Origin of the sequence: Hyphomicrobium sp. 2TAF46, assembly GCF_052114865.1 — a bacterium.
GTDB lineage: Bacteria > Pseudomonadota > Alphaproteobacteria > Rhizobiales > Hyphomicrobiaceae > Hyphomicrobium_B.
On record NZ_JBFRFO010000001.1, the window covers coordinates 722221 to 776755 of the forward strand.

Below are 54535 nucleotides of genomic sequence, written 5' to 3' on the forward strand. Positions count from 1 at the left end.
CGAACGAAACCGCGGCAAGCGCCTGCGGGGCCCTTTCACTGGCCGCCGTTCGCATCGTCCAATCGTATATTCCCCGAAGCATCTGCGCTGATTATACGGCGGTACGGAGGTTGTCCATGCGTTCCGCTGGCTGAAAGCTTTTTGAAAGCTTTGCGACGACCGCGTTAAGCACGAGGCGCCCCGCGGGCGTCACGCGAATTCTATTCGGACCGAGCACATTTTTCTCAGGCGCCAATCCCGGCCCAGCGCAGTGCACGATGTCGTTCAGTTCATTTTTCCGCCAGTCTCCCGTCGAGGCTGACGATTGACACGCGGACTGCAGCAATCCGAGGCTTTCGAGTTCCGCGATGGCACCAGCCGAAGGCCGGGCGCCGCCAAGCTCGGCGAGCCGATCGAGATCGATGCCCTCGCTGAGACGCAAGCCCATCAGAAGCATTTCGTCGGCCTGCTCGGCGCGGGCAAGCTTCGTCATTTCCGTGAAGCCGTGACCGGCCTCCTCGACATGGGCGGCCCAGCCTTCCGGATTGCGCTCGGCGACCGTCGCGGTACGGCTATTGCCGATCCGGATGCGGCCATGCGCACCAGGTCCAACGCCCGCGTATTCCCCATAGCGCCAATAGAGAAGATTGTGCCGGCTTTCCGAGCCCGGCCGCGCGTAGTTTGAAACTTCGTATGCCGCGAGGCCACGCTTGCCCGTCAACTCTTCCGTGACCTCATAAAGCACGCTCGCGTCGTGATCATCCGGAATGACGAGCTTGCCTTGCGCATGCAGCGCGGCATAGGGCGTATCGGGCTCGATCGTCAGCTGATAGAGCGAGAGATGATCGCCCGCGAGATCGAGCGCTTCGGCAAGCTCCGCACGCCAACCTTCGACGGTCTGCCCGGGCCGCGCATAGATGAGGTCGAACGAAAACCGTTCGAACGTGCCGCGCGCGATGGCGAGAGCGGCCTTCGCTTCATCGACACTGTGAATTCGGCCGAGTTTGCGAAGCTCGTGATCCCGAAGCGACTGCACGCCGATCGACACGCGATTGACGCCCGCATCGCGAAAGCCGCGAAAACGTCCCGCTTCGACGCTTCCGGGGTTGGCTTCGAGCGTGATCTCGGCCTCCCGCCCGATCCCCCAGCGCTTCTCGATGTGCTCGATGATCGCCGCCACGGTGTCGGCTTGCATCAGCGACGGGGTTCCCCCGCCGAAGAAGATGCTCGTGACCGTGCGCTTGCCCGTCTGCTCGGCGACCCAATCGATCTCGCGCTTATACGCCGCGAGAAACCGCGCCTCGTCCCAGCCCTTGAAACGCACATGGCTGTTGAAGTCGCAATACGGGCATTTCTGCGCGCAGAACGGCCAGTGGACATAAACGCCGAATGTCTGACCCACATCAGTCATGACTGCTCGCGGCCAACATGGCCTTGGACAACTGCCGCCACGCAGGTTCCTCGCTCGCCGGCATCGCGCTGAGCGCGCGCGCCAAAGCGTCGAGATAGGCCTCAAGCGTCGCGTTCTTCCATTCCTGCTGATGCGCAGCAAGATCGTCCTTCAAACGCTCGATAAAGGCCGCCGCCTCGACGCGTGTCGAAAGACTGGCGGCAGCCGCCGAAAATGCGGCGATGTCCCGCTTATCGGGTTCCACGTTCGCCGCACCAGGCGATATTTCGTCCAGCATCGCCGCTTTGAACGCTGCGAAGGCGCGCGTCCGGTGCGAAATGGCGTACTTCTCTTCCGGCTCCATCTCGCCGAACGTCCGCGTATCGCCCTTGGGCACGAATATCGGATCATAGCCGAAGCCGTTGCCGCCACGCGGCGGCCAGACGAGGTTGCCGAACACCTTGCCCTCGAACGTCCTGACCTCGCCATTGGGCCACGCAAGACAGAGGACCGAAATGAAATTGGCTCCCGGACCGTCGCCATTCCCGCTCCAGCCATCCCGGCGCGCAATCTCGTCCGCAACCTTCTTCATCGCCAAGCCGAAGTCTTTCCCGGGACCGGCCCAGCGCGCCGAATAGATGCCCGGTTGACCTTCGAGACAATCGACCTCGAGACCTGAATCGTCAGCAAGCGCGGGCAGCCCCGACCCTTCGGCCGCGGCAAGGGCCTTGAGCCGCGCATTGCCTTCGAACGTCGTCTCGGTTTCGTCCGGCTCCGCGAGGCCAAGCTCACCCGCCGATACGGCATCGAGACCGTACGGCTGAATGAGCTGATTGATTTCCCAGACCTTGCCCGGATTGTGACTGGCGACGACGATGCGTGTTCCTTTCGAAAGCCGCATCACGCCACACCCCAGATACGCGGCTCGGCGATCTCGAGGCAGTTGCCTGCGGGGTCGCGGAAGTAGATGGAACGTCCGCCGCGCGGCCATTCGAAGTCTGCCTCGATCGTCACGCCGAGGCTTTCGAGCTTCGTCCGCCAGAGTGCGATGTCTTCGCCGGACGCGCCGAAGCAGATGTGCCCTTCACCCTCCGCCCCATGAGGCGGCACCCTCATCGAATTCTCCGCGGCAGAAAATTGCGTCACGTCAGGATTGAAAATCAGCAGCATCTGGTCTCCGAAGCGATAGAATATGTGGCGGCCCGGATCGGTCGCGAACGGCTCCAGCCCGAGGGCACGGCGGTAGAAATCCTCGATCCGCGCAAGGTCGGGGGCGTAAAGAACCGTTTCAAGGATTCTGAGAGGTTGAGGACGAGAATTCAGATCGACGCCCATAGGTATAATCCAAGGCTGAGCGCTCCGAGCGCGCTTCGAACGCCGTGCAGCATCCCCCATCGCTCGACGAGCGCCCGCGTTTTCGGCCCGGCGTGCTCAAGCGGGGTTGCTTCAAGCTCTTTGTTGACCGGCATGATTACAAAAAGCGTAAACGGCCAGTTCGCAATGAGAGCCAACGCGCCCGCAAACCAGATCCATCTTCCGGTGACCATCGCCTCGAGCGTGCCGAGGATGAACCCGATGACCGCGAGGGAGGCCTGCATCTGGAAACCGCGCGCGTAGCTCGGCTTCCATTCCTCAAGCATAGCATGATCATCAAGGCCGAGCCGGGCCGGCTGCTCCGCCCAGTTGATGTAGATGGCCGCGCCCGTGAAGAGCGCGGCGACGACAAGGGCGAACTCTCCAAACATGCCCTGCCACCTTATTGTAACGGACGCTAGGCGACCGTCAGCTTCTGCAGCTGCACCAATTCCCCGATGCCCTTCTTCGCGAGATGCATGAGTTCGGTGAAACGCTCCTCGCTGAAGGGCGTCGTCTCGGCCGTTCCCTGGATTTCGACGATGCCGCCCGTGCCGGTCATCACGAAATTGGAATCGGCATCCGCGTTGCTGTCTTCGGCGTAGTCGAGGTCGAGCACCGGCTCGCCCTTGTAAAGCCCGCAGGAAACCGCCGCCACGTGGTCACGCAAGACGTTCTCCTTCACCATGTCACGCATCTTCATCCATTGGATGCAATCGTGAAGAGCAACCCAGGCGCCCGTGATCGATGCCGTGCGCGTCCCGCCATCGGCCTGGATGACGTCGCAGTCGACCGTGATCTGGCGTTCGCCAAGCTTGTTGAGATCGACGACGGCTCTAAGCGCGCGGCCGACAAGCCGCTGAATTTCCTGTGTTCGGCCCGAAGGATGGCCGCTTGTCACCTCGCGCCGCGTGCGCTCGTGCGTCGACCGCGGCAACATCGCATATTCGGCGGTAACCCAGCCGCGGCCTTGGCCCTTGAGCCACTGCGGCAGACGCTCTTCCAAGCTGGCCGTGCATAGAACGTGGGTGTCGCCGAACTTGATGAGGCAAGAGCCCTCGGCGTGTTTTGAAACGGCGCGCTCGATCGACACCCGGCGCAGCTCGTCCGGCTTGCGTTTAGAAGGTCGCATGTTTTCCCTGAATTGTTAACGTTGCGGCCGCGACCCTAAAGAAGGCCCCGGGGTCCAGCAACCGGAAACAGGGCTAACTTTACCTCTTGGCCCGCGAGGCATTTGACGCCGGGCCCCGCGGTTCATAGATTCGAAAAGCGTGAGAATTGAGGACCCTATGGCGAGTGCGACGCTGCTCAGCGGCAAAACCCAGCTCCAGAAGCTGGACGAGCGTTCACGGACAATTCTTCGAAGAATCGTCGAAAGTTACCTTGCGACGGGCGAGCCGGTCGGCTCGCGCAACCTGTCCCGCGCCCTGCCGATCGCCCTGTCGCCGGCCTCGATCCGCAACGTCATGTCCGATTTGGAGCAGCTCGGCCTCATCATCTCCCCCCACACATCCGCCGGACGCCTGCCGACGCAGCTCGGTCTGCGGCTCTTCGTCGACGGCCTGCTCGAAGTCGGCGACGTATCGATGGACGAGCGCCGCCAGATCGAGACGCAGATCGCCTACCGCCGCGACAAATCCGTCGATCAGCTTTTGACCGAAGCCGGCGAACTCATCTCAGGTCTCTCCCACTGTGCGGGCGTCGTGCTTGCCGAAAAGCAGGTCGCGCGGCTGCGGCACATCGAATTCGTACCTTTGGAACCGGGGCGCGGACTGGTGATCCTCGTCGACGAGGATCAGAACGTCGAAAACCGCATCATCAATTTGCCGGAAGGCCTGCCGCCCTCGGCGCTGCAGGAAGCGTCGAATTACCTCAACACCCATCTCCGCGGCATGACGCTAGCGGAAGCCAAGGCCGAAATCGAAAAGTCGTTGAGCGCGGCCAAGGCCGAGCTCGATCAGCTGACCCAGAAAGTCATCAAGGCGGGCCTCGCCGAATGGTCAGGCGTCTCCGATGACCGCAAGAGCCTCATCGTGCGCGGCCAGAGCAATCTTCTGAAGGATGTTACGGCAGCCGAAGATCTCGAGCGCATCCGCCAGCTCTTCGACGCATTCGAATCGAAGCAGGACATTGTGGAGCTGCTCGGCGCATCCGAAACGGCCGAAGGCGTGCGCATTTTTATCGGCTCGGAGAACAAATTGTTCTCCCTTTCGGGCTCATCTCTGATCGTCGCGCCGTTTCGGGACCAAACGCGCCATGTCGTCGGCGTCCTTGGCGTAATCGGCCCGACGCGGCTCAACTATGCACGTATTATTCCGATGGTGGATTATACGGCGAAGCTCGTAAGCCGCCTCATCGGCTGAGATTTCAGGGCAGCTAGTCGCGCCACCGGGCGTTGTGCTTTTTGAACCGCCTTGATTTTTCCCCTGCCGCGGCCGATATCGCGGGACCTTCGGCATTCACCATTAGCAATTTCAGCGAAGAGAAAAATGAGCGACGAACAGAAGCCGGTCGACGAACAGGTTCAAGCGCCCACCTCGGCAGCCTCGCCGAATGACGTCGGCGTCGAACAGCTCAAGGCCATGATCGGCGCCCTTCAGAACGATCTCGATAAGAGATTGGAAGATCTGTCTGGCAAGCAGGACCAATACCTGCGCGCCGTCGCCGAGACCGAAAACGTCCGGCGTCGCCTCGAAAAGGAAAAGGAAGAGACGGCCAAGTACGCGATCGCGAAGTTCGCGAAAGACATCCTGTCCGTCGGTGACAATTTCCAGCGCGTTATAGCCGCAGTTCCCAAAGACGCCGTCGAGACCGATCCGGCGCTGAAGACCTTGCTCGACGGTGTCGTTCTTGCCGAACGCGACTATAAGTCCGTCCTCGAACGCTATGGCGTTCGCGCCATCGATCCGACCGGCCAGCCCTTCAACCCCCACCACCATCAGGCGGTGATGGAGAAGGAAGATACGAGCGTACCCTCCGGCACGGTGCTGCAGGTGTATCAGGTCGGCTATCTGCTCGATGATCGCTGCCTGCGTCCCGCCATGGCGGTCGTGTCGCGCGGCGGCCCGAAAGCGGGAAAAAACGGAGATGCAGCCGCGCCGGAAGGCCGAGAGGCAACCCCGCCATCCGATGCGTCCGATGCGTAAACAGTGGAAGTTTTGCTTCCTCCGGTTTGGAGACAAACCTTAGGAATTTTAAAATACGAGCTTCGCATAAGAGGGGGGCTCGTATTGGCCGATCGCTTTCGATACCCGTCGAAGGCCCTGAAAATAGATGAGTTTTACAAGACGAGTGCCGACCGCTGCCGTGTAATCGAAGAGGCTAGAAAGTGATCTGTCGCGGGTGGAAGAAGCGTTGCACCCCCAAAACAGGCCCCTATATAACCCTCGGTTACACTATTGAAATCCTGGGGACCGGTGCCTCTAACCTCTCGTTGGGGCGCACGTCGGATGCCAAACAGGGTCCACCCGGTCTGCCGCAACTGAGAAGGATTGACACGAATGGCTAAAGTAATCGGTATCGACCTCGGCACGACCAACTCGTGCGTCGCCGTCATGGAAGGCGGCAAGCCGAAGGTCCTTGAGAACTCCGAAGGCGCAAACACCACGCCTTCCATTGTTGCATTTACAGCCGATGACGAACGCCTCGTCGGCCTGCCCGCCAAGCGCCAGGCAGTGACCAACCCGACGAACACCTTTTTCGCAATCAAGCGCCTTATCGGCCGCCGCTTCGACGACCCCGAAGTCCAGAAGGACCTGAAGCTCGTTCCCTTTCACATTGTGAAGGGTCCGAACGGCGACGCCTGGGTCGAGAGCCACGGCAAGCAATATTCGCCACAGCAGATCTCCGCTTTCATCCTGCAGAAGATGAAGGAAACCGCCGAAGCCAAGCTCGGCGAGAAGGTCACGCAGGCGGTGATCACCGTTCCGGCCTACTTCAACGACGCCCAGCGCCAGGCAACCAAAGACGCCGGCCGCATCGCGGGCCTTGAAGTTCTCCGCATCATCAACGAGCCGACGGCAGCCGCGCTCGCCTACGGCCTCGATAAGAAGAAGGAAGCCAAGACGATCGCGGTCTATGACCTCGGCGGCGGCACCTTCGACGTCTCCATTCTCGAAATCGGCGACGGCGTCTTCGAAGTGAAGTCGACGAACGGCGACACGCACCTCGGCGGCGAAGACTTCGACATGCTGCTCGTGTCCTACCTTGCCGACGAGTTCAAGAAGGAGCAGGGCATCGACCTGCGCGCCGACAAGCTCGCCCTTCAGCGCCTGAAGGAAGCCGCTGAAAAAGCCAAGATCGAGCTGTCCAGTGCCCCGCAGACCGAAATCAATCTTCCCTTCATCACGGCCGACGCCTCGGGTCCGAAGCATCTGACGATCAAGCTGACGCGCGCCAAGCTCGAAAGCCTCGTCGACGGTCTCATCAACCGCACCAAGGCCCCTTGCGAAAAGGCGCTGAAGGACGCTGGCCTCAAAGCGGCCGAGATCGACGAAGTCGTTCTCGTCGGCGGCATGACGCGTATGCCGAAGGTCCAGGAAGTCGTGAAGCAGCTCTTCGGCAAGGAACCCCATAAGGGCGTTAACCCGGACGAAGTCGTGGCCATCGGCGCTGCGATCCAGGGCGGCGTTCTGCAGGGCGAGGTCAAGGACGTTCTGTTGCTCGACGTCACGCCGCTGTCGCTCGGCATCGAAACCTTGGGCGGCGTCTTCACCCGTCTGATCGATCGCAACACGACGATCCCGACCAAGAAGAGCCAGACCTTCTCGACGGCCGAAGACAGCCAGGGCGCTGTGACCATTCGCGTGTTCCAGGGCGAACGCGAGATGGCGGCCGACAACAAGCTGCTCGGTCAGTTCGATCTTGTCGGCATCCCGCCGGCACCCCGTGGCGTGCCGCAGATCGAAGTCACCTTCGATATTGACGCCAACGGCATCGTTCATGTGTCCGCGAAGGACAAGGCGACCGGCAAGGAACAGTCGATCCGCATCCAGGCCTCTGGCGGCCTGTCCGATGCCGATATCGACAAGATGGTCAAGGACGCCGAGGCGCACGCTGCCGAAGACAAGCAGCGCCGCGAGCTCGTCGAACTTCGCAACCAGACGGAAGCGCTCATCCACGGCACCGAGAAGTCCTTGGCTGAGAATTCATCGATCCCGGCCGTCGCCGCAATCAAGGGCGACGTCGAATCGGCAATCGCAGCCGCCAAGACGGCGATTGGCGGTGAAGACGCCGAGGCGATCCGCACGGCATCGACCAACCTCACCCAGGTCGCGATGAAGATCGGCGAAGCCGTCTACACCGCGAAGGGCGGTGCGGAAGGCGTTGGCGGCGGAGAACCGTCGGCCGAGAAGAAGTCGGAGAGCGGCGACGACGTCGTCGATGCCGATTTTGAGGAAGTCAAGGACGACAAGAAGAGATCGGCCTAAGAGGCGGGCCCAAAATCGCCCTCGGACCACCTGGCCGCCCCAGAAAATGGAGCGCCGGGCTGGCCTGAGGGCGAAAAATTGAGATAAAACGCTCGTCATCGTTGCGACCATTCGCCGACCAGCAACCATTCACCCAACGGGTCATAGAACAGCGCATCATGGCTAAGCGCGATTATTATGAGATCCTCGGCGTCAAGCGGAGCGCCACCGATATTGAGATCAAATCCTCCTATCGAACCCTCGCCAAGGAATGCCATCCCGACCGTAATGCGGGAGACAAAGAGGCGGAGCGCCGGTTCAAGGAGGTTAACGAGGCCTACGAGGCTCTGAAAGATCCGCAAAAGCGCGCCGCTTACGATCAGTTCGGCCACGCCGCGTTCGAAGGCGGCATGGGTGGGCGCGGCGGGCCGGGCTTTGGCCCCGACTTCGCGTCCTCGATGTCGGACATCTTCGACGATCTGTTCGGCGAATTCATGGGCGGACGGCGAGGCCCGGGTGGCGGACGCTCACGAACCGGCCGCGAAGCGGGCGCCGATCTTCGCTACAATCTCGAAATCACGCTCGCCGAAGCCTACGCCGGCAAGACCGCGCAGATCCGCGTGCCGGCGAGCGTCAAGTGCGAAACCTGCTCGGGCTCGGGCGCCAAGCCCGGAACGAAGGCGAAAACCTGCACGACCTGCGGCGGCGTCGGTAAAGTCCGCGCCAGCCAGGGCTTCTTCACCATCGAACGCACCTGCCCCCACTGCCAGGGCCGCGGCGAGATGATCGACGACCCGTGCACCGACTGCTCGGGCTCCGGCCGCGTCCAGAAAGAGCGCACGCTGTCGGTGAACATTCCGGCGGGCGTCGAAGACGGCACCCGTATCCGGCTAGCTGGCGAGGGTGAAGCAGGCCTCCGAGGCGGCGCGCCGGGCGACCTTTACATCTTCCTGTCCATCAAGCCGCACGAGTTCTTCCAGCGCGATGGCGCCGACGTTTTCTGCAAAGTGCCGATATCCATGACGACCGCCGCCCTTGGCGGCCAGATCGATGTGCCGACGCTCGAAGGCACGACCACGCGCGTCAAGATCCCGGAAGGCACCGAGAGCCGCAAGCAGTTCCGTTTGCGCGGCAAGGGCATGCCCGTGCTCCGCGCCAAAGTCTCCGGCGACATGTACATCGAGGTCGAGGTCGAGACGCCGAAGAACCTGACGCGCAAACAGCGCGAGCTGCTGGAAGAGTTTGAGCGCGCGAGCCACAAAGAGACGAGCCCGGAAAGCGCCGGTTTCTTCTCGCGGGTAAAGGAATTTTTCGAAGGCAAGAGCGGCTGAAGCCGGTACCCCCGGGCAACCCTCTAAATCTTGCTAACGGCCGAAAAGCCGCTAGGGTCCGCTTCACAAAACGCCTCTTAGCCCCTCATCCGCCCCTTCGGGGCACCTTCTCCCCTAGGGAGAAGGAACCCACTTCTCCTCTCCCGGAACGGGAGAGGATGCCCGTCGAGCCTTCGCGAGATGGGCAGGTGAGGGACTTGAACGCCTAAGACTGGACTTTCAGACCCGATGACCGACGCCTCCGCGCCCCATCCACGCCTCCTTTTCTTCGCGGGCAGTGCCCGTCTGAACTCGTTCAACAAGCGCTTGGCGAAACTCGGCGCCATGATCGCCGAAGCCAACAGCATTCCCTCGACGTTCGTCGACCTCGCCGACTATCCGATGCCGATCTATCATGGCGACCTCGAAGCGGAAGAGGGGCCACCCGACAATGCCCGCAAGCTGAAAAATTTGATGAGGGCCCATACCGGTATCTTCATCGTCAGCCCCGAGTACAACGCCTCGTTCTCGCCGCTGCTCAAGAACACCATCGACTGGATCAGCCACATCCGCGACGATGGCGAAGCGCCGCTCGAAGTCTTCAAGACGCGCGTCTTTGCGCTGGCGTCGGCTTCGGGAGGCGGTCTCGGCGGCCTCCGTGGTCTGATGCAGCTGCGCGCCGTTCTCGAACTCGGAACTGGGGCCCTGGTGCTTCCCGAGCAGTTCGCCCTGCCCCGCATGCGCGACGCCTTCGACGAAAATGGCCACTTGCACAACAAGGATCAGAACGAGCAGCTGAAGGCCGTCATCCAGAAGCTCGCACGCGCCGCCCGCGTGCTCCACGGTTGAGCCGAAACATGATCGATCGCGCCACACGAGACAAACTGATCGTCGCTCTCGACCTGCCGTCGTACGACCAGGCGCGCGCCCTGGTCGATCGCCTCGGCGAGACCGTCAGCTTCTACAAGATCGGGCTCGAGCTTCTGTTTTCCGATGGCCTGTCGCTGGCTCAGGAACTGAAGCAAGAAGGCAAGCGCGTCTTTCTCGATCTGAAGTTTCTCGACATCGGCAACACGGTCGAGCATGCCGTCCGGGCGGCCGCAAAACTGGGTGTCGATTTCATCACCGTCCACGGCCACGACACGAAGACGCTGAGAGCCGCCCTGCGCGGACGCGGCGATACAAACTTGAAGCTGCTCGCCGTCACCGTTCTGACGAACCTCGATCAGGCTGACCTCGATGAGCAGGGCATCGCCGCAACGCCGTCCGGGCTTGTCATTGGCCGTGCCCGCATGGCGGAGAACGCGGGCTTCGACGGCGTCATCGCGTCGGGTCAGGAGGCCGCCGCCGTTCGCGCCGAAACCGATCCGCAATTCCTGATCGTGACGCCCGGTATTCGTCTTCCGGGAGCCGAGACCGGCGATCAAACCCGTATCACTACGCCGGAAGACGCGCTGCGCTTCGGCGCCAACCACATCGTCGTCGGCCGGCCGATAAACGCCGCTCCGGATCCCAAGGCCGCCGCCGAGACATTCCTGGCACACATCGCCAAGGGTTGAGCCGGCGTCTCGAAGTCCCGCCCGATTCCCGTGGCCGATCATGGCCTTGCCACAGCATCGCCCATCTCTCACCACGCCGAGCCCACACTTCGTATTTACCGAGCCTTAACCGTCCAGAGGATTAGCTCCGAGGCGGCCCAGGGGTAAGAGCAGGCGGGGTTTCACGAGCGTGATGCGTTGGTTGTGGTGTTTGACCAAGCGGGCCCAACTGCTTGCGGCAATAGTCGTTGTGGCCGGATCGGCCCTGATGCTGAGCCACGCCCGGGCGGACGAAGCCGCCGCCGAAAAGCCCCTCCCGTCCCTCGTCGAAGCCGCCCTCATCATGAAAGAGATCGTGCCCGAGGCGCCGGTCTATATCCGTGTCTTCAAGGAGGAGTCGGAGCTCGAGGTCTGGAAGGCGCGCCCGAACGGCCGCTACGCGCTGGTCAAGACGTTCCCCATCTGCAATTGGGGCGGAACGCTCGGACCCAAACGCACGACCGGCGATCTGATGTCGCCAGAAGGCTTCTACGGTGTCACTCAGGATGCTCTGAAACCCGACAGTAAATATCATCTCGCCTTCAACATCGGCTACCCGAACGCGCTTGACCGAGCGCTCGGCCGCACCGGCGGTTTCATCATGGTGCATGGAGACTGCCGCAGCGTCGGCTGCTTCGCCATGTCCGATAAATACATCGAAGAAATCTACGCATTTGTTCGCGATGCGCTGAGCGCAGGCGAGACCCACGTTCCGGTCCACGTCTTTCCCTTCCGTATGTCGGCCGAGAACATGAAGCGCCACACCGATAACCCGGCGCGGGACACCTGGAAGCCGCTGAAAGAAGCCTACGATGACTTCACGCGAACCCGCGAACCACCGAAGATCGGAATGTGCGGCAAGCGTTACGTCGTCAATTCGTTGACGCCCGTCGGCAACGATCCGAATGCCGCCTGCCCGACGCTGATCGGCAAACGCATCGCCCCCCTTTCGCCGCGCTCCGCCAAGCGTCTCGTTAAGGCCGATCCGAAGCTCCAGGCCAATGGCCCGAAACTGAAATCGGCTGAAGCTGGCACCGGCTGGAATTCGGTCGTCTCTGGCACGATGTTCGCCTGGGGTTCCGACCCCGCCAGCGCGATCCCCCGCAGCAAACCGCACCAGAACAGTGGCGACGCGTCCCTCGGCGCCGTGCAGCCCATCTTGAACCGCTGACGGGCGAGCCCCGCCCCATCACCCCGGTTGCCGAGACGGGGCCGGTCCGGCTATGGCTCCTCACCGGACAATTACGCTCGCGTCAAAGACCCGAGATCAAAAGAAAGAGATTGCAATGCCGAAGGGATACGTCATCGCCCACGCCACCGTCACGAACCCCGAGAAGTGGGCCGAGTACGTGGCGAAGTCGAAGATCGCACTCGACAAGTACGAGGGCAAACCCATCGTACGCGGCGGGCAAAGCCAGGTGATGGAAGGCAACGGCACGACGCGCAACGTCGTGCTCGAGTTTCCGAGCTACGAGCACGCGAAGGGTTACGCGACGTCGCCGGAATACGCCGAAGCCAAAGCACTTCGCCAGGGCGCCGGATCAATCGACATCACGATCGTCGAAGGCGTTTGACCACCTACCGTCATGCCGGTGAAGAACGGCATGACGAAATCGCAAGAGGCGCCATGGCCCACTTCACAACGAGCGATGGACGACCGGCATGGCGCGCACTCGTCCTGACGTTGTTCCCGGAGATGTTTCCGGGACCGCTCGATATATCGCTGCTCGGCCAGGCTCGCGCCGCCAACATCTGGTCGCTTGAAACTCTCCAGATCCGTGACTTCGGGCTTGGCCGCCACCGGCAAGTGGACGACACGCCCGCGGGTGGCGGCGCCGGCATGGTGCTCCGCGCCGATGTGCTTGGTCCCGCGCTCGATCACGCGCAAACACTTTCACCCGACGCTCCGCTCATCTACCTCTCACCCCGCGGCACACCGCTGACGCAGAGCCTGGCGCGTGATCTGTCCGAAGGGCCGGGCGTCACATTGCTCGCGGGCCGCTTCGAAGGCATCGACCAGCGCGTCATCGATGAGAAGAGCCTGAAGGAGGTTTCGATCGGCGATTATGTCCTCGCCGGAGGCGAACTCGCCGCGATGGTTCTGATCGAAGCCTGCGTCAGACTTCTGCCGGGCGTCCTCGGAGCCGCCGAGAGCCTCGCAAGCGAAAGCTTCGAGACCGGACTTCTCGAATACCCGCAGTACACCAAGCCGCGCGACTGGGAAGGCCGCTCGATCCCCGAAATTCTGCTCTCGGGCGATCATAAAAAGGTTGCAGAGTGGAGACGGCGTCAGGCCGAGCAGCTGACCGCCAGCCGCCGTCCGGATCTCTTGCGTCCCACCCGAACCCCAAAGTGACGCTGCAGGGCGCTTCGCCTTTGCATGGCCAGGATTTCTTGCGCAAATACGCTGGGGGAAGATTCGCTGGCAGGCCGCAAGGCCACCGCGACTAGGTCTCTCGGCACGTGCGCGTTGCCAATCGAGAGATGCGATGAAGAGCTTGAAGGATCTTCTGCCGGGTTCGTTGACCGCAGTGCTGATCGGCGGGTTGCTGATGGTATCTCCGGCGCTTGCCGATGACCCGCCCGCGCCAGCCGAAGCTGCGCCCGTTCCGCCGGCCGCCATCGCAGCGCCTGCCGTTCAAGACGACGCTGTCCTGATGGCCGTGCGAACGAAGCTCGCCGCCGAGCCTGCCGCGGACGACGAACGCGACCGCAAGGATCAAACCGCCCTCACCGACTTCTACAAGGACCGTCACGGCGAAGCACTTTGGGTTACGGCATCCGGAGTGAAGCCCGAAGCGAAGACACTCGCCACCGAGATCGAAAACGCCGACGCTTACGGCCTCGACGCAGCGCGCTTCAAACTCCCGAACCTCGTCAATGGTGCCCTGACCGCGACCGACACGGACTCGCTGGCGGCTGCCGAAATGCAATTCTCGAAGGCCGCGCTTCTCTATGCCCGCGACGCGCGCGGCGGTCGCATTCCCGATCCCGCGGAGATGCTGACGACGAACCTCGATCGCCGTCCGCAATGGATCGAACCGAAGGTCGTCATCGAAGCGCTGGCGGCAACGCATGAGCCGGACGCCTACTTGCGTAGCCTTCAGCCGCAGCAGCCGCAGTTTGAGAAGCTGCGCCAGATCTATCTCACGATGCTGCCGAAGGACAGGAAGCCCGGCAAGCTCAGCCCCGCCGCCAAACGCATTCGCGCCAACATGGAGATGTGGCGCTGGATGTGGCCCAACATGGGCGACTTCTACGTGCTGAACAACATCCCGGAGTACATGCAGTACGTTTACAAGGACGGGCAAATCATCCGCTCGGAGAAGATCGTCGTCGGCCTTCTCGACAAGCAGACGACGATATTCTCACGGCCTCTGAAATACGTCGTGCTGCGCCCCGCGTGGCGCGTACCCGAAAGCATCATGGTCAACGAGCTATGGCCGAACCTCATCCGCGGCGGCGGCATGATGCGCCAGTACGGCTTGCAGATCGTGACCAAGAACGGCCAGCGCGCCGTCGACTATCGCAGCATCGATTGGGCGACGAGCGACATCCGCAACTACGACGTCATCCAGCCGCCGGGACCGAAGAGCGTGCTCGGTCACGTCAAGTTCTCGTTCCCAAGCCAGCACACGATCTACATGCACGACACGCCGGACAAATGGATGTTCAAGCCCGCCCAGCGCACGCTGAGCCATGGTTGCCTGCGCGTCTGGAAGCCGATGCAGCTCGCCGAGCTTATCCTCAAGGAAGACAAAGGCTGGGACCCTGAAAAGATCGCCGAGCTTGATCGGTCGGGTCCGCTGAACAACGAGATCCCGATCACGAAGGAAATCCCGATCCACCTCGTCTATTTCACGGCGTGGGTCGGCGAGGACGGCAAGCTGAAAACCTTCGGCGACGTCTACGGCCACGAGAAGCGTGTGACTCAGGCGCTCGACGGCCAATGGCAAAAGATTAACAAAGGCCGCGATCACCTGGCGCCGGTCGAGCCATCGTTCAACCCGTCCGCTGTCGCTGCGCGCGGTCAGAACATCGATGGCGAATACGTCCCCTCGTCCAAGCGCAAAAGCGCGAACGTGGGCGACATAATCGGGAATGCCTTGGGACTTAGCTACTGAGATCCGTCGCGGAACCGCCCGCCGTTTCATCCCGGATCAAAGGGCAGAACGGCGCATAGCCGCGACAGGGGCTTGGGCCCACTCGACAAAACCAGCCTCTTCCGCTATCACCCGCCCAACAACAATTCCCTCAAACGGGTTGCCCTTAAGGGTTGCATGACCGGTTCGGGTCCTGATGGACGCCAAGCCGATCCTCTGCGTCATCAAAAAACGAAATGGAATCAACAAGATGAACATTATCCAGCAGCTCGAGCGCGAGCAGATGGACGCCGTCCTCGCGAAGCGCGGCGTTCCCGAATTTGGTCCCGGCGATACCGTCAAGGTGATGGTCAAGGTTGTCGAGGCCGCCGAAGCCGACCCAAAGGACAAGAAGAAGAAGGCCGCCGTCAAAGAGGCGACAGTCCGCTTCCAGGCTTATGAAGGCGTCGTGATCGCCCGTTCGGGCGCCGGCCTCAACGAGAACTTCACCGTTCGCAAGATTTCCTATGGCGAAGGCGTCGAGCGCGTCTTCCCGGTTTATTCGCCTTACATCGCCGAGATCGAAGTCGTCCGCCGCGGCAAGGTCCGCCGCGCCAAGCTTTACTATCTCCGCGGACGCCGCGGTAAGGCCGCTCGTATTTTCGAACGTACTGACGCACGCGCACGCCGCCTCAACGCCGCCTGGAAGGGCTTCAAGAAGCCGAAGGGCGAGGCCGAGGATCTGACGCAGATCAAGGGCATCGATATCGATCTGCAGAACCGCCTGAAGCAGCTCAACTGCTACAAGGTCGAGCAGATCGCCAACCTGTCGGACGAAGATATCGCCAACCTCGACGAAACCCTCACCTTGAAGGGCGCCATCGAGAAGCAGGACTGGGTTGGACAGGCACAGCGCCTTCTCGCTGAGCTGACCGCTGCCGAGGTTCCGGCTGAAGAAGCCAAGGCCTAAGCCGCACTACGGCTGACAGAGGCTGATGTTTTTCAAGCGTCGGGGAATTTCTCCGGCGCTTTTTTGCGCCTGTGGTGGCACACAGAGACGCAAGGTATTTTGCCGGCGATCGTTTCGCACTAGATTAGAAGCTTCAGCACCGTCCGACGTGGCGTGGAGTAGTATGTCGAACATCGAAGTATCCAAAACGGCCAGTCGCGACGGCAAGATTCCGCTGCACGGTCCCGAGGCGTTCGCCGCCATGCGCAAGGCTGGCCGGCTCGCCGCCGAAGCGCTCGACATGCTCGTTCCGATTGTCCAGCCCGGCGTCACGACGGCGGAAATCGACGAGCTGGTCCTCTCGTTCGCGCTCGACCACGGCGCCATTCCCGCGACGCTCAATTACCGCGGCTATCGCTACGCGACGTGCACGTCGATCAACCACGTCGTCTGCCACGGCATGCCGAACGATAAGCCGTTGAAGCCTGGCGATATCGTCAACATCGACGTCACGCTCATTGTCGATGGCTGGCACGGCGACACGAGCCGAATGTATTCGGTCGGCGATGTCTCGCGCCGCGCCGAGCGCTTGATGTACGTGACCTATGAATCCTTGATGCGCGGCATCGCCGTCGTAAAGCCCGGCAACACCACCGGCGACATCGGCGCCGCTATACAGCGTTATGCCGAAGGCGAGCGCTGCAGCGTCGTCCGCGACTTCTGCGGCCACGGCCTCGGCCGCGTCTTCCACGACCGCCCGAACATCCTGCATTACGGCGAGCCGGGCGAAGGGACCGTGCTTGAACCGGGGATGCTGTTCACGATTGAACCGATGATCAACCTCGGCAAGCCGCACGTGAAAATACTGGCGGACGGCTGGACGGCCGTGACGCGCGACCGCGAGCTTTCCGCGCAGTTCGAGCACACCGTCGGCGTCACCGAAACCGGCTGCGAGATTTTCACCGAAAGCCCGGCCGGATATCATTTTCCGCCAAACGGCGTCCGCGCCGCCGCTTGATGGAGTGAAGGTCGATGTCGCGCTCCGATGGATTTCGGGACAAGACAAGCGCCGCCGAGCAATCGACATTCTTTTCCCTCACCCAGGAAGAGAAACCCAAAGCCAAGGGCGAAGAAAAAAATGCGCCCGACGACAAGGCGGGCCATCGCCGGCGCCTGCGCGACCGCTTTCAGAACGGCGGCGCCGACGCCGTCCCTGATTACGAACTACTCGAAATGATCCTCTTCCGCGCCTTCCCGCGGATCGACACGAAGCCGATCGCGAAACGCTTGCTCGCGAAATTCGGCTCGTTCGCGGACGTCGTCTCGGCTCCCGCCGAACGCCTGAAGGAAGTCGAAGGCATCGGCGATCGCGCCGTCGAAGAATTGAAGCTGATCAAGGCCGCGGCCGAACGGTTGACCAAGGGTCAGATCGTTTCCCGGCCTGCGCTGTCGTCATGGAACGGCGTGCTCGATTATTTGCGCCTGGTGCAAGGCTTCGAAACGCGCGAGCAATTTCGCATCCTGTTTCTCGACAAGAAGAACCAGCTCATCGCGGACGAAGTGCAGGGTCGCGGAACCGTCGATCACACACCCGTCTACGTGCGCGAGATCGTGAAGCGCGCGCTCGAACTCTCCGCAAGCGCCATCATCCTCGTGCACAACCATCCTACTAGACCCACATCGATCACGCTCGATCACGCCCAAGCACATTGAAACACCACGATTTTTGGGCTTGAAAAGCTTCCGGTGACTGGGGCAAACTGAGGGCGGTAATTGGGGATCGGAGCACATTCCGACCCCAATAACCGACTGACTACCGCCCTCAGTTTTCGGGAGACGTAGCATGGGCAGCCTCACCGATGGCGCGATCCGGCGCAGCATCAAGGACGTCGAACTGACCGGAAAGCAGAAGTCCCTGGCCGACGGCGAGGGACGCGGCGTGGGCCGCCTGGTCCTCGTCGTGCGGCCGATGCCTAAGCGGGTGCTGGCGGAATGGATGGCCCAGCAATGGCGCGACGGTAAGCGGATCAAGGCGAAACTCGGCGACTATCCATCGATGTCGCTCGCCGCAGCCCGAGAGGTTTTCAAGCGCGACTTCGCGGACGCGATCCAGAAGGGTCGGAGCATCAAGATCGTCACCGATGCTCGGCCCGGAACCGTCGCCGACCTTTTCGAAGCCTACGTCGCCTCGCTCAAAGAAGCAGGTAAGCCGTCCTGGAAGGAAACGGAGAAAGGACTGAACAAGGTAGCCGACACTCTTGGGCGCAACCGCCTTGCCCGGGAGATCGAGCCGGACGAGGTGACGGAGGTGCTCCGCCCGATCTTTGAGCGTGGGGCCCCTGCCATGGCGGACCACGTCCGCTGCTACATCCGCGCAGCTTACAGCTGGGGAATGAAATCGGAGCACGACTATCGAAACACGTCGCCGCGCCGATTTCGACTGGTCTACAATCCGGCGGCAGGTATCCCGACTGAGCCTAAGGTCGTCGGGTCCCGGTGGCTGGACGAAGATGAGTTTGTCCAGCTCTGGCGATGGCTCGAATGCCCCGACGTGCCGGTGCACCCGCCCTATCTGCGGGCCGTTCAGATCCTGATGCTCACGGGCCAGCGGGTCGAGGAAATCGCGCGCCTTCACAAGGATCAGTGGGATTCCCGCGAACGAATTCTCGACTGGTCAAAAACCAAGAACAGCAAGCCTCATGCGGTCCCTGTTCCGTCCTTGGCGGCGGAGCTTCTCGATTCCATTAAGCCGAACGAACATGGGTGGTTCTTCCCCTCGGCGAAGGATCCATCGAAGCCCGTCAGCCATGGGACGCTCTATGCCTTTATGTGGCGCCAGCGCGACCGCGGCGTCATCCCGGTCGTGACCAATCGCGACTTGCGGCGAACGTGGAAGACGCTGTCAGGCAAGGCTGGCGTGCCGAAGGAAATCCGCGATCGCATTCAGAACCATGCGCTGCAGGACGTTAGCTCCAAGAGCTACGACCGCTGGAACTACATGCCAGAGAAGCGAGCTGGCATGGCGCGCTGGGACAAGTTCGCCCGCACCATGCTGGCCAAGAAGCCCGTCCGCCGGCCAGCGAAGCAGGCGGCGTGATCTCGCGCGTACTTATGATCGTGGCGTGCGTCTTGGCCGCTGGGGCGGCTGCGACCCCGGCAGCTGCGGATCCGTGCACAGCACCGGTCCCCACTCGCGCCGGTCACTCCTTTTCGGGCCAGGTCCGTTACGTGGGTGACGGCGACGGCCTGTGCGTCGGCGATTCCCCAGATCCGACGACTTGGATCGAGGTCCGCCTGGCGGATTTCGATGCGCCCGAGCTTCACGCCCCAATCGGAGCGCGTGCCAAGGCAGCACTGGAAGATGTCGCTCTCGGCCGCGGGGCCTTCTGCACCGCGGTGCGTGGCCGCAATGGCCGCGTGCAGGTCTATGACCGCGTCATCGCCGTCTGCCAGATCAGCGGACGATCGATCGGAACATTGTTGCGGCAGATCGGCGCGCCTCAGGGCGGCCGCTAGCCCGAGAACCTGTAGCTCCCTAGGCTCACCCGCTGTCGCTCGAGCGTCCAAGCTCCTGTGGACCCGCTTCGCACAGACGATGAGATACTGCCTCGGTGCCGAAGCAACATGCCGGCCATCGCCGACCCCGCGCGGGCTGATCCCGCAAACTCACTGTAACCAGCTCGCGGGAATGAGCTTCTCGCCCTTCCTCCATCGCTCGATCACCGCCGTTGCGAACCACTCCGGCTTTAGGTCTGCGTGATCCATGATGATGATCTGCAGCTCCGGCGCGAGTTCGGCCGCTGCATCGGCCGCCAGCTTGAAGAGCTGCAGCACGGCGGTCTGGTCCTCGTCGGAAAGCCCGTCGATTGAACCTTCCGCATCGCGGTCCGGTGGATAGTGAGCTTGAGATGGCTGGTCGAAAATGATGAACCCCGGCACGGGACGCTTCTTTTGACGAAACCATTTATGGAGAGCCAGGTGTGCCAGGACGTGGTAGCCGACCCAATTCTCGCCGCTTCCCATCCGGAACAAAGGGACCGGACCGTCAAGAGTATCAGCGACGACCGTCAGGGCCCTGATGTCGAGCCTTAGCTGGCTACCTCGGTGCTCCAGTTCCAGATCGTCAGAATACTGGGTCATGTAGCGGCCGATAATGTTCAAGAAGGCATCAAGCTTTTCCTTCATCGCTTCGGCGTCGAGCTCCCGCTCCAGCGCCGCAACCCGAATCCGGCTTGCCGCGATGGCCGATTTCAGCCCTGAGCTGGTGTCGGCGGTGCTGGCGGTCTCGACATACTGAGTGATCTTTCCGGTTGTTCGCGCCTGTAGAATGAAGCTGTCCTGTTGAACGCGGAGGATCTCGTTCTCCCTCATTCGCGCCGCAATCTGCTGCTGGTTTTCCCGCAGACGCTGCTCGATGTCGGCCTCTTCGCGATTGAGCGACGCCAATCTGAGCTGAAGCCGCGGGTTCTCAGCCTCAACCGCCTCGAGTTGATCGCTGAGCTCCTGAAGCGAGCGCTGCATCTGCACCACGGTCGGCGCCGGCACGGGAAGCTGGCTTTCGCACAGCGGGCAATGAGCGGAATCGTGATCGCCATGTTTGATCAGGCCGACGGAGCTCAAGCGAGCTCGCTGCTCTTTTGCTTCACGTTCGTAGCCACTCGTCTCCGACGTAAACGTCCGGGTCGATCGAATCTCGGCGTTGACCCTCTCGAGTTCGGTTCGAAGACCCTGGCGTTCAGCGCGTAGGCCAGCCAGCACGTCCTCGCCGTCACCCACCATAAAATTGTCGCGCACGCCGGTGTCACGCACCACGCGCTGAAGAACCGCAAGGACCGCCTCGTAGGTGAGCGCGACAGTCCGCTCGTCGATAAGTCCCACCTGTTTGGCTTCGTCGACAAGGGCGCGCGCACGCGGGTACGTGCTGCTATCAAGGGCGTCCGCGTCGCGGAGCTGGCGTTCTAGCTGACGTAGTTCGCGTTTGGCCTGATCGAGCTGGGATTGCTTGAATAGGCGGTCTTCATCCACGGCCCCAAGGAAATAGGGCAACGTATCTTTGATGGCCTGACTGACGAAGTCCTCGCCTTGCCGGTGGAACAGGCGCTGTTTGCTGTCGATGTCGTTCTGGTCTTGGAAGGAGAGCAACAGCGCGTGCCGGAAGTTTGCCTCCAGCGGGTCGCGGGTTGGGGTCGGAGGTCGATGTTCGTTCTCGCTGATGCCGATCGCGGCGCCGAGGAACTTCTCTACTGCGCCCACCGTCGTGTTTTTGAACAGGGCGGACTCCGACGGTGTCTCGATGCTCGACCCTCGGTCCATGTAGATATCGCCGTTCGTTCGATCGCCGACATCGGGGTTGCGACGGGCGATGAAGATCTGTCCGTCGCCAATTTGAAACAGCAAAGCATACCAGCCGACATACTTGCGGATCACGCCATCCGCGACGTTGCATTCGCTGCGGCCCGTACAGTAATCGATGATGTCGATTATCGCTGACTTGCCGGTTTTTGAGCCGCCGGTCAGTATATTTAGCTCGCCGGGTCTGAACACGACCTCGCGAACTTCACCCCGGCGACTGTAGAGAATGAGCTTGGCAATTTGCAGACTCACGGTGTCACCCCCCACGCGGCGTAGATTGTTGCGGTTGTGCCCGCGGCGGCAAACCATCGTCCCAAGAAACCTGCCCGGTCGACGCACTCGCGGGCTTCTGCGGTGAACAGCGCGGTCCGCTTCTCGGTCGCGGTTTGACGCTTCGCCCCAACGCTCAGGTCGCCGCTGTCCGCCAGCGCCAAGATCTGGTGCTGAGCACCGAACACAACGGCTTCGCGGGTGATCGCGCTCAGGCGCGTCACCCTGTTCGCGAAGTCGACAAGTTGCTCACGGTTGTCCTGAATCCAAGGCAAAAGCGAGGTCACTGTCGAGCTCGGCAACGCTCGCCGCGTGCCCTGGTGCAGAACGATCGGGAGAATAAGGAAGGTGAGAGCAAACGGGAACGGCCGCCCCGCCTTCTTCGTATAGTCTTCAGTCGTCTTCGCCAGCAAAGTGGCGCAGAAAGCCGGATTGAACAGATAAGCTTCTTCGGTGACGCGGTTCGACCAGGGCTGCATGGATTAGCCCACCCCGTCATCGGAAGGGTCATCCTGGTCGCTCTGATATTCAGGATGCCACCCGACTGCGTATCGATTCGACAGTATGTGATAGCTGCCGTGGGTCAGGAACCGGTCCCGAACGCTTCTCAATGTAAACTGGGCCTCGTTCTCCACCCATTTGTAAAGCAGCTGCCCGGCGGCGACCTTCTCGGTGGGCGGGCAACCCGGGCCGAGTTCGTCGACCAAGGCGGCGTGGCGCGGCTCCCACGCTTCCACGAGCTGCCGCTCATAGTTCTCGAGTTCGCCACCTACGAGAAGCTCTTCGCGCGCCCAGCGCGATCGCTGCTCGGACGCTCGGTAATAGTCTCGAATCGCGAACTCCACGCGCCGCGGGCCGACCTCGATCCTTCGCAACTGTTTCACGAAAGGACGCTTGTCGAGTTCGGCGACGACCGTCGGTGACGGATAGGTGGACGCATAATCGACCGGCAGGGCGTCTCGCCTGAACTCCTCCCGAAGTTCATCGACCCGCTGGTCAATGGCGAGCACGGGGATGGCCGAAGGGCCTGCTCCGGAGAGGGCCTTGATCACCACGCCGAACCACCATCCTTCAAGGCGCTCTACCAGATGGTCGACCTGATCGCGCGGCGCGGCGTGAACGAGCTCGCGCGCGATCTCATCCCCGACGTCGACGATGTTGGGCGAGCCGTCGAGAACGAGGATCGCCTTCAGCATGCTTTGACGCAAATCTTCCGGCAGCGCCGAGTAGGCTTGATAGGCTGCAGCGTTCTCCTTGTTCTTGGATGAAGCAGCGGTCTTCAGGAGCAGCTGATCAGCGGCCGACTCATCCCGTTCGCGCATGCGCAAGAGCGCCGCCGCTGACCCATCTGGCGCGAACCCTGTCGTCAACAGGACGAACTTGATCCTGAAGGGCGCCTCGACGTCTTCCGTCACGCGCTTGGTCCAGATGAGCAACGTTTTCCACAGATCGACGCTGGCATCCGTCAGGTTGCCCAGCTTGCCCACATGGTGCTTGGTCTGGATAAGCTGTGTCGGCTCACCGTTGACCTCGAACCCCACATCGTCGAACTTCTCGATCGAAATCTCCAGTTGGGGCGACTTGGCGATAGCCTGAAGACCGGCGAGCAAGGCGTAGCGGCATTGAAAAAGGTAGCCAGTCGCCGAAGCGCTGGCTTCGTGCGTGCTGGCTGGCTTCATCCCTGGCTCTGGCCCCTACTCAAATGAAGATTCCTTCGGTTCGGTAATTACAGCGATCACCTTCAATGTAAGTGACCGCTCGTGCAATACAGAATGCCCAGTCCTGTCCCCCATCATTCATCTGGGGGAGTATGTCCGAGTTCCACCGCCTTCCGGCGCTGTCCCGCGCTCAGCGCGCTCCAGAAGCGATGAACCCGGCGTGTCGGCATCTGTCGCAGGTCCTCGATGTGCTGGGCGCGGCGAAGCTCGACCTGAAAGAAGGAGGGGTGGTGGTCGATCCGAAACGTCCGAAGCTTCCAGAACACCACGGCGGCATATTTGGGCGTGAGCTTCTTGTTGCGCCGGTAGTAGTCGAGCGCGCCCGACAGCACCGGGTTGACCTCCTTCGTGGCGAGCTGTTCCAGCGCACGGATGCAGGACTCCAGTTGCATCCGCTGGGTAAGTTTGGCCAGATGGCGCTTTGCCTCCTCGGGCGAAAGGCGCCGGCCATTCTCCATGACGGCGACGTCGAATTGAAGTATGCAATGTGAGCCGACCCAGAGCGCTGCCTCGGTATATGGGTTGGCGATCTCGAAGTGATATCTGAGGTCCTGCTGGCCGCACAGTTCGCATGTCTCGATCGGTGTCTCGTGGTCGACCGTGTTTTCGGTGAAGGACCACTCGGCGAAGGCGGCAGGCAGCGTGTCGGCCACCGAAAGGGGCAGAATGCTGTCGCGCACGCGCTGGCTGTAGCCTCCCACTTCTCATCAGGCCTCGTTATTTAAGCTGACTTACCTTAGCCCATTTCCTATTTAAGCCAAGTGGGCATTGCTTAAATAAGGGTGGGTTGCCATAATCGGCGCACATGGTTGATCCCGAACCCAATCAGCGGCTGGGCCGCTTTGTCGAAACCCCCGTCGCCGGCGAGACGGTGCGTGCCTTCGTGCCGCCGCCGCTCCCCCCGGCGCCGCCGATCGACGTGCTCACGCTGCTGGACCGTTTGAGCCTAGCTGAACGCGCGCTGGGCCGCCTCGACGGCATAACCATGCTTTTGCCGCGCCAGGAGCTCTTCCTCTACATGTATGTGAGGAAGGAGGCCGTCCTCTCGTCCCAGATCGAGGGAACCCAATCCACCCTTACCGACCTCCTGCGCTTCGAGACCGAGGCGCAGGCCGGGCAGCCGATCGACGACATCCGCGAAGTCTCGAACTACGTCGACGCAATGATGTATGGCCTGGAGCGGCTTGAGGACTTGCCGCTGTCGCTCCGCCTGATCCGCGAAATGCACGCACGGCTTCTGCAAAGCGGGCGGGGCGGCACCAAGAGCCCGGGCGAATTCCGGCGCTCGCAGAACTGGATCGGCGGCAGCCGACCAGGCAACGCGCTTTTCGTCCCGCCTCCAACGACGGAGTTGGATGGCTGCCTCGACGCCCTTGAACGCTTCATGCACGAGGACGAGTCTCGACTGCCGGCGCTGATCAAGGCGGGCCTCCTGCACGTCCAGTTCGAGACGATCCATCCCTTCCTGGACGGCAATGGCCGTATCGGGCGTCTGCTGGTGACGCTTTACCTTTGCGTTCACGGCGTGCTGCGAAAGCCGCTGCTCTACCTGAGCCTCTATCTGAAGACCCATCGCGCCGACTATTATAGGCTGCTTCAGGAGGTGCGCGAACACGGGGCTTGGGAGGCTTGGCTGGACTTCTTCCTGACCGGCGTTGCGGATACGGCAAACCAAGCCTTCGACGCCGCGACCCGGATCGTCGAACTGTTCAAGCACGACCGCGAACGCATCACCGGCGAGAGCGAACGCCCTGGCTCCGCGCTGCGCATCCACGATCTCCTTCAGCAGAACCCCTATCTCACCGCAAACCTGCTGGTCGAGCGAACGGGCCTGTCCGCGCCCACCGTCAACGCCGCGCTTGCCGATCTTGAACGCCTCGGCATCGTCGAGGAGGTGACCGGCCGGCGGCGCGGTCGCGTCTTCGGCTATCGCCGCTATCTCGCAATCCTCAGCGAGGGCACCGATCCCCTGCCCGCAGCCTAACCCGAGAGAAAATTGTGCGTCTAGAAAGCGTCACCCTGTCCGGCTTCCGCTGCTTCGGCCCCGACCCGATCACGGTGCCGATTGCCTCGGAGATCACCGCCGTCGTTGGTCCGAACGCGGCCGGCAAGACCGCGCTCCTCCACGCCTTGTCGAAGCTGTTCGGCGTCTCGCGCGCACAACGCACCGTGCAGCGGTCGGATTTTCATGTCGGAGCTGACGAGGACATCGATGACCGTGAGCCGAAGGACCTGTTCATTGACGTGTTGATCGGACTGCCCGAGCTGGCCGACGGCACCGCCACGCCCGAAACCATCGCACCGTCATTTCGGCACATGCAGCTCGAGCGTGCAGACAAAGCACCGGTCTGTCGCTTGCGGCTCGAAGCGCGTTGGGAGGACGACGGAACCGTCGAGGGCGAGGTGTCGCAGGAGCTGTTCTGGGTCGATACGCTCGACGACAATCCCCCGGACGACAAGCGCCACCCCGTCTCTGCGGCCGATCGCGGCCTCATCCAACTCTACTACACCCCGGCCAGTCGCGATGCCGCCGCTCAGATCCGCGCCACGACCGGAGCGCTCGCCGCGCGCCTGCTGCGCGCCATTGAATGGTCATCGGACACCGAGGACGCCGTAAAGGGCGCGAGCGAAGATCTGGCCACCGCGTTTGAGGGCGAGGCAGCAATCGCGGCGATCGCAAAGGCCCTACAGACACGCTGGTCGGACCTCCATGACGATGTCGTCGACACCAAGCCTCGGCTCAGCCTCGTTAGTCGTAGGTTTGAAGAAATCGTCAGCAAAATCGCGGTCATCTTCGACCAAGGCCCCGACGGCCAAGAACGCGGCCTGGACGCGCTGAGCGACGGCCAACAATCGCTCTTCTACTTCGCGCTGGCCGCGGCCGTTTTCGACCTTGAGCGCCAGGTCGTCGCGGGCAAGGTCGAAGGCTTTCTTGACGACCAGCTGCGTATCCCCGCACTCACGCTGTTCGCGCTGGAGGAGCCGGAAAACCACCTGTCGCCGTACTTCCTTGCCCGGATCATTCGTCAGGTCCGGTCGCTCACCGACGGCGGGGGCGCCCAGGCGATCGTCACCAGCCATTCCCCGGCGGTTCTGAGCCGGGTCAACCCGCGCGAGGTTCGCTACTGCCGCAGCGACCCGAAGACGCGCGTCTCGTCCGTCAAGAAGATCAAGATGCCGACGGGCATAGACGAGGCGGCCAAGTTCGTCCGTGGCGCCATGCTCGCCTACCCGGAACTCTACTTCGCACGCTTCGTCCTTCTCGTCGAAGGGGACTCGGAGCGGATCGTCCTCCCGCGTCTCGCCGAAGCGCTCGACCTCCTGATCGATCCTGCCTTCGTCGCGATCGTGCCGCTGGGCGGGCGCCATGTGCAGCATTTCTGGCGGTTGCTGACGCACCTTGGCATTCCACACGCGACTCTGCTCGATCTCGACCTCGGCCGTAGCGGCGGCGGCTTCGGCCGGGTGAAGACCGCGATCGAGAAACTTATCGAATTCGGCGTGCCGAAGGCTAACCTGCTCAAGATCGAAGGCGGCATGTTATCGGACGCCGATTTCGCCAAGATGCACACGTGGCAGGATGCCGATGACCGCAAGCTGCTCAAGGGATGGGTCGACTGCCTGAAGCCTCACGCCGTCTACTTCTCCGCGCCGCTCGACCTCGACCTGGCGATGATCGCGGCTTTTCCCGACGCCTATGAAGCAGTTATACCCAAGGGGGGCGGACCCAAGATGGCCGTCGATAAGGCAGCCGAAGTCGTCCTGGGCACAGCTGGACCAGGGCTCGCCCTCTACACCGGACCTTACAAGGACTACCCGGATCTGCTGCCCGCCTATCGCTACCACTTCATCACGAACAGCAAGCCGGCGACACATCTCGCGGCGCTCACCCACATCAAGACCAAGGCCTTGCGTGAGGACATGCCGCCGTTGCTTTCGGAACTTCTCAACCATATCGCCAAATGCCTGCGGCGAGACTGACCATGGCGGTGCTTGCGCGACGGGTTCGACCCGACGATTGGAAGCCGATCGGTGTCGACGCCCTCGAAGCGAACGCGATCAAGGTGGTCCGCTCCACCGACAACCGCTCGGTCATCGCCGGCCCCGGTGCGGGGAAGACCGAGCTCCTCGCACAGCGCGCCGCCTATCTTCTGCAGACCGGCATCGCGCCGCCGCCGCGGCGCATTCTCGCGATCAGCTTCAAGCGTGACGCCGCGACCAATCTCGCCGCCCGCGTCCGCCAGCGCTGCCATCGCAGCCACGCCGGCCGTCTCGATTCGATGACCTTCGACGCGTTCGCCAAAAGCCTGGTCGACCGGTTCGGCCAAGCGCTGCCCGAGCGATGGCGACCGCGACCCGACTATGAACTCATGTTCCCAAACGATACGGCCTTTCGGGGATTTCTGTTCCAGGATGTCGGTACGCCTCCGAAAGCCATAGGCAGCTACGCTGACCTCCAGGCGATCTCCATCAAGACATTCGAGCGCTCGCTGCTCGTAGGCTCACCGCTTCCCGTTCTGGGCTGGCCTGACCCGACAGTCGGCCAGTGGGCGGCGGATCGATTCTGGCAATCGTCGCTGCACGAGGGAAAGAAGACCTTTCTGTCGTTCCCGATGATCGGACGGCTCGCCGAACTGCTCCTGCGCGTCAATCCGATGGCGCGCGACGCCCTCCGTTTGACCTACTCGCACCTGTTCATGGACGAGTTCCAGGACACCACCCAGATCCAATACGATCTCGTGCGAACGATCTTCCTCGGAACCGATGCAGTGATCACTGCAGTGGGAGACAATAAGCAGCAGATCATGCGTTGGGCGATGGCGATGGACGATCCATTCTCCGCGTTCGACGCCGATTTCGGCGGCAAGCGCACGCCGCTCTACAACAACTATCGGTCGTCGCCCGAGCTCGTGCGCATCCAGCATGTCCTCGCGCAAGCGCTAGACGCTCGTGCGGTAGAGCCCGTTTCGAAGACGGCAACCACGATTGCAGGCGAAAGCTGCGCAATCTGGGACTTCTCGAGTCCCGAGATCGAAGCACAGCGGCTGGCCCGGTTCGTCGCCGGCGAAGTGAAGGCCCATGCGCTCGGCCCTCGCGACTTCGTCCTGCTCGTGCGCCAGAAGGCGGTCGACTATGCGGCCGTACTCGAGCCAGCCTTTCGAGCCGCGGGAATCCCGCTTCGCAACGAGGCCGGAACCGTCGGCGCCGTCATGTTGCAAGAGCTTCTCGCGGAAGAAGCATCAGAGCTGTTGGTCAAGGTTCTACGTCTTGCCATGACGAAACGCGCAGGTCGGCATTGGACCGAATGCCAGGAGGCGCTGGGGGCTTTGCGCGGGATTTCTCCCGAGGACGAAGCCGCCCAGGCAATATTCGCCCGCGAGCTCGACGCCCAAGCGACCCAGCTCAGCGCCGACCATCCCGAACCGCCAGCGTCCAAAGCCGATGCGCGGACCATCGTTGATGACGTCCTTTGCTTCGTCGGCCGTGAACGGCTGATCGCCGTTCATCCCGCCTATGCGCAGGGCGGGTGGTTTGAGAAGGTCGTTGAGGCCACCGCAGTGCATCTGCACGGGTCATCGGCCGACGCCGCAGATTGGACGGAGACCCTCGACACCTACGAAGGCCTGCATGCCATTCCGCTCATGACGATCCACAAGAGCAAGGGGCTCGAATACCATAGCGTCATCTTTGTCGGGCTTGATGACGGCGCCTGGTGGAGTTTTGCTGGCGACCAAATGGAGGCGACCGCCGGCTTCTTCGTCGCGTTCACGCGGGCCAAGCAGAGGGTGGTCTTCACCTACTGCGCCAAACGCGGGGCGCGCACCAAGATCGCCACCCTCTACGGCCTTCTCAGCAAGGCCGGCGTTCAGACCATCCAGATAGCCTGAAATCTCCGTCCAGCCCGAGGCACCGAGATTCAGGTTCAAGAATTGTGAGGCAGCTGCTTTCTGGCTCCAATTGCCCCGCCAAATCTACGCTGGGGCGCGGCGTCGCCGCCGCCGTTACGCTACTGTTCCGCCTTCCAGAGAGTAGGATAATGCCGAATGAAGCCATCCGGCGCGAGTTTGAGGAGGCCTTCGTAGCTGGCGCTCGGTGCCTCGTACCAGAAGGCAGATTCGCCACGTCGCGTGTATCGCTGGTCCAGTTCGGTCAACTCACCTGTCTCGGCATCGAGCCATGCAACAGAGATGTGAGCGGCGCAGCCTTGAGCGATCGGAACGCGACGAAGCTGTTGCAGGTTCGTCGCAGGCGTGAACCCGAGATCGAGATCAACGAGATGATCCAAGCCGTGCACGACCTCCCCGTTCAGCGTCCACTCAGTCCCCTGTCGAACGATGAGGTATTCGATAGGTCGGCGCCCAAGGAAACCCCGAACGTCTCCGCGCACCGTTTTCCAATCGGCGCCACATTCGACGCGATAGGCAATGCACGCCGGGCCTTCCTTACGGCGAAAGACGGCGGTTCCTTCGATACGCCAACCACTACCGCACTGCTCCAAACGGCACGCGTCGTGACCGAGCGTATCCAGCCGTCGCCAAAAGGCAGTTGCCACGATAGTCACGTTCGACCTCCGGATCGGATCATCATTGTGGTAAAGCGTAGATGTAGTGCTCATCTTCGCCAGCCGTGGCCCATCACCTCGACCTGATGCGAGCGGCACGGACAATTTCATGATTGGCGCGAGAGCCCGTCGCTACGCGGCTCAGGGGACGGCAGTCTCGAACTGAATGTCACCGCCCAAGCTTGGGCCAAGCGCCGCCTCGGGCACATCGGCGTGGCGATCCTCTTCGGTGTAAAACCGGGAAAAGTGCTTGCCCAGGATTTCGCCCGGCGAATAGCCCTTGATCCGCTCCGCGCCTGGATTCCAGCTCGACACGCGGCCCTCGCGGTCGAGCAAGTAAATCGCGTAGTCCACAACGCTTTGGACGAGCACCTCGTAAGCAATTTTTGGGGCCGAACTTGCTTTTCATCGCACTGAAAGCTTATCGCCCAGGGAGGGCAACCCGCAACGTTCGGACCAAAAGCAGACCGACCTTCTTCCTACGCCGATACCACTGCAGCCGCGACCCTGAAACCGCCCCGCGTCCCCCACCCGCTGGTCGTCCCAGAACCTCGCATTCGCGCGCGAGGTGCTTCAATTTCCCGGACCGGGCGCTCCTCCTCCCTCGCGAAATATTCTCGCGCGCGACCGCCAGGGGAGACGCACCCGTCAATCGCACCGCCGTACCGCAGAGTCAGTTCAACAACCATGTTCAGAGATATGGCGTTCCAGCGCGAGCCGGGCGCCCTCCGATTCAACCCGCGCCTCGTCGACACGCCGTTGCAGTCGGTCGTATTCCTCCTTTGCAGACGTCGCCAACTTGCCTTGAAAAACCGTCACAGCGCGTGAAAAACTGGCCGTTTTTGCTTCGTAATCAATGACCAGGCGCGCCTTTTCTTTGCAGTCCATCGTTTGCTCTTCGCGCTCTTCGCCGACCTCAGATGTCAGACTCCGGCTTTCCGTTTCGCGCTCTCGCCGCCACTTCGCTTTTGATGCGATTGAGCAGAAGCGAGTGATCGTAGGGCTTCGACAACAGCGGGCCGTCCTCGCAGAGGTCCTGCGCCTTGGCGGCCGCCTTCTGGACGGTGCCGGCGAGAATGATCTTTGCGTCGATACCGTTCGACCGCATCCAACGCGCAAGACCGAAGCCATCGATCTTGCCGGGGCTGCTCACGTCGGCCAGCACGATGCCGATGGCAGCGCTGCCCGTGGTCAGCACCTCAACCGCTTCATCGGTATTCAGGGCTTCAACCACCTTATAGCCGCAGTCGCGCAAATATTCAGCGAGCGGCTTCCGCACGAGCACGTCGTTCTCCACCAACAGGATATGGGGACTAGTCATACCGCTTCACTGTTCGACGTGAAACCGCCCCCCGCGTCGTCCAGAATGGCACGGATTTTCTGAGCCACGTCGCCAAGTACATAGGGCTTCGTCATCAGCGGCGTTCCGTCGATCTCGCCCGGCAGCAGATGCCCAGACGTCAGGATCACCGGGATATGCGGGTAGAGAAGCCGCACCTGCTGGGAAAGGCCTATGCCATCCAGCGACCCTGGCATGCGCACATCCGAGAAGACCAGCCCTACATCGTTATGTGACCGCAGGTATTCCAGAGCTTCGTCGGCTGTACCAGCCTCGATGACATGGAAGCCACAGTCTCTCAGGTAGTCGCATATGACATACCTTACCAAAATCTCGTCTTCAACGACGAGTATCGACGTGCGTTCTTCTTCCGAGTCGGATGCAGGCTCGATCATCTCACCCCCTTTCCGACACAATGCCCAAGCTGGTCCCAGGTTCCTGGAGCGGCACGAGCCGGGCGCCGTAGCGCGCCTCGGCGCACAAAAAGGACGGACTGGCCGACGGAGCGCGTGACCGGTAGGAGTGATCAGGGTGGGGCAGGCAGATGCAGGAAACTCTCGTGCAACACCTCCGCAGCATGGGCGGAAATTTCTGCGCATCGGCAGAACGATTCGACGGGACTGACGGGGGCCGCACCGACGAGCATGTGTTCCAAAATCTCCATTGGGGATTGGAACTGTTGCTGAAGGCCTACCTTCACCATCGCGGGTGGACGGATGCGCGCTGCATCGCAGATGTCCGACACGATCTCGGCAAGGCGCTCGCCGCGTGCGAGCGGGAGGGGCTCGAGGGTATCGACCCCGAGATTCGCGCCTTCCTGCAAGCCCTCAGCCCTTTTTCGCGTGTCCATCGTGTGGCCGAGTTCGTGGAGGCGGGCGCCGCCGGCTGGACTGCGGCGGACGCGATCACGGTGAGCACCCGCCTTCGGAAAGCACTCGCCAGCGGCTTTTGGGTGGAGGGCGGCGAGGGATGAAGCCTTTCCCCGGGCCAGCCCGTGCTCTCACCGAACCCCATCTGCGGGCGGCACCCCGGAGGCCGTGCTGAAACTCCGCGTCGGAGCGAGGCACGGCGACGCGCCCTGCAAGACACGACTTTGGCGCTGTCCAACCCTACTTTGGTTCACTGGACAAAAGGGAGCCGGGTCAGGAGAGAGATTTGTCTGATGAGAGCGAAGGTATACTAACCAGAGTCAAGCGCTGGGCGCGACGGATCAAGCGGGACGTCGAGGCGCTCTGGATTGCGGCGCGTGATCCTCGCGTTCCTTGGTATGCCAAGGCGGTCTGCGCCGCGATCGCAGCGTATGCGCTTTCACCGATCGACCTGATCCCCGACTTCATCCCCGTGCTCGGTTATCTGGACGAGATCGTCCTGTTGCCGCTGGCGATCCTCCTTGCTGTGCGCCTGGTCCCACCTCAACTCATGGCCGAGTTTCGCGCGAAGGCCGACTCGCGAGCGGACCGTCCTGTCAGCTGGGTGGCAGCCGCGTCCATCGTCATCCTCTGGATCGCGGCCGCGATCCTGCTGCTCTGGCTGTTTTGGTCGAGGCCTATGACAGGCTAGAGCGCCGCGTTTTCCGCGCATCCTGCCCCGCAAGGCGCCCATAAGAGGATGAGGGCAGCGGCTATCGCCGTGACGGGTTGAGGGTCGAGAGAGAGGCTCCCGGCCGGCTCGTCATGGAGATGAGTCATGACCGAAGTTGAAGTCCTGGATACCCGCCCCGATGCGCGTGGCGGCTACAAGGTCGATGTCAGTCGAGGTGAGCGAATCGGCCGCGTGTCGTCCGAGTGGTTCAACCGACCGGCCGACGAACGCTACCTATCACTGTCCGAGCTGATGGCGTCGGTGAAAGGGCGGGCCGCGCGCAGTCGCACCCGCACCGTCGAGAGCGCCGCCGTTCGCGTCGAAGCCAGCCGCGACAATGCCGAGCGGCTCGACCTGGTGCTGCCCGGCTCCGAGGCGCCGGTCGCCCCCACGCACTGGAGCTTCGGCCAACTCGCCGCGCTGGTCGGCGCGCCGGCCGCCTATCTGCGCCAACTTCCGGCGCCGCTGGCGGGCATCAACCTACAATACGGCCTCACCTCGCACCGCGCCGAGCAGGTCAAGACTCTCGAGACCGACGATGGACGCGTCGAACTGCGCGCCGTCACCGGCCCGGACTATGGCCGCATCTTCGACCACGAGCTGGTCGCCGCGGTGCAGCGCATCGCCGGCAACGGCACCGGCGACACCCGCTGGAAGGTGCCAGGCGTGCTCGATTGGTCGACCGGCTTCTACAATCCGCGAGTGGACATCACCCAGGACACGACGACGCTCTACGCCAGCGACCGAGACGTGTTCCTCTTCCTGGTCGACGACCTCAACCCGATCGAAGCCGGGCGCCTGCCCGACGGCTCGCCTGATCTCTATTTCCGGGGCTTCTACTGCTGGAACTCGGAGGTCGGCGCGAAGACGCTCGGGATGGCCAGCTTCTATCTCCGCGCCGTTTGCCAGAACCGCAATCTCTGGGGCGTCGAAGACTTCGAGGAGATCACGATCCGGCACTCCAAATATGCCGCTTCCCGTTTCGCTCACGAGGCGGCGCCGGCGCTGACGCGCTTCGCGAACTCTTCACCGGCGCCTTTCATCAATGGCATCAAGGCCGCCCGGGCGCAGATCGTCGCCCGCACGGACGAGGACCGGACCGACTTCCTGCGCAAGCGTGGATTCGGCAAGGCCGAAACCGCCAAGATCATCGAGGCGGTGCTCGTCGAGGAGGGCCGCGCGCCGACCAGCGTCTTCGACTTCGTCCAGGGCATCACCGCTGTCGCCCGCGACAAGCCGCACCAGGACGCGCGGCTGGATCTCGAAGCCCGGGCAAAGAAGCTCCTCGACCGCGCGGCCTGACTCCTGCCGAGCCGTGGAATCGGCTTTGCCGGTTCGCGGCTCTCCGGCTCTGCGCTTTTCCTGATCCACGTTTCTGCGGCGTCGCTCTCTTCAGAGGAAGAGGGCGGCGCTGCGCTTCGTGACGGGTAGGAGGCCGAGAGAGAGGCTCCCGGCCGCCCGTCGTGGAGTGAAGACCATGGCCCAAGCGGCATCGAAGAAGATTACCCTGTCGTCCTCGCGCGACATCCCCCTCAACAAGCTCGTGCTCTCCCAGTCGAACGTCCGGCGCGTCAAGGCCGGCGTCTCGATCGAGGAGCTCGCCGAGGACATCGCCCGGCGCGGCCTGCTGCAGGGCCTGTCGGTTCGCCCCATCGTCGGCGAGGACGGGACCGAGACTGGCATCTACGAGATTCCGGCCGGCGGTCGGCGGTTCCGGGCGCTGGAGCTTTTGGTCAAGCAGAAGCGCCTCGCCAAAACTGCCCCCGTGCCCTGCGTCGTGCGCGACGACGGCATCGCCGAGGAAGACAGCCTCGCCGAGAACGTCCAGCGCGCGCCGCTGCACCCGCTCGACCAGTTCCGGGCCTTCCAGGCGCTGCGCGAGAAGGGCCAGTCCGAGGAGGATATCGCGGCGGCGTTCTTCGTGCCGGTCGCGGTCGTCAAGCAGCGGTTGAAGCTCGCTTCGGTGTCGCCGCGCCTGCTCGACGTCTATGCCGAGGACGGCATGACGCTGGACCAGCTGATGGCCTTCACCGTCTCGGGCGATCATGAGCGCCAGGAGCAGGTGTTCGAACGACTGACGCAAGGCTACGACAAGCAGCCCTACGTGATCCGGCGCATGCTGACCGAGCACGCCGTCCGCGCCTCCGACAAGCGGGCGCAGTTCGTCGGGATCGACGCCTATGTCGAGGCCGGCGGCACGGTCCTGCGCGACCTGTTCCAGGCCGACGATGGCGGCTGGCTGCAGGATGTCAGCCTGCTCGACATGATGGTGACGGAGAAGCTCCGGGAAGCAGCGGCCGAGGTAGAGGCCGAGGGCTGGAAGTGGACCGAGGTCGCGACTTCGTTCCCCTACGGCCATGTGTTCGGCCTTCGTCAGCTGCGCGGCGAGGAGGTCCCCATTACCGAGCAGGAGGAAGCCGCGCGTGCCGCGCTCCAGGCCGAGCTCGATGGACTGGAGGCCGAATACGCCGAGGCGGACGAGCTGCCCGAAGAGGTGGACGCACGCCTGGGCGAGATCGAGACCGCGCTGGAGGCCCTCGATCAGCGGCCGGTCCGGTTCGACGTCGACGAGATCGGGCGCGCCGGCGCCTTCGTGAGCATCGACGCCGGCGGCGGTCTGCGGATCGAGCGCGGGTTCGTCCGGCCGGAGGACGAGCTGCCGATCGAGCCGGAGGCGGACAGCGCCACCGGCGAACTGACCGGCGATGGCGAGGAGACGCGGACCGTCGCAGCTCAGGTCGACGACGATGGCACGGCCGTTCAGGTCGGACCCGTCGAGGAGCCGGAGGAGGATGAGGGCCTGAAGCCCATTCCCGACCGGCTGATGGCGGAACTCACCGCGCATCGCACGATCGCGCTGCGCCACGCGCTCGGCGAGAACCCGGACGTGGCGTTCCTGGCGGCGCTGCACGCGCTCTGCATCCGCGTGTTCTACCGCTACGCGCTCGACACCTGCCTGGAGCTCGACCTGAAGAGCGCCGGCTTCGCCGCTCAGGCGCCCGGGCTCGCCGATACGCCGTCGGCCCGCGCGCTCGATGTGCGGCATCAGGCCTGGGCCAACACCCTCCCGAAGGAGCCGGAAGAGCTCTGGGACGCGCTCGACGGCTTCGATGCGGACAGCCGGCAGGCGCTGTTCGCGCACTGCGTCGCGCTGTCGGTCAACGCCGTGATCGAGCCCTACAATCGCCGGCCGCGGGCGATCCTTCATGCCGACCGGCTCGCGCAGGCGGTCGATCTCGACATGGCGGGCGCCGGCTGGACCCCGACCGTGGACGGTTTCCTCGGCCGGCTCACCAAGGCGCGCATCCTCGCCGCCGTGCGCGAGGCGAAGGGCGACCGGGCCGGTGACCGCATCGAGCATATGAAGAAGGGCGACATGGCGGAGGCCGCCGCGCAGATCCTCGCGGGCTCGGGCTGGCTGCCGGAGCCGCTGCGCACGCCTGGGCGGGCGATCGGCACCGTCGCTGCGGAGACGGCCGACGCCGGCGACGCGGCAATCACGGCGCCGGCCCCGGTCGAGACCGCCGACACCGATGTCGTCGAAGAGACGGCGGAGGACGGCGGCGAAACGGCTATGGGCGAGTTCGATCCCGTCGACGATGATGAGGAAGCCGAGGCCAACGTCCCCCACGCCGTCGCGGCCGAATAACGTTCGTCAACAAACCCGTCTCCACCTCAGGCCCGCCGGCGACGGCGGGCCTTCTTTTTCTGGGGTCGCCTTATGCCGAAAACCGCATCAGACCTCGCGCAGCGTCTCGGCCGTCAGGCGGAAGCGGTCTGCCGCCATTACCTTTCCGCCGGACGCCGCGAGGGCCGCTACTGGCTGGTCGGCGACGCACGCAACACGCCCGGCCGATCGATGTTCGTCCGGCTGAAAGGCTCCGAGTCCGGCAAGGGCGCGGCCGGCAAATGGACCGACGCGGCCACGGGCGAGCATGGCGACCTGCTCGACGTGATCCGCGAAAGCTGTGGCCTCATCGATTTCAAGGACGTCACCGATGAGGCGCGGCGCTTCCTCAGCCTGCCGCATCCTGAGCCTCACCCTGATCAGCGGTCCTCGCGCCAGGCAGCCGCTCCGACCGGATCGCCGGAGGCGGCACGGCGGCTGGTCGCCATGTCGCAGCCGATCTCGGGCACTCTCGCCGAAACGTATCTCCGCAAACGCGGCATTACGGCTTTGCACGCAAGCGGGTCGCTGCGCTTCCACCCTCGCTGCTACTATCGCCCCGACGAGCATTCTCCGACCCAGACGTGGCCGGCAATGATCGCGGTCGTCACCGACCTTAACGGCAGGATCACCGGGGCGCACCGCACCTATCTCGCGCCCCCTGGCATGGATTCGAGCGCAGACGGCAAGGCGACGATCGACACGCCGAGGCGGGCGATGGGCGACCTCCTCGGACACGCCGTACGGTTCGGCGTGGCGGGCCAGGTGATGGCGGCCGGCGAAGGCATTGAGACCATGCTTTCTTTGAGGCAAGTCCTGCCCGCCATGCCCGTGGCGGCGGCGCTCTCTGCCGCGCACCTTGCCGCCCTCCTCTTCCCGGACACGCTGCGCCGGCTCTACATCGCGCGCGACGACGATCCGGCAGGCGACGGCGCGATGGCGACCTTGACCGAACGCGCGCATGCGGTCGGCATCGAGGCGATCGTGCTGTCGCCGAGCCTTGAGGACTTCAACGAAGACTTGCGCATCCTGGGCCAGGATAGCCTTCGGGCAGCCTTGCGGGTGCAGATCGCGGCGCAGGACGTCGCGCGCTTTATGCAGTTGGCGGCATAGGCCGAGAAGGGATGTGGCAGGCAATCCGCTCTCCGCCTCGCTCAGATGCTTTCCCGTGTCGGGGAGGACCGCGCCCCGGCCTTCGAGAGGGCGATCGGCCGGCAACCGGGCCGGACCGGCAATGTCTGCAGCCGACTATTTTCCGGCGCGGCCCCGTTGGGCCGCTTTCCATCGCGAAACAAAATAGCCGGCCTCCGCCATCCTCCGCTGACGCTTCGGCCCTGCGCTTCGCTGCGGGTGCAGGTCCGGTCCGCTCGCCAGCTTTCGTCGCCATGAAGGCCGCGAGGGTCGCGGTCACGACCGACGGAGCATCCCATGAGCGAGCATCACGACCACGAACCGGACCACGCCGCATCTCCCACCGACCATGTCCTCAGCGAACTTCAGCTCTATGGCTACCGTCCCTTCGCGGACGACCCCGACCCGAGGGAACTGCCCGATGGCAACCAGGTGGCAGGCGCCATCGCGGACATCTTCGACGCCCTGATCTCGACGCTCGAAGACACCCGCCTCGAGCCGGACCTCGACGACCTCCTCTGGTCGACGGTCAACCTCTTCCACCGCGCCACCCAGCGGATCGAGCGCGAACTGGACGACAACGAGCAGGCGCAGCGCCGCTCGCAGCGCGAGCAGGACGGCAGCGAGGTGAAGTCGGTCGAGTTGGAACGCCTCATTGCCGAAGGGCAGACGCTGATCGAGCGGCGCGACGCCTTCGAACTGATGCGCGACGAGGCCGCCGAGCAGTTCGAGCGCCAAACTCGCTCATCGTGGAGACCCCGCAGCGGATCGATGGTCAACCACCGCCACCTGACCTCGGCGATGATCGACAGCCGTGACTTCCTCGCGGCGAAGAAGCGGGCCGAGACGCAGGTCATGCTGCCGGCTGGCCCGAAGATCGCCTTCACCGGCGGACTGGACTTCAACGATCACCGTCTGATCTGGGCCAAGCTCGATCAGGTCCACGCCAAGCACCCCGACATGGTGCTGTTGCACGGCGGTTCGCCCAAGGGCGCCGAACGCATCGCATCCCGTTGGGCGGACCATCGCAAGGTGCCGCAGGTGGCGTTCAAGCCCGACTGGACCAGGCACGCCAAGGCCGCGCCCTTCAAGCGTAACGATCAGATGCTGGACGTGCTGCCGATCGGGGTCATGCGTTTTCCCGGCACGGGCATCCAGGACAACCTCGCCGACAAGGCGAAGAAGCTCGGCATCCCGGTTTGGCACTTCGGAGCCGGGGCGAGTTAGCCCCGGACTTCCGCAAAACCATCTATTTTTGTTAGGATTTGCCAATGTCCGACGATCCTATCATGACCGAGATCCAAGCAGCCATCACGACCTTACAAGGTGGTGCACGAGCCGAAGCGCGCCAAGCGTTCGTGGATATCTGGGATAAAATTGAGCGCGATCCAAGACCCCTCCATGAGTGCACACTGGCGCATTTCATGGCCGATGCGCAGGACAACCTGCAGGATGAGCTGGCATGGGACCAGCGAGCGCTGGCTGCAGCGCTGCGCTGCACCGACGCCGAAGCCAAAGGACATCACGACAGCCTATCTATTGCGGCTTTCATGCCGTCGTTGCACCTCAACCTCGGCGACGATTATTTGCGCCTAGGAGACAGAGCGGCTTGCCAGCGCCATCTCGCGGCAGGAATGGCCGCCACCGCAGATCTGCCCGACACCCCGTATGCGAGCATGATTCGCGGCGGCCTGGATCGTCTGGCCGAGCGTCTCAATTCGGTGCCGTAGGACCGCTCCGTTTCAGGCCGCGCACTGTTGCATTCTCCTGCGGGCTCATGACAAGGGCGAAGTCCGGCCCGTATCCAGAACAACCATCGAACCACCCATCGCCGGCCACCATCTCCCGCTTTGCTGCGCTGATCCTTGGTCCGACCGATCGATTGACGCCATCAACCAATAATATGTGGAACGGCCCGCGTAGCAAGAGCTCTCAGCATTCGACTCATCCATGGGACGGTGCGATCAGGCATATCTAAAGATTAGCACCGTCCACGTCTTGAATTACCAGGGCATCGAGATCGATCGAAGGCACGCACCGTAGGTTAATGAACGCAATATCAGCACCATCTGGACCCTTGCCATAACCAAACGCCTCACAACCACATGTCGAACAGAACCGGTGAGCAATGGCATGTTTATTGAAGAAATAATCCGTAAGCACCTCTTCTCCCTGAAGGATCATTAGACTGCCTGATGGCACAAAGGATAGCAAAAACCCCTTCCTTCGACAGTGCGAACAGTTACACCTGACCGCATTCGCTGGAAGGTCTTCGTTAACTCGGAATGCTACCTTCCCACAGTGACAGCTGCCTTCGTAAGCCATGCAGCGCCTCCATACAGCTTGCTACGTAAAGCCAGTTAACAACACGAACGCCCCCTTGGGTGCCTGCCGCGACAACCCGGCCGGGGAGCCACGTAATGGCCACTCGTCAAAGGAGCTGGCACCTAAACCATTGGTCGCAAGACTCCGATTTGCCCCTGGCGTGCATCTGATTGGAAGCAAAGGGGCCTGCGAGCTGCGTCCAACCTACCTTCTAGGCTCATAGCGCAGAGCCACGGCGCCGGAGCTCAGCTCAATCCGATCGACGAGTTTCAAGTCTATGACCTTTGAGAGGCCGGCGAACAAGCTGGGGCCACGCCCCACAATAATGGGCTGGACCACGAACTCATACTCGTCGATCAGGCCCAGCTCCGCCAACGCCATTGGGAGCCTGACGCCACCGGTGAACACCGCCTTCCCGGGTTCTTGTTTAAGCGCCTGGACGGCCTCGGCCAAATCGCCACGGACCAGCTCCGCGTTCCAATCGACCTCGCCGAGCGTGCTGGAAACGACGTACTTCTTCATCGCATCAATGGTCCGTGCGAACGGGTCCGTCCACTCGGGCATTGTCAAGGTCCGCGTCTCCAGCCGCCACGCTTCCTCCATCATCTGGTAGGTGACGCGACCAAAGAGCAGCGCATCGGCGCGGCCCATGCTCGCTATGGCATGGTGATGTGTTGCACGCAGCGCCTCCTCCAGAAGCACCGCGTCCGTAGAGCCGGCGCTATGGTCGACACAACCGTCGATCGTCACGTTGATGGAGTAGAGAAGGGGTCGCACTATGGACGTTGCTCCTTTGTTGCTCTTGCTGAGATAGCCAGGTCGAATTTTTGCAGCTGGCTGGTCAATCCAAGGATTGCGCCGCTTGTCATCTCGGGGTCCGGATGACGATCCGCCGTAAGGACCATCCGGACACGCCCGGCTTCGACGCTCATCTCGACCAGCATGTCATACGGATACGTCTCGACGCCGGGGACGAAGTCCATGTCGAAGCGGATGCGCAGTCGCCGGTGGCGCACTATCTCCACGAGCCGACCGCTCACCCGCGCGGTCTGCCGCATGTCGAGGTTTGCCAGGTAGGCGACCTGCTCGGCACCCACCGCGGTCATCACATAATCAAAGGCGCCGCCGACCCGCAGCTGAAGGGCCGTCATCTCGACGCGCATTCCCTCGGGTGCGAACCACTCCTCCAGCCCTTCTTTCGTGGTCCAAAGCGCCCAGACGTCCTCGATCGATGCGTCATAGATCCGCTCGAACCTGATGGGACCCGCGGCCCGCTCGCTGCGGTGCGCCATCACTTCTCACCCTCGGATTGCCGCGCGCTCCCCCGTCGCGCCAGAGCTGCATCGAAACGATCGAGCCGGCCCTCCCAAAGCCTGCGATAGCTTCGAACCCAGTCGTCGATCGCATGGAACGGCTCAGGTCGGAGCGAGTAGAGGCGCCTTGCCCCATCGGGCCTCATGACGACGAATCCCGCTTCCCCGAGGATTCTCAGGTGCCGCGAAACGCCGGACTGATCGATGTCCACGGCACGAACGAGGTCGCCCACCGCCTGTTCCCCGGCTGCTAGCGCTTCGACGATACGAAGCCGCGTCGGGTCGGCCAATGTCTGGAAAACGCTTTGTTGCATCATGATGCATATGTATGTCGGTGCATATCGAGCGTCAAGCCGCCTGCCCACGGCCGGGACCATGGGCGTTGGCGCCCAGCCTCAACTCCGCTTCTGACGGGGGTAACCGCAGCCCTTCGTCACGGGTCGAGAGGCAGGTGCCGGCCGAACAGCGATCCGCGAGGCTATGTCCTGACCAACCAATAAAGATCGAGGCGCGTCGTACTGGAGAATCCAGCCAAGCCTCCGGTCCAGACGTCGGACCAGCCCCCTTGTCCTTGCGCTGATCCTTGGTCCGGCCGAGGGCCTGACGCCATCAACCCGTAAAGGGTCGGCTATGCGCGCATGCCGCCGCTGCGGCTTCGCCTGCGCGGTGATTGCGGCCTTCGCCCGGACACATCGGGCGCCTGTCACGCGGGGGATGGTCCCCCGCCTCCAGACAGGAGCCGGAACGATGTCCCTCAACCAAGCGCACGCCTTCGCCTTCAGCCTCGCCACGACGCTGATGGTCACCATCGTGATCTTCCAGGCCGGTGACGGCAGCCTCTCCGTCGTTCCCGCCAACGAATATGACGGCGACGCCGCGGCTATCGTCCACGAAGTAGATCCCTTCGCGCTCTAAGCACGATCGGCTCCGCGGAGCGAAGATCCTGCCGGATTTCCGCTCCCGCGCTTGCTCTCTTTCGGCTATATTTCGATCTGCGCCGTGGCGGTGGTGGAAGGCGCGACCCGCAGGCTATTGCATGGAGCACCACCATGGTTATCGGCATCCTCCTCAGCATCGCAACCATCGGCATCTTGTGCTGGCTGCTCTTCACCCTCGCCATCTACGCGCTGCCCCTGTTTGCCGGCGTCGTCGCCGGCAGCTGGGCCTATGAGATGGGCGCAGGCTGGCCCGGCGGCATCCTGGTCGGCCTCATAACCGCCGGGCTGACGCTCGGGCTCGGCCAATTCCTCTTCACCATCACCCGCCCGGCTTGGCTGCGGCTGGCCGTCGGGCTGGTCTTTGCAGCGCCTGCGGCGCTGGCCGGCTATCACGCCGTCCACGGGATCGTGAAACACGCGGTGCCCTCGGAGACTTGGCAGATGCTGTTCTCCGCAATCGGAGCCGTCGCCGTCGGCGTGACGGCCTGGGTCCGGATCGCTGCCGCAGCTCCCGCCCAGTCGGGCGAGAGGCTCGCGGGGGCGTAATACCCATCTGAGGGATGCAGCGGCGGGACCAGACCCTGGTTCAGCGCACCTCCTCGACCAGAGGACGGTCGGGGAGCGGGTGGCTCGAAGCGTCCAGTCCAGCCGAGAGCCGCGCCGTTCGAGGGCTTGCGACGGGGTCGGCGCGGACGCACGCATTGATGAAGACGCGAGCAGCAGCGTCCCCGCCCAGAAGCGGGCTTCGGGGACCGCGCGAGCGTCGTACGCACGCCAAGTTGATGACGATCGCCATCTGTCCGGAGCCGGGCTTTGCGGGCGGCGACAGATCGCTAGGTCTCCGTTGACCCATTGCCTGTTGCGAGCGCACCGACACGGCCTCTTCGATGGGTGTATCTGGCCGAAGGACGGCTTCGCCTCAATCGCCTAAGGCGCAACAGCGCCGTCAAGACTTTCTTCCCCTGCCGGCTGCGCCGTCATTCCTCGCGCACCAAGAAAGTCCCTCCTTTGCTGTCTGAAGCCCTGCGGGTGCGCCGTCGATTGCCTCCGGCCGGGCGATCACCATCGAGGCCGCAATGGTGCGGGCTCGACAGGCAAATCCAAAGGAGACTTCCCATGGCGACCATCGGCACCTTCAAGAAGACCGGCTCGAACGAGTACACCGGCGAAATCGTCACCCTCAGCGTCCAGACCAAGAACGTCCGCATCGTCCCCGAAGCCCGCGCCAGCGGCGAGAACGCCCCCAGCCACCGGGTCTTCGTCGGCCGCGCCGAGATCGGCGCCGCCTGGTCGAAGCGCTCCAACGAGGGCCGCGACTATCTCGGTCTCAAGCTGGACGATCCGAGCTTCACCGCTCCGATCTACGCCAACCTCTTCGACGACGAGGAAGGCGAAGGCTTCAGCCTCATCTGGTCCCGCCCCAGCCGCCGCAACGGCGACTGAGGCCCCAGCGAATGCCCCGCCCGGCAAAACCGGGCGGGGCGATCTTTCAGCTCTCCGGCACCTTTGGCTTTGCCGTACGGCCATCGATTCAGCTGGAAGGGAGATGCGCTCCAAAGGCAGCCGCGAGTGCCGCCTCCAGCTCGTCGAGCCGATAGGGCTTCCGCAACAATCTCAGGCCCTCTGCGTCGCCATCCCGCTGGCCGTCGCTAAACCCGCTCGTGAGCACGACGGGCAGGCCCGGACGGCGGCGCGCGAGTTCGCGGGCGAGTTCAATGCCGCTCATGCCGCCCGGCATCACCACGTCGGAGAACACCAGATCGGCGGCGTGGCCGTTCTCCAGTTGCGCGAGCGCGGACGGCGCGCTCTCCGCCCGGCGAACCGTGAAGCCGAGCCCCTCCAGCATCTGGCCGGCCAGCTCCGCGACCTCGTCATTGTCTTCAACTAGGAGAATCCGGCGCTCGCCCTTCGGGCCTGGTACCTGTATTGCGGGTGCACTCGCCTCGACAGCCGCCGCGAGCGGAAGGCTGCTGGCGCGCGGCAGGTGTAGGATGATCCTCGTCCCCTCCCAGAGACGGCTCCGCACCTTCACATGTCCCCCCGACTGCTTGGCGAAGCCGTAGACCTGGCTGAGGCCGAGCCCGGTGCCGCTCCCGACCTCTTTGGTCGTGAAGAAGGGATCGAAGATCCGATCCAAGATGTCAGGTGCTATTCCGATGCCGGTGTCACGAACTTCGATCCGCACGAATTCGCCGGCCAGACGACTTTCGCCACGGCCGTCCAGTCGCGCATTGCCAGCGAAGATCGTCACGGTCCCGCCCTGCGACATGGCATCCCGCGCGTTGACGACCGTGTTGAGGATGGCAAGCTCGAGCTGCGTCTGGTCCGCCATCACCGGCCAGAGGTCTTCCGCAAGCTCGATCTCGAGCGCGATATCCTCGCGCAGAGCCCCTGCCATCAGGATGCGCATGTCATCGAAGCGAGCACGCAAGTCGATCGCCTCGGGCGCCAACGACATGCGTCGCGAGAAGGCAAGCATCTGGCGCGTCAACGACGCGCCGCGCGTGACGGCCTGGCGCATGCCGGAGACAATCCGCTCGCGGCGCTCCGGGTCGGGAGCCCGCCCCAACATGTCCAGCCCGCCAGAGACCACCATCAGAAGATTGTTGAAGTCATGGGCGACGCCGCCCGTGAGCTGGCCGATCGCCTCCATCTTCTGCGCCTGCCGGAGCGCCCGCTCGGCCTCCTGCCGCTGCTCCATTTCCGCCGCCAGCCTGCGGTTCGCCTCTTCCAGCTCCACGGTGCGTTCGCGAACGCGCTCTTCGAGCGTTTCGTTGAGGCCGCGCAATTCCTGCTCCTGCGCCCGCAACCGCGCCTCGACACGCTCCCGCTCGCGCAAATGGTCGCGCACCTGATATTGCCGCCGTCGCGCCCGGAGCGCCGAATGCAGGGTGCTGACCAGCGTTGCAGAGCGAAGCGGCCGCTCCAGCAGCACCAGATTGCCGAAGCCTGCGAAGTGTTCACTGCCGCGGCCGAACCCGGCGCTGCCGCGCGAGCCACTGGCCGTCACCACCAGGATCGGCGGCTCCGACCACGCGGGCTGCCGCGCAAGACAAGCCTGCAGCATGGACATCGCGGTCGGTGGCGAGACCTCCTCCTCGACGACCACCACTGCCCCGGCCCCTTCGTCCACTCCCCGGCATAGATCGGCGAGCGTGGCGACGGTCTGGGTCGCAAGTCCTGCTCGCTCCAAGATCGCCGCGACCGTGGGACCGTCCCGACGCGACGGCGCCAGGATCAGCACGCGCTCGTCACGTTCTTCAGCGCCCGGGATTTGCGTCATCGCGGGCGTCCGGAAGGGCCTCGGGACTTCCGACAAATCTGGGCGCGCCCGACAGGACCCCACGGAAGGAACGAATCGGCGGACCGACGCTGACGCCCTCGCCAGATATCAGACGATATTCGCGAATCGTCGTCTCGTGCCGGCCGCTGCGGCTCTTCAAGACTGATATCGCCTTGCGGACCTCGCCTTCAGCCTCGAAGTAACGCAGCAGGACGATGCCGTCGGCGAGGAAGCTGAGATCGATCGGCGCCGCCACGTCGCCGACCATGCCGTGCTGGGCCATGATCAGGATAGTGACCACCCCTTGATTCCCGAGATACGCCAGCAGCTCGTGCATATGCAGGATGAGCGCCTGCTCCTCCGGCATCGACGCCATATAGCTGTTGAGGCTGTCGATCACGACCAGCTTCGCGCCCGCCTCGACGTTGCGCTTCACCTTGTCGACGAACTCGCCCGGTGACAGCGTCACCGGGTTGATCTGCTCCCAGACAAGCGTTCCGCTCTCTCTCGCCGCCTCGATCTCCATGCCGAGCCCTGCGGCTCGCGCCTCGGCGGTGCGGTAGTTCTCGTCGAAAGCGAAGAACGCCACCCGCTGCTCCTGGCGCGCCGCCGCCATCGTGTATTGCAGCGCGAGCGACGACTTGCCGACGCCCGACGGACCGATCAGGAGCGTGCTGGTCCCACGTTGAAGCCCTCCGCCGAGCATCTCATCGAGCGGCCCGACATCGCTCCGCAGCACATCTGCCGTGAACTCGGTCCGATGCTCGGCCGCGATCAGGCTCGGGTACACCAAAATACCGCCCTTGCAGATTGCATAGTCATGATAGCCGGTGCGGTAATCGACACCGCGCAGCTTGGCGACGCACATGCGGCGGCGGAAGACGCCGTATTGCATCCGCCGCTGCTCGAGGGTGACGACGCCATGGACGATGCTGTGCAACTGAAGACCTTGCGCGTTGTCGGTGAGATCATCGAGCGCCAGGACGGTGCATTGCTGATCCGCGAAGAAACGCTTCAAGGTCAGCAGCTGGCGGCGGTAGCTTAAAGAGTCGAGCGCGAGGAGACGCAATTCGGTCAGGGCATCGATGACCAGGCGGTCCGGCCGGAGCGCTTTCACCTTGTCGATGATCAAACCGACGGTGTGGTCGAGTTCGACCTCGGCGGCGTGGATGATGCCCTGCTGCTGCTCCGGATCGGCTTCCAGCGGCGCGACCTCCAGGATGGTCAAGCCATTCAGGTCGAGGCTGTGGCTGAGTGCGGTGGCGCGCAGCTCGCGCTCGGTTTCCGACAGCGTGATGTAGAGGCATCGCTCGCCCGACCGGACGCCTTCTAGGAGGAACTGCAGCGCGAGCGTGGTCTTGCCGGAACCCGGGGTGCCCTCGACCAGGTACATGTGTTCGCGCGCCAACCCGCCATGCACGACAGAATCGAAACCGGCGATGCCACTCGCGGCCAAGCTATCCAGTTGCGGTCGGTCTTCCACGGTCGACGCTCCCCGGTGCAAACACGCTTGGAGCGCGCGGCCGGGTCGCACGACCTCAGTTCGTCACAAGGCCAGCCCCTTTGGCGCAAGACTCCATCGCAGCCTGTAACTTAACAAAGCCGGTTTGGTTCAAACAAGCTTGCCTGATCTTGCAGATGTCTGGGACTGCGCGTCGCCCAAAGGTCGCGATCAGCCCGACGAAGCTGTTTCTTCATCGAAAAGTTGCCCAACCACGACCGTGTGGTTCTTGACCTCCGGCCGCCCCATTCCCAAATTTCTGACGCGCCGGACGCTCGATTGAGGTCCGGCTCCGAGGGGCGTCCGGCGCTCCGGGCGCACCTCATTCAACCATGTTGCTTTGAGAAAGGACATGACGATGAACGTGCGTGATCTGATCCCCTGGGGTCGGGAAACCGATCAGACCCCGACCCCCTATCGGAGCGGGACTCCGAGCCCGTTCCTGTCGCTCCATCGCGACATGAACCGCCTGTTCGATGAGGCCTTCCGCGACTTCGGCGCGCCCGGTCTTTTCGGCCGCACCCCGGCGTGGCCAAGCGTCGAGGTGACCGAGACCGAGAAGGACGTGCGTATCGCCGCAGAACTCCCCGGCCTGGAGGAGAAGGACGTCGAGGTCCTCATCGAGGACGGCGTCCTGACGCTCCGCGGCGAAAAGCGCTCACACACCGAAGACGCGGCGCGGCAGTTCAGCGAGCGGATCTATGGCCGCTTCGAGCGCCGCATCGGGCTCGGCTTCGACGTCGAGGAGGAAAAGGTCGCTGCCGACTTCAAGAACGGCGTGCTGACCATCACCCTGCCGAAGTCCGAAAAGGCCCAGTCCAAAGCCAAGCGCATCGCCATCAACGGCGGCGCCCAGGCGCAGTAAGCCTGACGAGGCCAGGGGCAGACCCAGCCGGGTCGTCGCCCCCGGCCTTTCCTTTGCCGTACGCGGGAGGGACAGGTCATGAGCTATGTCTGGAAAGAAATAGAACCCGCGCAGCCCCTGTCCGAGACAAGTCGCACCGACCTCGGCCGCCGCGCGCCGCGTGCGCACAACCCGGACTCGGTGTTTCCTCCCGATGCCGTCGCTCGGATCTTTCGCCCCTCGCGCTCGGTCATGACCTCGGGCAAGGCGCGCACGAAGCATTGGATTCTCCGCTTCGAACGGCAAACCCCACCCTTCATCGAGCCTTTGATGGGTTGGACGGGTGGTGACGATCCGCTGACGCAGGTCGAACTCCGGTTTCCGACCCTCGAATCCGCGGTCGCCTACGCCCGACGCCAGGGTCTAACCTATGTCGTGAACTAAGCAGATCCGAAGGCGCCGGAGCAGCGGCGACCGGCAATTCTGCGCGCGCCCACCGCCATTCTGGTGCGCTGAATCCTCCTTGGGCTTGTGGAGGCGGACGGCTCGATCCCCCTCCGATCACAGTCGATTTGCGCTCATACCTAGGGGTCTGACGATACGGCTCATCTGATCAATTGGGCCAAACATCAGCAACGGATCAGGCGACCGAATCAGGTTGGCCGCTCCGCCCGGAAAAGTTGCCCCGAAACGGAAAAACACTGGCGGCTCCGACACAAGGACGACTATTATAGATGGGGTATTCGGAGCGTTTAGCGGTCGGCTTTAGTTGCTCCATAGTCCGCAAAGCGTATAGGCGAAGCGTTCAAGCGGCTTCACCAAATAACGTCTCTATCAGCGGACATTCTGGCAGCGTGCCGTCGGCGCATTGTGCGACCACGTCCTTCAATACCCGCTCCATCCGTTTCAGATCGGCGATCTTCGCTCGCACGTCGTCGAGATGGGCAGCAGCGACGGCGCGCGCCTCCGCGCAAGGTTGATCGCGTTCATCGACGAGCCGCAGCAGCTCGCGGATTTCATCCAGCGAGAAGCCGAGTTCGCGCGCCCGCAGGACGAAGCGAAGCCGCCGCTCGTGCGTCGTGTCATAGCTGCGGTAGCCCGCCGTCGTGCGCGGCGGCTCAGGCAGCAGCCCGACCTTCTCGTAGTAGCGGACCGTCTCCAGATTGCTGCCCGTCCGCCGGGCGAGTTCGGCTCGCTGCAGGCCCTTCACTACAGCGTGATCGCGCATCGCAAATACCCCTTGACCCTGTAGTGACTACAGACCGCATCCTACGCCGCAATGAGGATTTCGGCAAGGAATGAGAGGTCGGACATGGTTACACCGCGATCCGGAACGGCAGATATGGCACCCGTCACGACAGTTCTTGCATCGTCGGAGCGGACCGAGGCTGGACGGCAGCGTCTGGTTGCTCTGGGCGGCATTCTCGGCGCGATCGCCGCGTCGTCCTGCTGCGTAATTCCGCTCATCCTGTTTAGCCTCGGCATCGGCGGCGCCTGGATCGGCAACCTTACGGCGCTCGCGCCGTACAAGCCGCTCTTCGTCGCTGGAACGGCGGGACTCCTCGGATACGGTTTCTACCTCGTATACTGGAAGCCGCGGCGCGCCTGCGCCGCTGGCGCCGCGTGCGCGCGCCCCATCCCCAGCCGTCTCGTCCAGCTCGCGCTCTGGATCGCGACTGTGCTCGTGATCGCCGCCTTTGCCTTTGACTATGTCGCCCCGCTGCTGCTGCTCGCCTGACACCAAGAGGAGACCATCCCATGAAGAAGAGCTTGAGCGTCCTTGCCCTAATCGCCTCGGTGATGACGGCATCGACCGCGTTCGCCGCCGAACGCACCGTTACGTTTGCCGTCGACAACATGACCTGCGCCTCGTGCCCTTACATCGTGAAGACCTCGATGACGGCAGTCCCGGGCGTCGCGAATGTGACCGTCTCCTTCGAGGCAAAGACAGCGACCGTGACCTTCGACGACGCAAAGACGAACGCCGACATCATCGCCGTCGCCAGCATGAACGCGGGCTATCCAGCCCATCTGAGGCAGCGGGGCAGCTAAGATGAGTGACCGCACCGCAATCCGCGTAGGCATGGCCGGTGCCGTCCTGGTCGCGATCTGCTGCGCCGCGCCGCTCATTGCCGTCGGCCTGTCCTTTGCGGGCCTTGGCGCGTGGCTAGCCGGTAAGGGCCTTGTAGTGCTTCCGCTGATGGCTGCGAGCTTCGGCCTCATCGCTTGGATATTCCATCGTCGCCACGCAAAGGCCGCCCGTTGCGAGACGACGATTCACAAGGAAGGCGTGAAGCCGTGAACGATTGTTGTGCCTCCTCCTCGTCCCGAAACGAAGCTGTCATCCCTACGCCCGACACTCTGCCCAGCTATGCGGTGCGGCCGGGCGTCACGTTCCCGGATTGGTCGACGGTCACGTCGCCCGCAGTGAGGGACGCTTTGCTGGCCATGGTCGGGTCTGGCCACGTGCTCAATCGCTGGAGCGGCTACGATCCCGCCACGGATCGCGTGCGCGTTGCGCTGCTTCAGCTCTACGTCGAACACGGGCGAGCGCTGACCGTAGCCGCGATTGCGAACCTTGCAGGTCTCGGTGAGGCCGCCGTCCCGCCGTTGCTCGACGAGCTCCGCCGGCGCGACCTGGTCGTTCTCGACGGCGAACGAATCGTCGGCGCCTATCCGTTCACCGACCAAGACAGGGGCCATGAGGTCACGCTGGACGGGCGCGCGCTCAACGCTATGTGCGCGGTCGACGCGCTTGGGATCGGCGCCATGACCGATCGCGACATCTCGATCGCCTCGAGTTGCCGCCATTGCGGCGCGCCAATCCGGATCACCACACGGGACCGAGGGCGGGTGCTGGCCGATGTCGAGCCGCAGACGGCCGTCATGTGGCAAAGCGTTCGCTATGAAGACGCATGCGCCGCGAACTCGCTGTGCGCGACGACCACCTTTTTCTGCTCGGATGAGCATCTCTCCGCCTGGCGCCGCGAGCGTTCCGCCGACGAGCCAGGTTTTCGGCTGTCGATCGATGAAGGCCTGGAGGCCGGCCGCGCTCTGTTCGGGCCGAGCCTCGCCGGGCTCGGTGTGACACAACAACCGCCTGCCGATCCGGAATCGAACAGCCCATCAGTCGCGAACCGCCCCTTCCGCACAAACGGTCGCAATGGAGGCGCTTACGATCTCGTCGTGATCGGCGCCGGCTCTGCCGGCTTCTCGGCCTCGATCACGGCCGCCGATCAGGGCGCGCAAGTGGCGCTCATCGGCAGCGGCGCCATCGGCGGCACCTGCGTCAATATCGGCTGCGTGCCGTCAAAGACCCTGATCCGCGCCGCCGAGACGCTTCACAACGCTCGCGTGGCGGCACGTTTTGCCGGCATCACGGCGGCGGCCGAACTGATCGACTGGCGCGGAACCGTTCGTCAGAAAGACGCCCTCGTTTCCGAACTGCGCCAAGCCAAGTACGCCGATCTGCTCCCCGCGTATAACGGCATCGCCTATCGCGACGGGCCAGCTCGCCTCCTCGACGGCGGTGTCGAAGTTGACGGCGCGCGCATTGCCGCTGGCAAGATCATCATCGCGACCGGCGCGCGGCCGGCAGTGCCTGCCATTCCTGGCCTCGTGACCGTGCCGTATCTCACCAGCACAACGGCGCTCGAGCTCGAGGAGCTGCCGAGCTCGCTTCTCGTGATCGGCGGCGGCTACATCGGCGCGGAGCTCGCGCAGATGTTCGCTCGTGCAGGCGTTAAGGTGACTCTCGTCTGCCGGTCTCGTCTGCTCCCAGAGGCCGAGCCCGAGATCAGCGCGGCGCTCACGGGGTATTTCGAGGACGAAGGCATCACCGTTGTCTCCGGCATCGCTTACCGCGCGATCCGTAAAATTGATGGCGGTGTGTCACTGACGGTCACGCGCGACGGCCAGGATATTGCGATCGACGCCGATCAGGTGCTGATCACCACGGGGCGCACGCCCAACATCGAAGGCCTTGGGCTGGCCGAGCACGGGATCACTGTCTCGACGAAGGGCGGCATCGTAGTCGACGACCGGATGCGCACGACCAAGACTGGCGTCTATGCCGCCGGCGACGTCACCGGCCGCGACCAGTTCGTCTACATGGCTGCCTACGGCGCCAAGCTCGCCGCCAGGAACGCCTTCAATGGCGACAGCCTGCGCTACGACAACAGCGCCATGCCCGCCATCGTGTTCACCGATCCCCAGGTGGCGAGCGTCGGGCTGACCGAGGCCACCGCGCGCGCGGCCGGTCATACCGTTCGTGTCTCGACGATCGGCCTTGACCAGGTGCCACGCGCGCTTGCCGCTCGTGACACCCGCGGGCTGATCAAGCTCGTGGCCGACGCCGGCAGCGGCCGTCTACTCGGCGCCCATATCCTTGCGCCGGAAGGCGCCGACAGCATCCAGACCGCGGCGATCGCAATCCGACAGGGCCTCACGGTCGATGACCTCGTGGATACCATTTTTCCGTATCTCACCACTGTCGAGGGTCTGAAGCTCGCGGCGCTGTCGTTCGGCAAGGATGTCGCCAAGTTATCGTGCTGCGCCGGCTGAGCACGGCCTGCTTGCGACTGTCGTCGTGAAGGACGACTAGAAAGGTCGTAGTTGCCAAAAGCCGCGTCGGAAGCGCTAAAGAAATCACCGGACATTCAACTGAGGACTCCGGTGATGACAGCAAAGCACTACGTTGGACTTGATGTATCCGCCCGTTCCGTGAACTTGTGCGTGGTCGACGACGAGGGTCGCGTGGCGCACGAGCGCAAGCTGAACGTCGACCCTGACGCCATCTCAGCGCATCTTCTTGGTCTCGATCTGCATCTCGCCCGCATCGGCCTCGAGGCCGGAATGCTCTCGCAGCATCTGTTTGCGGGATTGGCGGCAGCGGGACTTCCCGTTGTTTGCGTCGAGACCCGTCATATGAAGGCGGCGCTCTCCGCACAGCTCAATAAGACCGATCGTCACGACGCCCGCGGCATCGCCCAAATGATGCGCGTCGGTCTATTCAAGCCGGTGCACGTCAAGACGCCGACCAGCCAGCGGCTACGCACAATCCTGACGGCGCGCCAGTTGCTGAGAAACAAGCTCCAGGATGTCGAGAACGAGATCCGGGGTCTCATCCGCAACTTCGGCTACCATCTCGGCAAGGTCACAGCACGCGAGTTCGAATCGCGAGTCCGCGAATTGCTCAGCGAGAGCGATCTGCATGTCATCGCCGATCCGTTGCTCAATGCACGTCGGGTTCTTCGCGAGGAGTTCGGCCGCTTGGATAATCTGTTGGTCCGGCTTGCACGTGATGATGCACTCTCGCGCCGTCTCATGACCGTTCCCGGCGTCGGCCCGGTGGTCGCACTGACCTTCCGCGCCACTGTCGACGTGCCAGCACGATTCACTCGATCGCGAGACGTGGGCGCGCATTTCGGCCTAACGCCACGAAAGTACCAATCGGGTGAAGTTGACCGCACCGGTCGCATCTCCAAGTGGGGCGATGCCATGATGCGAAGCGCGCTCTACGAGGCAGCACAGGTTCTCCTCACGCGCGTCAAACGCTGGTCTGCGCTCAAGGCGTGGGCCGCTCACGTCTCGCGGCGCCGCGGGCACAAGAAAGCAATCGTCGCCCTCGCGCGCCGCATTGGTGTCGTCCTACATCGCATGTGGGTCGATGGTACGGAGTTCGACTGGGGCACGCCGCCTGCGGCGGCTACGGCCTGAACGATCTCGCGCCGGGCGCAGGCCGGGTGCGAAGGGCTCCCCGCGAGGGGACGAGGGACGGCGAGTTCGCAAATACGACTTGGCCGCGTCGGTCCTACCAACGCGATGCCGCATTTTAGATTGTTCCGCCGCTCCTCTGACCCCATCCTGTGGCGGCTTTGTGCCGACCACGAAGAGAAGCATGATCCTCACGGGTATGCCTATCAGCCTTCGCCGTCCGGTTGGACGAGCTCGATATGGCTGACGCCCAGGGCTTGGGCCAGCTCGAAAAGGGTGATCACGGTCGGATTGCGCCGCCCGCGCTCCAGACTGCTGAGGTATTGTTGACTGAACCCAGAACGCGCTTCGACCTCCTCCTGGGTCAGGCCCTTCTCCCGACGCAGACGGGCGAAGTTCCGGCCGACCAATTTGCGCATATCCATGCGCAGGAGGATCGTGATTTACATACTTTGAGTTTATCAACTATAGTATGTAAATGACGATTGGATATGGGATTGGACCGTGTTAGCGGCCTGATCCGAATAGAGAAGTCGTAGTTCTGGCGTGCACGTTCGTGTCGGTGGGAGGTGATCATGCATGATCACCGCCCGACAGTCGCGGGCCGCACGCGCGCTGCTCGGTTGGAACCAGGAGACGCTCGCTGACAAGGCCCAGGTTTCTTTGACCGCGCTCAAACGCCTCGAATCCGTCAACGGTCTCGAGGTGTTTGAAAGCACGCGCGATCAGGTCCGTCGGGCCCTGGAACGAAGCGGCATCGTCCTCCTCACCTCCGACCAGGGTGAAGGAGTCATGCTTGTCCGTGCGAAGATCGGCTCAGCAACTTGAGGTGCGCCGGACCTGCGGTGATGCCGCGCGTTCATCGGGTGATGCCCCCCATCGCCCCTCGCATGTCGCAGAATTGTGGATATGGTTAACCGCTGATTCAGCGGCGCTCATCACGGCGGG

Annotated in this window: 59 protein-coding genes and 2 pseudogenes (1 of these 61 cut by a window edge); 36 read left to right on the top strand and 25 right to left on the bottom strand. The window is 63.3% G+C overall.

The features are described from left to right. The 7 genes and pseudogenes from AB4Z24_RS03345 to rph all read right to left on the bottom strand — a co-directional run. On the bottom strand, positions 1 to 82 hold the 5' portion of the coding sequence (locus AB4Z24_RS03345) for a YqaA family protein (protein WP_441705972.1). Its footprint begins 500 nt before the window's first position; only the first 82 of its 582 coding nucleotides appear in the window; it begins with the start codon at positions 80 to 82; its stop codon lies beyond the left edge, outside the window. 9 nt (positions 83 to 91) lie between these two features. Then, positions 92 to 1390, bottom strand: a complete 1299-nt coding sequence (gene hemW / locus AB4Z24_RS03350) for a radical SAM family heme chaperone HemW (RefSeq protein ID WP_441705974.1) — start codon at positions 1388 to 1390, stop codon at positions 92 to 94. Further along, positions 1383 to 1667, bottom strand: coding sequence for a DUF7660 family protein (locus AB4Z24_RS03355; protein ID WP_441706070.1), 285 nt, complete (start codon positions 1665 to 1667; stop codon positions 1383 to 1385). The genes hemW and AB4Z24_RS03355 overlap by 8 nt, the downstream gene beginning before the upstream one ends. After that, positions 1656 to 2270: pseudogene (gene rdgB / locus AB4Z24_RS03360) on the bottom strand (RdgB/HAM1 family non-canonical purine NTP pyrophosphatase); the annotation flags it as partial. The gene AB4Z24_RS03355 and the pseudogene rdgB, both read right to left, overlap by 12 nt. After that, positions 2270 to 2704, bottom strand: a complete 435-nt coding sequence (locus tag AB4Z24_RS03365; RefSeq protein WP_441705976.1) for a VOC family protein — start codon at positions 2702 to 2704, stop codon at positions 2270 to 2272. The pseudogene rdgB and the gene AB4Z24_RS03365, both read right to left, overlap by 1 nt. Further along, on the bottom strand, positions 2689 to 3114 hold the full coding sequence (locus AB4Z24_RS03370; RefSeq protein WP_441705978.1) for a DUF1772 domain-containing protein: 426 nt from the start codon (positions 3112 to 3114) through the stop codon (positions 2689 to 2691). Before AB4Z24_RS03370 ends, AB4Z24_RS03365 begins: the two co-directional genes overlap by 16 nt. A 26-nt stretch (positions 3115 to 3140) precedes the next feature. Then, positions 3141 to 3854 carry a ribonuclease PH gene (gene rph, locus AB4Z24_RS03375; RefSeq protein WP_441705980.1) on the bottom strand — a complete coding sequence of 238 codons (714 nt, stop codon included), beginning with the start codon at positions 3852 to 3854 and terminating at the stop codon, positions 3141 to 3143. 157 nt (positions 3855 to 4011) lie between these two features. Between rph and hrcA the strand changes: the two genes are divergently transcribed. The 15 genes from hrcA (at position 4012) to AB4Z24_RS03450 (ending at position 19564) form a co-directional block, all read left to right on the top strand. Then, positions 4012 to 5085: a heat-inducible transcriptional repressor HrcA gene (gene hrcA / locus AB4Z24_RS03380; protein ID WP_441705982.1), complete on the top strand. Its 1074-nt coding sequence runs from the start codon at positions 4012 to 4014 to the stop codon at positions 5083 to 5085. 126 nt (positions 5086 to 5211) lie between these two features. Then, positions 5212 to 5868 (top strand): nucleotide exchange factor GrpE, encoded by a 657-nt coding sequence (gene grpE / locus AB4Z24_RS03385; RefSeq protein ID WP_441705984.1) that lies wholly within the window; start codon positions 5212 to 5214, stop codon positions 5866 to 5868. A 354-nt stretch (positions 5869 to 6222) separates the two neighbouring features. After that, positions 6223 to 8151, top strand: coding sequence for a molecular chaperone DnaK (gene dnaK / locus AB4Z24_RS03390; RefSeq protein WP_441705986.1), 1929 nt, complete (start codon positions 6223 to 6225; stop codon positions 8149 to 8151). 158 nt (positions 8152 to 8309) lie between these two features. Next, a complete protein-coding gene (gene dnaJ / locus AB4Z24_RS03395; protein WP_441705988.1) occupies positions 8310 to 9461 on the top strand; it encodes a molecular chaperone DnaJ in 1152 nt (383 codons plus the stop codon). 228 nt (positions 9462 to 9689) lie between these two features. Beyond that, positions 9690 to 10289, top strand: a complete 600-nt coding sequence (locus AB4Z24_RS03400) for an NADPH-dependent FMN reductase (protein WP_441705990.1) — start codon at positions 9690 to 9692, stop codon at positions 10287 to 10289. Between the two features lie 8 nt (positions 10290 to 10297). Beyond that, a complete protein-coding gene (gene pyrF, locus AB4Z24_RS03405; protein WP_441705992.1) occupies positions 10298 to 10999 on the top strand; it encodes an orotidine-5'-phosphate decarboxylase in 702 nt (233 codons plus the stop codon). A 247-nt stretch (positions 11000 to 11246) separates the two neighbouring features. Next, positions 11247 to 12188: a L,D-transpeptidase family protein gene (locus AB4Z24_RS03410; RefSeq protein WP_441705994.1), complete on the top strand. Its 942-nt coding sequence runs from the start codon at positions 11247 to 11249 to the stop codon at positions 12186 to 12188. Positions 12189 to 12303: 115 nt separating this feature from the next. Next, the gene (locus AB4Z24_RS03415; RefSeq protein WP_441705996.1) at positions 12304 to 12591 is read left to right on the top strand and encodes a DUF1330 domain-containing protein; all 288 of its coding nucleotides are present in this window, start codon (positions 12304 to 12306) and stop codon (positions 12589 to 12591) included. A 53-nt stretch (positions 12592 to 12644) separates the two neighbouring features. Continuing rightward, positions 12645 to 13373 (top strand): tRNA (guanosine(37)-N1)-methyltransferase TrmD, encoded by a 729-nt coding sequence (gene trmD, locus AB4Z24_RS03420; protein ID WP_441705998.1) that lies wholly within the window; start codon positions 12645 to 12647, stop codon positions 13371 to 13373. Positions 13374 to 13506: 133 nt separating this feature from the next. Then, positions 13507 to 15141, top strand: a complete 1635-nt coding sequence (locus AB4Z24_RS03425; RefSeq protein ID WP_441705999.1) for a L,D-transpeptidase family protein — start codon at positions 13507 to 13509, stop codon at positions 15139 to 15141. A gap of 229 nt (positions 15142 to 15370) precedes the next feature. Beyond that, a complete protein-coding gene (gene rplS, locus AB4Z24_RS03430) occupies positions 15371 to 16069 on the top strand; it encodes a 50S ribosomal protein L19 (protein WP_441706001.1) in 699 nt (232 codons plus the stop codon). Positions 16070 to 16232: 163 nt separating this feature from the next. Beyond that, positions 16233 to 17066, top strand: coding sequence for a type I methionyl aminopeptidase (map, locus tag AB4Z24_RS03435; RefSeq protein ID WP_441706002.1), 834 nt, complete (start codon positions 16233 to 16235; stop codon positions 17064 to 17066). A 14-nt stretch (positions 17067 to 17080) separates the two neighbouring features. Continuing rightward, entirely contained in the window at positions 17081 to 17761 is a 681-nt protein-coding gene (locus tag AB4Z24_RS03440; RefSeq protein WP_441706004.1) for a JAB domain-containing protein, read from the top strand. A gap of 130 nt (positions 17762 to 17891) precedes the next feature. Further along, on the top strand, positions 17892 to 19145 hold the full coding sequence (locus AB4Z24_RS03445; protein ID WP_116968893.1) for a tyrosine-type recombinase/integrase: 1254 nt from the start codon (positions 17892 to 17894) through the stop codon (positions 19143 to 19145). Next, positions 19142 to 19564 carry a thermonuclease family protein gene (locus AB4Z24_RS03450; protein WP_441706006.1) on the top strand — a complete coding sequence of 141 codons (423 nt, stop codon included), beginning with the start codon at positions 19142 to 19144 and terminating at the stop codon, positions 19562 to 19564. Before AB4Z24_RS03445 ends, AB4Z24_RS03450 begins: the two co-directional genes overlap by 4 nt. Before the next feature lie 150 nt (positions 19565 to 19714). On the opposite strand, the gene AB4Z24_RS03455 is transcribed toward AB4Z24_RS03450, so the two are convergent. From AB4Z24_RS03455 to AB4Z24_RS03470, 4 genes are all read right to left on the bottom strand, one after another. Next, positions 19715 to 21652, bottom strand: coding sequence for a DUF3732 domain-containing protein (locus AB4Z24_RS03455; protein ID WP_162006109.1), 1938 nt, complete (start codon positions 21650 to 21652; stop codon positions 19715 to 19717). Next, on the bottom strand, positions 21649 to 22149 hold the full coding sequence (locus AB4Z24_RS03460) for a three component ABC system middle component (RefSeq protein ID WP_137901409.1): 501 nt from the start codon (positions 22147 to 22149) through the stop codon (positions 21649 to 21651). The genes AB4Z24_RS03455 and AB4Z24_RS03460 overlap by 4 nt, the downstream gene beginning before the upstream one ends. A 3-nt stretch (positions 22150 to 22152) precedes the next feature. Continuing rightward, positions 22153 to 23349, bottom strand: a complete 1197-nt coding sequence (locus AB4Z24_RS03465) for an ABC-three component system protein (protein WP_137901410.1) — start codon at positions 23347 to 23349, stop codon at positions 22153 to 22155. 113 nt (positions 23350 to 23462) lie between these two features. Next, positions 23463 to 24089 (bottom strand): hypothetical protein, encoded by a 627-nt coding sequence (locus tag AB4Z24_RS03470; RefSeq protein ID WP_116968896.1) that lies wholly within the window; start codon positions 24087 to 24089, stop codon positions 23463 to 23465. 104 nt (positions 24090 to 24193) lie between these two features. Between AB4Z24_RS03470 and AB4Z24_RS03475 the strand changes: the two genes are divergently transcribed. Genes AB4Z24_RS03475 through AB4Z24_RS03485 form a run of 3 tightly spaced genes read left to right on the top strand, consistent with a single transcriptional unit; the run spans position 24194 to position 29276 of the window. Next, a complete protein-coding gene (locus AB4Z24_RS03475) occupies positions 24194 to 25372 on the top strand; it encodes a Fic family protein (RefSeq protein WP_116968897.1) in 1179 nt (392 codons plus the stop codon). A gap of 14 nt (positions 25373 to 25386) precedes the next feature. Beyond that, a complete protein-coding gene (locus tag AB4Z24_RS03480) occupies positions 25387 to 27369 on the top strand; it encodes an ATP-dependent nuclease (RefSeq protein ID WP_116968898.1) in 1983 nt (660 codons plus the stop codon). A gap of 2 nt (positions 27370 to 27371) precedes the next feature. Continuing rightward, a complete protein-coding gene (locus tag AB4Z24_RS03485) occupies positions 27372 to 29276 on the top strand; it encodes a UvrD-helicase domain-containing protein (protein ID WP_116968899.1) in 1905 nt (634 codons plus the stop codon). Between the two features lie 119 nt (positions 29277 to 29395). Here AB4Z24_RS03485 and AB4Z24_RS03490 read toward each other — a convergent pair whose 3' ends face one another. From AB4Z24_RS03490 to AB4Z24_RS03510, 5 genes and pseudogenes are all read right to left on the bottom strand, one after another. Further along, on the bottom strand, positions 29396 to 29950 hold the full coding sequence (locus AB4Z24_RS03490) for a putative glycolipid-binding domain-containing protein (RefSeq protein WP_198669278.1): 555 nt from the start codon (positions 29948 to 29950) through the stop codon (positions 29396 to 29398). A gap of 186 nt (positions 29951 to 30136) precedes the next feature. Then, positions 30137 to 30334: pseudogene (locus tag AB4Z24_RS03495) on the bottom strand (PAS domain S-box protein); the annotation flags it as partial. Between the two features lie 294 nt (positions 30335 to 30628). Next, the gene (locus tag AB4Z24_RS03500) at positions 30629 to 30838 is read right to left on the bottom strand and encodes a hypothetical protein (RefSeq protein WP_058771712.1); all 210 of its coding nucleotides are present in this window, start codon (positions 30836 to 30838) and stop codon (positions 30629 to 30631) included. 28 nt (positions 30839 to 30866) lie between these two features. After that, on the bottom strand, positions 30867 to 31271 hold the full coding sequence (locus AB4Z24_RS03505; RefSeq protein WP_116968902.1) for a response regulator: 405 nt from the start codon (positions 31269 to 31271) through the stop codon (positions 30867 to 30869). After that, entirely contained in the window at positions 31268 to 31684 is a 417-nt protein-coding gene (locus AB4Z24_RS03510; RefSeq protein ID WP_058639974.1) for a response regulator, read from the bottom strand. The genes AB4Z24_RS03505 and AB4Z24_RS03510 overlap by 4 nt, the downstream gene beginning before the upstream one ends. A 149-nt stretch (positions 31685 to 31833) precedes the next feature. Here AB4Z24_RS03510 and AB4Z24_RS03515 point away from each other — a divergent pair, with 149 nt between their 5' ends. From AB4Z24_RS03515 to AB4Z24_RS03545, 7 genes are all read left to right on the top strand, one after another. Continuing rightward, positions 31834 to 32262 carry a hypothetical protein gene (locus AB4Z24_RS03515; protein ID WP_137901411.1) on the top strand — a complete coding sequence of 143 codons (429 nt, stop codon included), beginning with the start codon at positions 31834 to 31836 and terminating at the stop codon, positions 32260 to 32262. Between the two features lie 182 nt (positions 32263 to 32444). Next, positions 32445 to 32849 carry a YkvA family protein gene (locus AB4Z24_RS03520; RefSeq protein ID WP_244625930.1) on the top strand — a complete coding sequence of 135 codons (405 nt, stop codon included), beginning with the start codon at positions 32445 to 32447 and terminating at the stop codon, positions 32847 to 32849. A gap of 126 nt (positions 32850 to 32975) precedes the next feature. Next, complete coding sequence (locus tag AB4Z24_RS03525; protein ID WP_137901412.1) at positions 32976 to 34172, top strand: DUF932 domain-containing protein; 1197 nt, start codon at positions 32976 to 32978, stop codon at positions 34170 to 34172. 175 nt (positions 34173 to 34347) lie between these two features. Then, positions 34348 to 36519: a ParB/RepB/Spo0J family partition protein gene (locus AB4Z24_RS03530; protein ID WP_137901413.1), complete on the top strand. Its 2172-nt coding sequence runs from the start codon at positions 34348 to 34350 to the stop codon at positions 36517 to 36519. A 72-nt stretch (positions 36520 to 36591) separates the two neighbouring features. Continuing rightward, complete coding sequence (locus tag AB4Z24_RS03535; protein ID WP_137901414.1) at positions 36592 to 37650, top strand: DUF7146 domain-containing protein; 1059 nt, start codon at positions 36592 to 36594, stop codon at positions 37648 to 37650. Positions 37651 to 37965: 315 nt separating this feature from the next. Continuing rightward, complete coding sequence (locus AB4Z24_RS03540; protein WP_137901415.1) at positions 37966 to 38895, top strand: DUF2493 domain-containing protein; 930 nt, start codon at positions 37966 to 37968, stop codon at positions 38893 to 38895. 44 nt (positions 38896 to 38939) lie between these two features. Then, positions 38940 to 39398 carry a hypothetical protein gene (locus tag AB4Z24_RS03545; RefSeq protein ID WP_137901416.1) on the top strand — a complete coding sequence of 153 codons (459 nt, stop codon included), beginning with the start codon at positions 38940 to 38942 and terminating at the stop codon, positions 39396 to 39398. A 244-nt stretch (positions 39399 to 39642) separates the two neighbouring features. Here AB4Z24_RS03545 and AB4Z24_RS03550 read toward each other — a convergent pair whose 3' ends face one another. The 4 genes from AB4Z24_RS03550 to AB4Z24_RS03565 form a co-directional block, all read right to left on the bottom strand. Continuing rightward, positions 39643 to 39993: a GFA family protein gene (locus AB4Z24_RS03550; protein ID WP_137901417.1), complete on the bottom strand. Its 351-nt coding sequence runs from the start codon at positions 39991 to 39993 to the stop codon at positions 39643 to 39645. 204 nt (positions 39994 to 40197) lie between these two features. Then, positions 40198 to 40770 carry a dihydrofolate reductase family protein gene (locus AB4Z24_RS03555; RefSeq protein ID WP_137901418.1) on the bottom strand — a complete coding sequence of 191 codons (573 nt, stop codon included), beginning with the start codon at positions 40768 to 40770 and terminating at the stop codon, positions 40198 to 40200. After that, positions 40770 to 41285 (bottom strand): SRPBCC family protein, encoded by a 516-nt coding sequence (locus AB4Z24_RS03560; RefSeq protein ID WP_137901419.1) that lies wholly within the window; start codon positions 41283 to 41285, stop codon positions 40770 to 40772. Before AB4Z24_RS03560 ends, AB4Z24_RS03555 begins: the two co-directional genes overlap by 1 nt. Further along, positions 41285 to 41623, bottom strand: coding sequence for an ArsR/SmtB family transcription factor (locus AB4Z24_RS03565; protein WP_137901420.1), 339 nt, complete (start codon positions 41621 to 41623; stop codon positions 41285 to 41287). Before AB4Z24_RS03565 ends, AB4Z24_RS03560 begins: the two co-directional genes overlap by 1 nt. 430 nt (positions 41624 to 42053) lie before the next feature. Between AB4Z24_RS03565 and AB4Z24_RS03570 the strand changes: the two genes are divergently transcribed. Both AB4Z24_RS03570 and AB4Z24_RS03575 read left to right on the top strand, forming a co-directional pair. After that, a complete protein-coding gene (locus AB4Z24_RS03570) occupies positions 42054 to 42221 on the top strand; it encodes a hypothetical protein (protein ID WP_171021003.1) in 168 nt (55 codons plus the stop codon). 134 nt (positions 42222 to 42355) lie between these two features. Further along, on the top strand, positions 42356 to 42790 hold the full coding sequence (locus tag AB4Z24_RS03575; protein ID WP_137901421.1) for a hypothetical protein: 435 nt from the start codon (positions 42356 to 42358) through the stop codon (positions 42788 to 42790). A gap of 40 nt (positions 42791 to 42830) precedes the next feature. On the opposite strand, the gene AB4Z24_RS03580 is transcribed toward AB4Z24_RS03575, so the two are convergent. Continuing rightward, entirely contained in the window at positions 42831 to 43121 is a 291-nt protein-coding gene (locus AB4Z24_RS03580) for a hypothetical protein (RefSeq protein WP_441706014.1), read from the bottom strand. A gap of 239 nt (positions 43122 to 43360) precedes the next feature. Between AB4Z24_RS03580 and AB4Z24_RS03585 the strand changes: the two genes are divergently transcribed. Beyond that, positions 43361 to 43687, top strand: coding sequence for a DUF736 domain-containing protein (locus AB4Z24_RS03585; protein ID WP_065997979.1), 327 nt, complete (start codon positions 43361 to 43363; stop codon positions 43685 to 43687). Between the two features lie 88 nt (positions 43688 to 43775). On the opposite strand, the gene AB4Z24_RS03590 is transcribed toward AB4Z24_RS03585, so the two are convergent. Next, positions 43776 to 45527: an ATP-binding protein gene (locus AB4Z24_RS03590; protein ID WP_137901422.1), complete on the bottom strand. Its 1752-nt coding sequence runs from the start codon at positions 45525 to 45527 to the stop codon at positions 43776 to 43778. Next, positions 45505 to 47010, bottom strand: coding sequence for an ATPase domain-containing protein (locus AB4Z24_RS03595; RefSeq protein ID WP_244625929.1), 1506 nt, complete (start codon positions 47008 to 47010; stop codon positions 45505 to 45507). The genes AB4Z24_RS03590 and AB4Z24_RS03595 overlap by 23 nt, the downstream gene beginning before the upstream one ends. Positions 47011 to 47386: 376 nt before the next feature. Between AB4Z24_RS03595 and AB4Z24_RS03600 the strand changes: the two genes are divergently transcribed. Together AB4Z24_RS03600 and AB4Z24_RS03605 are read left to right on the top strand one after the other, a co-directional pair. Further along, on the top strand, positions 47387 to 47893 hold the full coding sequence (locus AB4Z24_RS03600) for an Hsp20/alpha crystallin family protein (protein ID WP_137901423.1): 507 nt from the start codon (positions 47387 to 47389) through the stop codon (positions 47891 to 47893). Between the two features lie 78 nt (positions 47894 to 47971). Next, the gene (locus AB4Z24_RS03605) at positions 47972 to 48316 is read left to right on the top strand and encodes an ETC complex I subunit (protein ID WP_137901424.1); all 345 of its coding nucleotides are present in this window, start codon (positions 47972 to 47974) and stop codon (positions 48314 to 48316) included. A 361-nt stretch (positions 48317 to 48677) separates the two neighbouring features. Here the strand turns inward: AB4Z24_RS03605 and AB4Z24_RS03610 are convergent, their stop codons facing one another. Next, a complete protein-coding gene (locus AB4Z24_RS03610; protein WP_137901425.1) occupies positions 48678 to 49100 on the bottom strand; it encodes a MerR family transcriptional regulator in 423 nt (140 codons plus the stop codon). An 84-nt stretch (positions 49101 to 49184) separates the two neighbouring features. Between AB4Z24_RS03610 and AB4Z24_RS03615 the strand changes: the two genes are divergently transcribed. From AB4Z24_RS03615 to AB4Z24_RS03635, 5 genes are all read left to right on the top strand, one after another. Beyond that, positions 49185 to 49610 carry a mercuric transporter MerT family protein gene (locus AB4Z24_RS03615; RefSeq protein WP_137901426.1) on the top strand — a complete coding sequence of 142 codons (426 nt, stop codon included), beginning with the start codon at positions 49185 to 49187 and terminating at the stop codon, positions 49608 to 49610. Positions 49611 to 49630: 20 nt separating this feature from the next. Continuing rightward, entirely contained in the window at positions 49631 to 49924 is a 294-nt protein-coding gene (gene merP / locus AB4Z24_RS03620; RefSeq protein WP_137901427.1) for a mercury resistance system periplasmic binding protein MerP, read from the top strand. A gap of 1 nt (position 49925) precedes the next feature. Next, positions 49926 to 50174, top strand: coding sequence for a mercury transport protein (locus AB4Z24_RS03625; RefSeq protein ID WP_137901428.1), 249 nt, complete (start codon positions 49926 to 49928; stop codon positions 50172 to 50174). Further along, entirely contained in the window at positions 50171 to 52435 is a 2265-nt protein-coding gene (merBA, locus tag AB4Z24_RS03630) for a bifunctional organomercurial lyase/mercury(II) reductase MerBA (protein ID WP_137901429.1), read from the top strand. Before AB4Z24_RS03625 ends, merBA begins: the two co-directional genes overlap by 4 nt. A gap of 114 nt (positions 52436 to 52549) precedes the next feature. Continuing rightward, positions 52550 to 53590, top strand: coding sequence for an IS110 family transposase (locus AB4Z24_RS03635; protein WP_137901430.1), 1041 nt, complete (start codon positions 52550 to 52552; stop codon positions 53588 to 53590). A 203-nt stretch (positions 53591 to 53793) separates the two neighbouring features. On the opposite strand, the gene AB4Z24_RS03640 is transcribed toward AB4Z24_RS03635, so the two are convergent. After that, on the bottom strand, positions 53794 to 54012 hold the full coding sequence (locus tag AB4Z24_RS03640) for a helix-turn-helix domain-containing protein (protein ID WP_137901431.1): 219 nt from the start codon (positions 54010 to 54012) through the stop codon (positions 53794 to 53796). A 154-nt stretch (positions 54013 to 54166) separates the two neighbouring features. Between AB4Z24_RS03640 and AB4Z24_RS03645 the strand changes: the two genes are divergently transcribed. Then, on the top strand, positions 54167 to 54415 hold the full coding sequence (locus AB4Z24_RS03645; RefSeq protein ID WP_033965369.1) for a helix-turn-helix domain-containing protein: 249 nt from the start codon (positions 54167 to 54169) through the stop codon (positions 54413 to 54415). Positions 54416 to 54535: the final 120 nt, after the last annotated feature.

What these genes read in the sequence shown, in the direction of transcription:
- hemW (WP_441705974.1), bottom strand. Translation starts at nt 1,390, where the DNA reads ATGACTGATGTGGGTCAGACATTCGGCGTTTATGTCCACTGGCCGTTC.
- AB4Z24_RS03355 (WP_441706070.1), bottom strand. Translation starts at nt 1,667, where the DNA reads ATGCTGGACGAAATATCGCCTGGTGCGGCGAACGTGGAACCCGATAAG.
- AB4Z24_RS03365 (WP_441705976.1), bottom strand. Translation starts at nt 2,704, where the DNA reads ATGGGCGTCGATCTGAATTCTCGTCCTCAACCTCTCAGAATCCTTGAA.
- AB4Z24_RS03370 (WP_441705978.1), bottom strand. Translation starts at nt 3,114, where the DNA reads ATGTTTGGAGAGTTCGCCCTTGTCGTCGCCGCGCTCTTCACGGGCGCG.
- rph (WP_441705980.1), bottom strand. Translation starts at nt 3,854, where the DNA reads ATGCGACCTTCTAAACGCAAGCCGGACGAGCTGCGCCGGGTGTCGATC.
- hrcA (WP_441705982.1), top strand. Translation starts at nt 4,012, where the DNA reads ATGGCGAGTGCGACGCTGCTCAGCGGCAAAACCCAGCTCCAGAAGCTG.
- grpE (WP_441705984.1), top strand. Translation starts at nt 5,212, where the DNA reads ATGAGCGACGAACAGAAGCCGGTCGACGAACAGGTTCAAGCGCCCACC.
- dnaK (WP_441705986.1), top strand. Translation starts at nt 6,223, where the DNA reads ATGGCTAAAGTAATCGGTATCGACCTCGGCACGACCAACTCGTGCGTC.
- dnaJ (WP_441705988.1), top strand. Translation starts at nt 8,310, where the DNA reads ATGGCTAAGCGCGATTATTATGAGATCCTCGGCGTCAAGCGGAGCGCC.
- AB4Z24_RS03400 (WP_441705990.1), top strand. Translation starts at nt 9,690, where the DNA reads ATGACCGACGCCTCCGCGCCCCATCCACGCCTCCTTTTCTTCGCGGGC.
- pyrF (WP_441705992.1), top strand. Translation starts at nt 10,298, where the DNA reads ATGATCGATCGCGCCACACGAGACAAACTGATCGTCGCTCTCGACCTG.
- AB4Z24_RS03410 (WP_441705994.1), top strand. Translation starts at nt 11,247, where the DNA reads ATGCTGAGCCACGCCCGGGCGGACGAAGCCGCCGCCGAAAAGCCCCTC.
- AB4Z24_RS03415 (WP_441705996.1), top strand. Translation starts at nt 12,304, where the DNA reads ATGCCGAAGGGATACGTCATCGCCCACGCCACCGTCACGAACCCCGAG.
- trmD (WP_441705998.1), top strand. Translation starts at nt 12,645, where the DNA reads ATGGCCCACTTCACAACGAGCGATGGACGACCGGCATGGCGCGCACTC.
- AB4Z24_RS03425 (WP_441705999.1), top strand. Translation starts at nt 13,507, where the DNA reads ATGAAGAGCTTGAAGGATCTTCTGCCGGGTTCGTTGACCGCAGTGCTG.
- rplS (WP_441706001.1), top strand. Translation starts at nt 15,371, where the DNA reads ATGAACATTATCCAGCAGCTCGAGCGCGAGCAGATGGACGCCGTCCTC.
- map (WP_441706002.1), top strand. Translation starts at nt 16,233, where the DNA reads ATGTCGAACATCGAAGTATCCAAAACGGCCAGTCGCGACGGCAAGATT.
- AB4Z24_RS03440 (WP_441706004.1), top strand. Translation starts at nt 17,081, where the DNA reads ATGTCGCGCTCCGATGGATTTCGGGACAAGACAAGCGCCGCCGAGCAA.
- AB4Z24_RS03445 (WP_116968893.1), top strand. Translation starts at nt 17,892, where the DNA reads ATGGGCAGCCTCACCGATGGCGCGATCCGGCGCAGCATCAAGGACGTC.
- AB4Z24_RS03460 (WP_137901409.1), bottom strand. Translation starts at nt 22,149, where the DNA reads ATGCAGCCCTGGTCGAACCGCGTCACCGAAGAAGCTTATCTGTTCAAT.
- AB4Z24_RS03465 (WP_137901410.1), bottom strand. Translation starts at nt 23,349, where the DNA reads ATGAAGCCAGCCAGCACGCACGAAGCCAGCGCTTCGGCGACTGGCTAC.
- AB4Z24_RS03475 (WP_116968897.1), top strand. Translation starts at nt 24,194, where the DNA reads ATGGTTGATCCCGAACCCAATCAGCGGCTGGGCCGCTTTGTCGAAACC.
- AB4Z24_RS03485 (WP_116968899.1), top strand. Translation starts at nt 27,372, where the DNA reads ATGGCGGTGCTTGCGCGACGGGTTCGACCCGACGATTGGAAGCCGATC.
- AB4Z24_RS03500 (WP_058771712.1), bottom strand. Translation starts at nt 30,838, where the DNA reads ATGGACTGCAAAGAAAAGGCGCGCCTGGTCATTGATTACGAAGCAAAA.
- AB4Z24_RS03505 (WP_116968902.1), bottom strand. Translation starts at nt 31,271, where the DNA reads ATGACTAGTCCCCATATCCTGTTGGTGGAGAACGACGTGCTCGTGCGG.
- AB4Z24_RS03510 (WP_058639974.1), bottom strand. Translation starts at nt 31,684, where the DNA reads ATGATCGAGCCTGCATCCGACTCGGAAGAAGAACGCACGTCGATACTC.
- AB4Z24_RS03515 (WP_137901411.1), top strand. Translation starts at nt 31,834, where the DNA reads ATGCAGGAAACTCTCGTGCAACACCTCCGCAGCATGGGCGGAAATTTC.
- AB4Z24_RS03525 (WP_137901412.1), top strand. Translation starts at nt 32,976, where the DNA reads ATGACCGAAGTTGAAGTCCTGGATACCCGCCCCGATGCGCGTGGCGGC.
- AB4Z24_RS03530 (WP_137901413.1), top strand. Translation starts at nt 34,348, where the DNA reads ATGGCCCAAGCGGCATCGAAGAAGATTACCCTGTCGTCCTCGCGCGAC.
- AB4Z24_RS03535 (WP_137901414.1), top strand. Translation starts at nt 36,592, where the DNA reads ATGCCGAAAACCGCATCAGACCTCGCGCAGCGTCTCGGCCGTCAGGCG.
- AB4Z24_RS03540 (WP_137901415.1), top strand. Translation starts at nt 37,966, where the DNA reads ATGAGCGAGCATCACGACCACGAACCGGACCACGCCGCATCTCCCACC.
- AB4Z24_RS03545 (WP_137901416.1), top strand. Translation starts at nt 38,940, where the DNA reads ATGTCCGACGATCCTATCATGACCGAGATCCAAGCAGCCATCACGACC.
- AB4Z24_RS03550 (WP_137901417.1), bottom strand. Translation starts at nt 39,993, where the DNA reads ATGGCTTACGAAGGCAGCTGTCACTGTGGGAAGGTAGCATTCCGAGTT.
- AB4Z24_RS03560 (WP_137901419.1), bottom strand. Translation starts at nt 41,285, where the DNA reads ATGGCGCACCGCAGCGAGCGGGCCGCGGGTCCCATCAGGTTCGAGCGG.
- AB4Z24_RS03565 (WP_137901420.1), bottom strand. Translation starts at nt 41,623, where the DNA reads ATGATGCAACAAAGCGTTTTCCAGACATTGGCCGACCCGACGCGGCTT.
- AB4Z24_RS03570 (WP_171021003.1), top strand. Translation starts at nt 42,054, where the DNA reads ATGTCCCTCAACCAAGCGCACGCCTTCGCCTTCAGCCTCGCCACGACG.
- AB4Z24_RS03575 (WP_137901421.1), top strand. Translation starts at nt 42,356, where the DNA reads ATGGTTATCGGCATCCTCCTCAGCATCGCAACCATCGGCATCTTGTGC.
- AB4Z24_RS03585 (WP_065997979.1), top strand. Translation starts at nt 43,361, where the DNA reads ATGGCGACCATCGGCACCTTCAAGAAGACCGGCTCGAACGAGTACACC.
- AB4Z24_RS03590 (WP_137901422.1), bottom strand. Translation starts at nt 45,527, where the DNA reads ATGACGCAAATCCCGGGCGCTGAAGAACGTGACGAGCGCGTGCTGATC.
- AB4Z24_RS03600 (WP_137901423.1), top strand. Translation starts at nt 47,387, where the DNA reads ATGAACGTGCGTGATCTGATCCCCTGGGGTCGGGAAACCGATCAGACC.
- AB4Z24_RS03605 (WP_137901424.1), top strand. Translation starts at nt 47,972, where the DNA reads ATGAGCTATGTCTGGAAAGAAATAGAACCCGCGCAGCCCCTGTCCGAG.
- AB4Z24_RS03610 (WP_137901425.1), bottom strand. Translation starts at nt 49,100, where the DNA reads ATGCGCGATCACGCTGTAGTGAAGGGCCTGCAGCGAGCCGAACTCGCC.
- AB4Z24_RS03615 (WP_137901426.1), top strand. Translation starts at nt 49,185, where the DNA reads ATGGTTACACCGCGATCCGGAACGGCAGATATGGCACCCGTCACGACA.
- merP (WP_137901427.1), top strand. Translation starts at nt 49,631, where the DNA reads ATGAAGAAGAGCTTGAGCGTCCTTGCCCTAATCGCCTCGGTGATGACG.
- AB4Z24_RS03625 (WP_137901428.1), top strand. Translation starts at nt 49,926, where the DNA reads ATGAGTGACCGCACCGCAATCCGCGTAGGCATGGCCGGTGCCGTCCTG.
- AB4Z24_RS03635 (WP_137901430.1), top strand. Translation starts at nt 52,550, where the DNA reads ATGACAGCAAAGCACTACGTTGGACTTGATGTATCCGCCCGTTCCGTG.
- AB4Z24_RS03640 (WP_137901431.1), bottom strand. Translation starts at nt 54,012, where the DNA reads ATGGATATGCGCAAATTGGTCGGCCGGAACTTCGCCCGTCTGCGTCGG.
- AB4Z24_RS03645 (WP_033965369.1), top strand. Translation starts at nt 54,167, where the DNA reads ATGATCACCGCCCGACAGTCGCGGGCCGCACGCGCGCTGCTCGGTTGG.